This window comes from Senegalimassilia faecalis, assembly GCF_004135645.1.
In the GTDB taxonomy this organism is placed as follows: Bacteria; Actinomycetota; Coriobacteriia; order Coriobacteriales; family Eggerthellaceae; genus Senegalimassilia; species Senegalimassilia faecalis.
On the sequence record NZ_SDPW01000001.1, the window covers coordinates 576,716 to 632,758 of the forward strand.

Annotated in this window: 59 protein-coding genes and 1 riboswitch (2 of these 60 only partly in view); of the genes, 10 read left to right on the forward strand and 49 right to left on the reverse strand. The window is 62.7% G+C overall.

The features are described 5' to 3' along the window. The 31 genes from rpsE to ET524_RS02680 all read right to left on the reverse strand — a co-directional run. A protein-coding gene (rpsE, locus tag ET524_RS02530) for a 30S ribosomal protein S5 (protein ID WP_129423190.1) crosses the window boundary here: on the reverse strand, positions 1-84 show its 5' portion. The gene continues 438 nt to the left of window position 1, outside the view; 84 of the gene's 522 nt are visible here — the first part of the coding sequence; the start codon lies at positions 82-84; its stop codon lies beyond the left edge, outside the window. A gap of 14 nt (positions 85-98) precedes the next feature. Next, positions 99-467, reverse strand: coding sequence for a 50S ribosomal protein L18 (rplR, locus tag ET524_RS02535; protein ID WP_129423191.1), 369 nt, complete (start codon positions 465-467; stop codon positions 99-101). A 32-nt stretch (positions 468-499) separates the two neighbouring features. Continuing rightward, entirely contained in the window at positions 500-1,039 is a 540-nt protein-coding gene (rplF, locus tag ET524_RS02540) for a 50S ribosomal protein L6 (RefSeq protein WP_129423192.1), read from the reverse strand. Positions 1,040-1,058: 19 nt separating this feature from the next. Beyond that, positions 1,059-1,457: a 30S ribosomal protein S8 gene (gene rpsH / locus ET524_RS02545; protein ID WP_129423193.1), complete on the reverse strand. Its 399-nt coding sequence runs from the start codon at positions 1,455-1,457 to the stop codon at positions 1,059-1,061. Between the two features lie 108 nt (positions 1,458-1,565). Beyond that, complete coding sequence (locus ET524_RS02550) at positions 1,566-1,751, reverse strand: type Z 30S ribosomal protein S14 (RefSeq protein ID WP_022370037.1); 186 nt, start codon at positions 1,749-1,751, stop codon at positions 1,566-1,568. A gap of 99 nt (positions 1,752-1,850) precedes the next feature. After that, entirely contained in the window at positions 1,851-2,402 is a 552-nt protein-coding gene (rplE, locus tag ET524_RS02555; RefSeq protein ID WP_129423194.1) for a 50S ribosomal protein L5, read from the reverse strand. 118 nt (positions 2,403-2,520) lie between these two features. Next, positions 2,521-2,844, reverse strand: coding sequence for a 50S ribosomal protein L24 (rplX, locus tag ET524_RS02560; protein ID WP_129423195.1), 324 nt, complete (start codon positions 2,842-2,844; stop codon positions 2,521-2,523). 15 nt (positions 2,845-2,859) lie between these two features. Further along, on the reverse strand, positions 2,860-3,228 hold the full coding sequence (gene rplN, locus ET524_RS02565; RefSeq protein ID WP_042432884.1) for a 50S ribosomal protein L14: 369 nt from the start codon (positions 3,226-3,228) through the stop codon (positions 2,860-2,862). Between the two features lie 49 nt (positions 3,229-3,277). After that, positions 3,278-3,538 carry a 30S ribosomal protein S17 gene (gene rpsQ / locus ET524_RS02570; protein WP_129423196.1) on the reverse strand — a complete coding sequence of 87 codons (261 nt, stop codon included), beginning with the start codon at positions 3,536-3,538 and terminating at the stop codon, positions 3,278-3,280. Positions 3,539-3,554: 16 nt separating this feature from the next. Next, a complete protein-coding gene (gene rpmC / locus ET524_RS02575; protein ID WP_009306348.1) occupies positions 3,555-3,749 on the reverse strand; it encodes a 50S ribosomal protein L29 in 195 nt (64 codons plus the stop codon). Next, positions 3,750-4,172: a 50S ribosomal protein L16 gene (gene rplP / locus ET524_RS02580; RefSeq protein WP_129423197.1), complete on the reverse strand. Its 423-nt coding sequence runs from the start codon at positions 4,170-4,172 to the stop codon at positions 3,750-3,752. It abuts the gene before it with no gap. Next, the gene (gene rpsC, locus ET524_RS02585; protein ID WP_129423198.1) at positions 4,172-4,885 is read right to left on the reverse strand and encodes a 30S ribosomal protein S3; all 714 of its coding nucleotides are present in this window, start codon (positions 4,883-4,885) and stop codon (positions 4,172-4,174) included. Before rpsC ends, rplP begins: the two co-directional genes overlap by 1 nt. 5 nt (positions 4,886-4,890) lie before the next feature. Beyond that, entirely contained in the window at positions 4,891-5,232 is a 342-nt protein-coding gene (gene rplV / locus ET524_RS02590) for a 50S ribosomal protein L22 (RefSeq protein WP_129423199.1), read from the reverse strand. A gap of 13 nt (positions 5,233-5,245) precedes the next feature. Next, entirely contained in the window at positions 5,246-5,518 is a 273-nt protein-coding gene (gene rpsS, locus ET524_RS02595; RefSeq protein ID WP_129423200.1) for a 30S ribosomal protein S19, read from the reverse strand. A 22-nt stretch (positions 5,519-5,540) separates the two neighbouring features. After that, a complete protein-coding gene (gene rplB / locus ET524_RS02600) occupies positions 5,541-6,371 on the reverse strand; it encodes a 50S ribosomal protein L2 (RefSeq protein ID WP_129423201.1) in 831 nt (276 codons plus the stop codon). A gap of 283 nt (positions 6,372-6,654) precedes the next feature. Then, complete coding sequence (locus tag ET524_RS02605) at positions 6,655-7,479, reverse strand: phosphate ABC transporter ATP-binding protein (RefSeq protein ID WP_129423202.1); 825 nt, start codon at positions 7,477-7,479, stop codon at positions 6,655-6,657. Further along, positions 7,464-9,227, reverse strand: coding sequence for a phosphate ABC transporter permease subunit PstC (gene pstC, locus ET524_RS02610; protein WP_161566586.1), 1,764 nt, complete (start codon positions 9,225-9,227; stop codon positions 7,464-7,466). The genes ET524_RS02605 and pstC overlap by 16 nt, the downstream gene beginning before the upstream one ends. Positions 9,228-9,251: 24 nt before the next feature. Beyond that, positions 9,252-10,235, reverse strand: coding sequence for a phosphate ABC transporter substrate-binding protein (locus tag ET524_RS02615; protein WP_129423204.1), 984 nt, complete (start codon positions 10,233-10,235; stop codon positions 9,252-9,254). A 426-nt stretch (positions 10,236-10,661) separates the two neighbouring features. Further along, a complete protein-coding gene (locus tag ET524_RS02620; protein WP_129423205.1) occupies positions 10,662-11,564 on the reverse strand; it encodes a class II aldolase/adducin family protein in 903 nt (300 codons plus the stop codon). 64 nt (positions 11,565-11,628) lie between these two features. Continuing rightward, positions 11,629-13,098, reverse strand: a complete 1,470-nt coding sequence (pyk, locus tag ET524_RS02625) for a pyruvate kinase (protein ID WP_129423206.1) — start codon at positions 13,096-13,098, stop codon at positions 11,629-11,631. A 133-nt stretch (positions 13,099-13,231) separates the two neighbouring features. Next, positions 13,232-13,612, reverse strand: coding sequence for a desulfoferrodoxin family protein (locus tag ET524_RS02630; protein ID WP_129423207.1), 381 nt, complete (start codon positions 13,610-13,612; stop codon positions 13,232-13,234). Between the two features lie 148 nt (positions 13,613-13,760). Continuing rightward, positions 13,761-14,591, reverse strand: a complete 831-nt coding sequence (gene lgt / locus ET524_RS02635) for a prolipoprotein diacylglyceryl transferase (protein WP_129423208.1) — start codon at positions 14,589-14,591, stop codon at positions 13,761-13,763. Positions 14,592-14,640: 49 nt separating this feature from the next. Continuing rightward, entirely contained in the window at positions 14,641-14,856 is a 216-nt protein-coding gene (locus ET524_RS02640; RefSeq protein WP_129423209.1) for a CpXC domain-containing protein, read from the reverse strand. A gap of 30 nt (positions 14,857-14,886) precedes the next feature. Continuing rightward, entirely contained in the window at positions 14,887-15,183 is a 297-nt protein-coding gene (locus tag ET524_RS02645) for a hypothetical protein (RefSeq protein WP_201738620.1), read from the reverse strand. Between the two features lie 37 nt (positions 15,184-15,220). Further along, positions 15,221-15,454: a NifU family protein gene (locus tag ET524_RS02650; protein ID WP_129423211.1), complete on the reverse strand. Its 234-nt coding sequence runs from the start codon at positions 15,452-15,454 to the stop codon at positions 15,221-15,223. A 71-nt stretch (positions 15,455-15,525) separates the two neighbouring features. After that, positions 15,526-17,004, reverse strand: a complete 1,479-nt coding sequence (locus ET524_RS02655) for an LCP family protein (protein WP_129423212.1) — start codon at positions 17,002-17,004, stop codon at positions 15,526-15,528. 14 nt (positions 17,005-17,018) lie between these two features. Beyond that, positions 17,019-18,305, reverse strand: a complete 1,287-nt coding sequence (murA, locus tag ET524_RS02660; protein ID WP_129423213.1) for a UDP-N-acetylglucosamine 1-carboxyvinyltransferase — start codon at positions 18,303-18,305, stop codon at positions 17,019-17,021. Between the two features lie 117 nt (positions 18,306-18,422). Next, a complete protein-coding gene (gene tsf, locus ET524_RS02665) occupies positions 18,423-19,289 on the reverse strand; it encodes a translation elongation factor Ts (RefSeq protein WP_129423214.1) in 867 nt (288 codons plus the stop codon). A gap of 118 nt (positions 19,290-19,407) precedes the next feature. Next, the gene (gene rpsB, locus ET524_RS02670) at positions 19,408-20,169 is read right to left on the reverse strand and encodes a 30S ribosomal protein S2 (protein ID WP_129423215.1); all 762 of its coding nucleotides are present in this window, start codon (positions 20,167-20,169) and stop codon (positions 19,408-19,410) included. Between the two features lie 270 nt (positions 20,170-20,439). Continuing rightward, the gene (locus tag ET524_RS02675; RefSeq protein WP_129423216.1) at positions 20,440-22,521 is read right to left on the reverse strand and encodes a heavy metal translocating P-type ATPase; all 2,082 of its coding nucleotides are present in this window, start codon (positions 22,519-22,521) and stop codon (positions 20,440-20,442) included. Positions 22,522-22,539: 18 nt separating this feature from the next. Then, a complete protein-coding gene (locus ET524_RS02680) occupies positions 22,540-22,791 on the reverse strand; it encodes a DUF6110 family protein (RefSeq protein WP_129423217.1) in 252 nt (83 codons plus the stop codon). Positions 22,792-23,260: 469 nt separating this feature from the next. Here ET524_RS02680 and yihA point away from each other — a divergent pair, with 469 nt between their 5' ends. Beyond that, entirely contained in the window at positions 23,261-23,845 is a 585-nt protein-coding gene (gene yihA, locus ET524_RS02685) for a ribosome biogenesis GTP-binding protein YihA/YsxC (RefSeq protein WP_129423218.1), read from the forward strand. A gap of 148 nt (positions 23,846-23,993) precedes the next feature. Here yihA and ET524_RS02690 read toward each other — a convergent pair whose 3' ends face one another. The 13 genes from ET524_RS02690 to hisG form a co-directional block, all read right to left on the reverse strand. Next, on the reverse strand, positions 23,994-25,184 hold the full coding sequence (locus ET524_RS02690) for a coiled-coil domain-containing protein (protein ID WP_201738623.1): 1,191 nt from the start codon (positions 25,182-25,184) through the stop codon (positions 23,994-23,996). Between the two features lie 270 nt (positions 25,185-25,454). Continuing rightward, positions 25,455-25,934 (reverse strand): ribonuclease HI, encoded by a 480-nt coding sequence (gene rnhA / locus ET524_RS02695; protein WP_129423219.1) that lies wholly within the window; start codon positions 25,932-25,934, stop codon positions 25,455-25,457. A gap of 247 nt (positions 25,935-26,181) precedes the next feature. Further along, complete coding sequence (locus ET524_RS02700) at positions 26,182-28,209, reverse strand: methionine--tRNA ligase (protein WP_129423220.1); 2,028 nt, start codon at positions 28,207-28,209, stop codon at positions 26,182-26,184. Positions 28,210-28,225: 16 nt separating this feature from the next. Next, positions 28,226-30,364, reverse strand: coding sequence for a transcription termination factor Rho (gene rho, locus ET524_RS02705; RefSeq protein WP_201738624.1), 2,139 nt, complete (start codon positions 30,362-30,364; stop codon positions 28,226-28,228). Next, positions 30,361-31,047 carry a fructose-6-phosphate aldolase gene (gene fsa, locus ET524_RS02710; protein ID WP_129423221.1) on the reverse strand — a complete coding sequence of 229 codons (687 nt, stop codon included), beginning with the start codon at positions 31,045-31,047 and terminating at the stop codon, positions 30,361-30,363. The genes rho and fsa overlap by 4 nt, the downstream gene beginning before the upstream one ends. A gap of 249 nt (positions 31,048-31,296) precedes the next feature. Next, entirely contained in the window at positions 31,297-31,626 is a 330-nt protein-coding gene (gene hisI, locus ET524_RS02715) for a phosphoribosyl-AMP cyclohydrolase (protein WP_129423222.1), read from the reverse strand. Between the two features lie 109 nt (positions 31,627-31,735). Continuing rightward, a complete protein-coding gene (hisF, locus tag ET524_RS02720) occupies positions 31,736-32,500 on the reverse strand; it encodes an imidazole glycerol phosphate synthase subunit HisF (protein ID WP_129423223.1) in 765 nt (254 codons plus the stop codon). Then, positions 32,494-33,243 carry a 1-(5-phosphoribosyl)-5-[(5-phosphoribosylamino)methylideneamino]imidazole-4-carboxamide isomerase gene (hisA, locus tag ET524_RS02725; protein ID WP_129423224.1) on the reverse strand — a complete coding sequence of 250 codons (750 nt, stop codon included), beginning with the start codon at positions 33,241-33,243 and terminating at the stop codon, positions 32,494-32,496. Before hisA ends, hisF begins: the two co-directional genes overlap by 7 nt. 9 nt (positions 33,244-33,252) lie before the next feature. Further along, a complete protein-coding gene (gene hisH, locus ET524_RS02730; protein ID WP_129423225.1) occupies positions 33,253-33,915 on the reverse strand; it encodes an imidazole glycerol phosphate synthase subunit HisH in 663 nt (220 codons plus the stop codon). Positions 33,916-34,106: 191 nt separating this feature from the next. Next, on the reverse strand, positions 34,107-34,700 hold the full coding sequence (hisB, locus tag ET524_RS02735) for an imidazoleglycerol-phosphate dehydratase HisB (protein WP_129423226.1): 594 nt from the start codon (positions 34,698-34,700) through the stop codon (positions 34,107-34,109). A gap of 63 nt (positions 34,701-34,763) precedes the next feature. Beyond that, a complete protein-coding gene (hisC, locus tag ET524_RS02740) occupies positions 34,764-35,828 on the reverse strand; it encodes a histidinol-phosphate transaminase (protein ID WP_129423227.1) in 1,065 nt (354 codons plus the stop codon). Next, positions 35,821-37,143: a histidinol dehydrogenase gene (hisD, locus tag ET524_RS02745; protein WP_129423228.1), complete on the reverse strand. Its 1,323-nt coding sequence runs from the start codon at positions 37,141-37,143 to the stop codon at positions 35,821-35,823. The genes hisC and hisD overlap by 8 nt, the downstream gene beginning before the upstream one ends. Before the next feature lie 147 nt (positions 37,144-37,290). Further along, entirely contained in the window at positions 37,291-38,994 is a 1,704-nt protein-coding gene (hisG, locus tag ET524_RS02750; RefSeq protein WP_129423229.1) for an ATP phosphoribosyltransferase, read from the reverse strand. Positions 38,995-39,808: 814 nt separating this feature from the next. Between hisG and ET524_RS02755 the strand changes: the two genes are divergently transcribed. From ET524_RS02755 to ET524_RS02765, 3 genes are all read left to right on the forward strand, one after another. Continuing rightward, positions 39,809-40,510 carry an RNA polymerase sigma factor gene (locus tag ET524_RS02755; protein WP_129423230.1) on the forward strand — a complete coding sequence of 234 codons (702 nt, stop codon included), beginning with the start codon at positions 39,809-39,811 and terminating at the stop codon, positions 40,508-40,510. Beyond that, on the forward strand, positions 40,507-42,312 hold the full coding sequence (locus ET524_RS02760) for a hypothetical protein (RefSeq protein WP_129423231.1): 1,806 nt from the start codon (positions 40,507-40,509) through the stop codon (positions 42,310-42,312). Before ET524_RS02755 ends, ET524_RS02760 begins: the two co-directional genes overlap by 4 nt. Before the next feature lie 397 nt (positions 42,313-42,709). Further along, a complete protein-coding gene (locus ET524_RS02765) occupies positions 42,710-43,633 on the forward strand; it encodes a DUF2797 domain-containing protein (protein WP_129423232.1) in 924 nt (307 codons plus the stop codon). Between the two features lie 80 nt (positions 43,634-43,713). Here the strand turns inward: ET524_RS02765 and ET524_RS02770 are convergent, their stop codons facing one another. After that, complete coding sequence (locus tag ET524_RS02770; protein ID WP_129423233.1) at positions 43,714-45,225, reverse strand: alanine/glycine:cation symporter family protein; 1,512 nt, start codon at positions 45,223-45,225, stop codon at positions 43,714-43,716. Between the two features lie 415 nt (positions 45,226-45,640). Here ET524_RS02770 and ET524_RS02775 point away from each other — a divergent pair, with 415 nt between their 5' ends. From ET524_RS02775 to ET524_RS02800, 6 genes are all read left to right on the forward strand, one after another. Next, on the forward strand, positions 45,641-46,981 hold the full coding sequence (locus ET524_RS02775) for a coproporphyrinogen III oxidase family protein (RefSeq protein WP_129423234.1): 1,341 nt from the start codon (positions 45,641-45,643) through the stop codon (positions 46,979-46,981). Positions 46,982-47,186: 205 nt separating this feature from the next. Further along, positions 47,187-47,370: riboswitch (FMN riboswitch) on the forward strand. A 178-nt stretch (positions 47,371-47,548) separates the two neighbouring features. Further along, positions 47,549-49,045 carry a bifunctional diaminohydroxyphosphoribosylaminopyrimidine deaminase/5-amino-6-(5-phosphoribosylamino)uracil reductase RibD gene (gene ribD, locus ET524_RS02780; RefSeq protein ID WP_201738625.1) on the forward strand — a complete coding sequence of 499 codons (1,497 nt, stop codon included), beginning with the start codon at positions 47,549-47,551 and terminating at the stop codon, positions 49,043-49,045. Beyond that, positions 49,027-49,704, forward strand: a complete 678-nt coding sequence (locus ET524_RS02785) for a riboflavin synthase (RefSeq protein ID WP_129423235.1) — start codon at positions 49,027-49,029, stop codon at positions 49,702-49,704. The genes ribD and ET524_RS02785 overlap by 19 nt, the downstream gene beginning before the upstream one ends. Positions 49,705-49,730: 26 nt before the next feature. Beyond that, entirely contained in the window at positions 49,731-50,936 is a 1,206-nt protein-coding gene (locus ET524_RS02790) for a bifunctional 3,4-dihydroxy-2-butanone-4-phosphate synthase/GTP cyclohydrolase II (protein WP_129423236.1), read from the forward strand. Positions 50,937-51,023: 87 nt separating this feature from the next. Further along, a complete protein-coding gene (gene ribH, locus ET524_RS02795; RefSeq protein ID WP_330853304.1) occupies positions 51,024-51,491 on the forward strand; it encodes a 6,7-dimethyl-8-ribityllumazine synthase in 468 nt (155 codons plus the stop codon). Between the two features lie 225 nt (positions 51,492-51,716). Continuing rightward, positions 51,717-52,283, forward strand: a complete 567-nt coding sequence (locus ET524_RS02800; protein ID WP_201738626.1) for a VanZ family protein — start codon at positions 51,717-51,719, stop codon at positions 52,281-52,283. Positions 52,284-52,436: 153 nt separating this feature from the next. Here ET524_RS02800 and ET524_RS02805 read toward each other — a convergent pair whose 3' ends face one another. The 4 genes from ET524_RS02805 to ET524_RS02820 form a co-directional block, all read right to left on the reverse strand. Continuing rightward, positions 52,437-53,363: a diacylglycerol/lipid kinase family protein gene (locus ET524_RS02805; protein WP_236648240.1), complete on the reverse strand. Its 927-nt coding sequence runs from the start codon at positions 53,361-53,363 to the stop codon at positions 52,437-52,439. Beyond that, complete coding sequence (gene moaC / locus ET524_RS02810; protein WP_129423237.1) at positions 53,351-53,851, reverse strand: cyclic pyranopterin monophosphate synthase MoaC; 501 nt, start codon at positions 53,849-53,851, stop codon at positions 53,351-53,353. Before moaC ends, ET524_RS02805 begins: the two co-directional genes overlap by 13 nt. Before the next feature lie 270 nt (positions 53,852-54,121). After that, positions 54,122-55,138 carry a GTP 3',8-cyclase MoaA gene (moaA, locus tag ET524_RS02815; RefSeq protein WP_129423238.1) on the reverse strand — a complete coding sequence of 339 codons (1,017 nt, stop codon included), beginning with the start codon at positions 55,136-55,138 and terminating at the stop codon, positions 54,122-54,124. Positions 55,139-55,429: 291 nt separating this feature from the next. After that, positions 55,430-56,043: the 3' portion of a sulfate/molybdate ABC transporter ATP-binding protein gene (locus ET524_RS02820; protein WP_129423239.1), read on the reverse strand. 511 nt of this gene lie beyond the right edge of the window; 614 of the gene's 1,125 nt are visible here — the last part of the coding sequence; its start codon lies beyond the right edge, outside the window — the gene reads right to left on this strand; its stop codon occupies positions 55,430-55,432.

Here is a 56,043-nt window from a genome sequence, read left to right on the forward strand (position 1 = left end):
GACGACCTTGGACACGCGGTTGATGTAAACGACGCGCTCTTCGAGCTCGGGAGCTGCGGCGTTCTCTTGCTTGTTGCGAGCCATAGACTAAACCCCTTCTAGAATTTCAGACCGGCTTCACGAGCAGCATCGGCCAGAGCCTTGATGCGCCCGTGATACAGGTTGCCGCCACGATCGAACACAACTGCCGTGATGCCGCATTCCTGAGCCTTCTTGCCTGCGATTTCACCGAGAGCGGTAGCGCCCTCGACGTTTGCGCCGTTCTTGCCCGTGGCCTTGAACTCAGGGCCGAGGGTGGAAACGCCGCACAGGGTCTTGCCCGCAACGTCGTCAACGAACTGCACGTAAATGTTGTTGTTGCTGCGCGTCACGCAAAGACGGGGACGCTCCGGCGTGCCGGAGATCTTACCGCGCACGCGACGATGGCGACGGGCCAGCGCAGCTTGCTTTTTCTGAAGCTTATTCATGGTAATCCCTTCGTTCAGTTACGCTTGCGCGCTTAGTCCTTGCCAGCCTTGCCAACCTTGCGGCGCACATGCTCGCCCTCATAGCGGATGCCCTTGCCCTTGTAGGGTTCCGGCTTGCGCCATGCGCGGACGTTAGCGGCCACCTGGCCGACCTGCTCCTTGCTGATACCGCTCACAACGATCTCAGTCTGGCTGGGAACCTCGAACGTGATGTTCTCGGGGCACTCCATGATAACCGGGTGAGAATAACCCAGCTGCATCTCCAGGTCCTTGCCCTTGAGCGCAGCACGGTAACCAACGCCGACCAGCTGCAGCTTCTTCTGGTAGCCAGCGGACACGCCCTCGACCATGTTGTGGATGAGGGTGCGGGTCAGACCGTGCAGGCTCTTGGCCTCGCGAGAGTCGTCAGGGCGGGTAACGATGATTTCCTCGCCCTCGTGGGTGATGGTCAACATGGGGTTGAACTCGCGGGTGAGCTCGCCCTTGGGGCCCTTGACCGTTACGATATGGCCATCGATCTTCACGTCGACGCCGGCAGGAACGGTAACGGGCTGCTTGCCGATACGAGACATAAACGTATCCCTTCCTTTCCTACCAGATGTACGCGATAACCTCGCCGCCGATGCCCTTCTTGCGGGCGTCGCGGTCGGTCATCACGCCGTTAGACGTCGAGATGATAGCGGTGCCGAGGCCGCCGAGCACGCGAGGGAGCTCGTCCTTGCCGGCATAAATGCGCAGACCCGGCTTGGAGATGCGGCGGATACCGCGGATGGTCTTGGCCTTTTTCGCGCCGTACTTCAGCGTGATCTCCAGCGTGGCACGCGGGTCGCCTTCGACAACCTCGTAGCCTGCCACATAGCCCTCTTCTTGCATGATGCGGGCAATCTCAACCAGCTTCTTGCTGGAAGGCATGGAGACCGTAGCCTTGCCAGCAGAGTTAGCGTTACGCACACGCGTAAGCATATCTGCGATAGGGTCAGTCATGGTCATAGTGAATTTCTCCTTTGGTTCGTGATGAGCCGATCGGTTCGGTTCGGATAGGCGCCCTTAGCGCCCCCGCCTGAACCGTGGCACACCCGTGCGTACCTACTAGTCGGCTTACCAGGAAGCTTTGGTCACGCCGGGCAGCTCGCCTTTGTTGGCCAGCTCGCGCAGGCACACGCGGCACAGGCCGAACTTACGGTAGTAAGCGCGCGGACGTCCGCAACGCGTGCAGCGATTGTGCTGGCGCGTGGAGAACTTCGGCTCGCGCTTGCTCTTGGCGATCATCGATTTCTTTGCCATGCAAATCCTTCTTTCTTGTTTCCAAGCCCGCCTTTGCAGGCGGGCTTTAAACTGCCTGCAGGATGACCTGGCGGGACATCCTTACGGTCTACAAAAGGGTTAGTCGCGGTCCTTGAACGGGAAGCCAAGCGCGGAAAGCAGCGCGAAGGCGTTCTCGTTGTTACCGGCAGTGGTGACGAACGTGATGTCCATACCACGGGTGCGGTCGATCTTGTCGTACTCGATCTCGGGGAAGATCAGCTGCTCAGTGATGCCGAGCGTGTAGTTGCCACGACCGTCGAAGCTGGTCGGGGAAATGCCGCGGAAGTCGCGGACGCGCGGCAGAGCCGTGGCCAGCAGACGATCCAGGAACTCCCACATGCGGTCGCCGCGCAGGGTGACCTTGCAGCCGATGGCCTGACCCTCGCGCACATGGAAGCCAGCGATGGACTTCTTGGCGCGCGTGATGCAGGGCTGCTGACCGGTGATGATGCGCATGTCGTTCATGGCGGCATCAAGCAGCTTGTGGTCGGAGGCAGCAGCGCCAACACCCATGTTCACGACGATCTTCTCAAGACGCGGAACGTTGTTGATGTTGGTGATGCCCAGCTCGGACTCGAGTTTCGGAGCAACTTCGTTCTTGTACTTCTCTTTGAGACGAGGAGTAGTCATGCGATTTCCTTTCGATGAATTAAACGCAGGATTTCCGACCCTGCGTCCCAGGTCTTCTATGGCCTGGGTCATAGTATCAAAAGTGGCCCGCCCACAGACGGGCCACTTTCAACAAACACTATTTGTCGATGTCCTTGCCGCACTTCTTGCAGACGCGGACGTTCTTGCCGGCCTCGTTCTTGCGATGAGACACACGCGTGGGCTGCTTGCACTCGGGGCAAATGACCATGACGTTGGAGACATGGATGGGAGCCTCGATGGACATGATGCCGCCCTGGGGGTTCTGCTGAGTCGGGCGCATGGCCTTCTTGACCATGTTCACCTTCTCGACAACCACACGCTGCTTGCTGGGGACAGAGCGCACAACCTGGCCTTCCTTGCCCTTGTCCTTGCCGGACAGAACGCGGACGGTGTCGCCCTTCTTGATGTTCATGCTGTTCATTGCGAATAACCCCCTTTACAGCGTCTCAGGTGCCAAGGACACGATCTTCATGTACTTCTTCTCGCGCAGCTCGCGGGCGACAGGCCCGAAGATACGCGTGCCACGCGGCGCACCGTTGGCGTCGATCAGAACAGCGGCGTTCTGGTCGAACTTGATGTAGCTGCCGTCAGCGCGACGAACTTCCTTCTTGACGCGCACAACGACGCAGCGCACGACGTCACCCTTCTTCACAGCACCGTTCGGCATAGCCTCTTTGACGCTGCAGATGATTACGTCGCCCAGGCCCGCGTAACGGCGCTTCGAGCCGCCCAGGACCTTGATGCACTGCACCTTGCGAGCGCCGGAGTTGTCGGCGACCGCGAGCATGGTTTGCATCTGAATCATTGCTTCAACCTATCTTTCAATCGGTAACTGATGGGACAAGAGGAAAATGCTATTTAGCCTTTTCGTTGATCTCCACCAGACGCCAGCGCTTCATCTTCGACAGCGGACGGGTCTCCATGATGGTAACGGTGTCGCCGACGCCAGCCTCGTTGTTCTCGTCATGCGCGTGGAACTTCTTGGTGGTCGTCATCATCTTCTTGTACACCGGATGCGGCTTACGCTCGGCAACGGACACGACGATGGTCTTGTCGTTAGCGGCGCTCACCACGATGCCCTGGCGGACCTTACGCGTATTACGCTCTTCGCTCATGTTATCAAACCTTCCTTTATGCGCTCAGCTCACGGGCGCGCATCTCGGTCTGGATGCGAGCGATGTCCTTCTTGACCTGCTTCACGCGTGCGGTGTTGTCAAGCTGGCTCGTTGCCATCTGGAAACGCAGGTTGAACAGTTCAGCGCGCGCTTCCTTGAGTTTAGCCTGCAGATCGTCGGCAGACAGCTCACGAATCTCTGCTGCTTTCATTTACTCCTGCCCTTCCGTTTCCTTGTTCACAATCTTGCACTTGATGGGCAACTTGTTGATTGCAAGGCGGAGAGCCTCTTTAGCCGTGGCCTCGTCGACGCCGTCGATCTCGAACATGATGCGACCGGGCTTAACGACCGCGACCCAGGCCTCGGGGTTGCCCTTACCGGAACCCATGCGGGTCTCAGCCGGCTTCTTGGTGATCGGCTTGTCCGGGAAGATGGTGATCCAAACCTTACCGCCACGCTTCATGCAACGGGTCATGGCGATACGAGCGGCCTCAATCTGACGGTTGGTGATCCAGTGGGCCTCCAGCGCCTGGATGCCCCAGGAACCGTGGTTCAGACGGGTACCGCCCTTTGCACGGCCCTTCATGGAGCCGCGCTGCACCTTGCGGTGCTTAACACGCTTAGGTACGAGCATTACTTGCGCCCCCTCTCATTGCGGTCGTTGCGACGGGAACGGTTCGGACGGGAGTTGCCCTCGAGCGCCGGCTGCGGAGCCTTCTGGCCGGGCATGACCTCTCCGTGGTAGACCCACACCTGCACGCCGATGGAACCCATCTGCGTAGCGGCGGTGCAGAAACCGTAGTCCACCTTTGCGCGCAGCGTGTGCAGCGGCACGCGGCCTTCGCGGTACCACTCGCGGCGGCTCATCTCAGCGCCACCGAGACGACCGGCGCACTGGATGCGGATGCCCTTGGCACCGGACTTGCGGGCGGACTGAACGGCCTTGCGCATAGCGCGACGGAAAGCAACGCGGCCTTCCAGCTGCTCAGCAACGGACTGGGCGATGAGGTTGGCGTCCAGCTCGGGGCGCTTCACCTCGACGACCTCGATGTTCACGGGGCCGTTGGCGACCTTCTCAAGCTTCTTGCGCAGAGCGTCGATCTCGGCGCCCTTCTTGCCGATCACCACACCCGGGCGAGCGGTGGTCACGATGACCTTGATCTTGTCGCCAGCGCGCTCGATCTCGATCTTGGAGACGGCGGCACGGGACAGCTGCTTGTCCAGGAACTTCCTAATGGCCAAGTCGTTTGCCAGGTTCTGGGCGTAATCCTTGTCGGCGTACCAACGGCTGCGCCACTCTTCGGTGATACCGAGGCGGAACCCGGTAGGGCTTACCTTCTGACCCATAGACTTTAAGCCTCCTCTCGCGAAGCGACGATGATGGTGATGTGGCAGGTGCGCTTGCGAATCGGCGAAGCGGAACCCTTAGCGCGGGGACGGATGCGCTTGAGCGTGGGGCCTTCGTCAACGAAAGCGGTCTTCACGACGAGCGTCTCCGGGCGCACATGGTGCTGGTACTCGGCGTTGGCAACGGCAGAGTTCAGCGTCTTCTCGACGACCTCGGCAGCGGCGCGGTTGGTGAACGCCAGGATCTCACGGGCGGCCGGAACGGACTTGCCGCGGATCAGGTCGACGACGATGCGTGCCTTACGGGGCGACATGCGCACGGTGCGTGCGATTGCTTTAGCTTCCATGATTCACCCCTTCTTATTTCTTCTTCTTGTCGGCCGCGTGACCCTTGAAGGTACGCGTGGGGGCGAACTCGCCCAGCTTGTGACCGACCATGGACTCGGTAACGTACACCGGCACGTGCTTGCGACCGTCGTGCACCGCGATGGTGTGGCCCACCATTTCGGGGAAGATCGTGCTTGCACGGGACCAGGTCTTGATGACGTTCTTTTCGCCGGCCGCGTTCATCTTCTCGATGCGCTCAAGAAGGCGAGGCTCAACGAAAGGACCCTTCTTCAAACTTCTGCTCACTATTACTCCTTAACGCTTAGCGCTACTTCTTGCGACGGCGAATGATCAGGCGGCTAGAGGCCTTCTTCGGGTTGCGCGTACGATGACCCTTGGTCGGAACGCCCCACGGGCTGACAGGGTGACGGCCAGAAGTCTTGTTCTTGCCTTCGCCACCGCCATGGGGATGGTCGACCGGGTTCATGACCGTACCACGAACCGTCGGGCGGATGCCACGCCAACGATTACGGCCGGCCTTGCCGATCGTGATGTTGGAGTGCTCGGCATTGCCAACCTCGCCGATGGTTGCACGGCAGGTGAGCAGCACGCGACGCATTTCGGAGGACGGCATACGCAGGATTGCGTACTTGCCTTCCTTGCCCATCAGCTGGATGCTGGTGCCGGCGGAGCGGGCCAGAGCGGCGCCGCGGCCAGGCTGCAGTTCAACAGCATGGATGAGCGTACCGACGGGGATGCTTGCCAGCGGCATGGCGTTGCCGGGCTTGATGTCCACGTCGGAACCGCTGACGACCATGTCGCCGACCTTCAGGCCCTTCGGGTGAAGGATGTAGCGCTTCTCGCCGTCAACGTAGTGCAGCAGAGCGATACGAGCGGAGCGGTTCGGGTCGTACTCGACGGTAGCGACCTTTGCAGGCACGCCGTCCTTGTTGCGCTTGAAGTCGATGATGCGGTAACGACGCTTCACGCCGCCGCCCTGATGACGGACGGTGATGTGACCGTGGTTGTTGCGACCGGCCTTCTTGTTCAGCGGCGCAAGCAGGGACTTTTCCGGCTTGTCGCAGGTGATTTCGGCTTTGTCCGAAACCGTCTGGAAGCGACGACCGGGGCTAGTCGGCCTGTACTGTTTGACTCCCATTTCAAACCTTTCCATCTGGGTTCACGCTCGCATGCCTCACCATGCACCGCAAACCCTCCTACATGCTGTGGATCGGCGATTGCCTAAGGGCGCCCGTTTGAGGCCAGACGCACTGACTCCGTCAATCCACGCGCCCGGGTGTATCCATAAGTCACCAGACGCAACTGGATATTATACGTGCGTTTCGAGGGGCGTTCAAGGAAAACTTCGCGAAACGGAAAGCGCCCACAACCTGCACACAAGCCAGGTTGCGAGCGCTTTTCAACGGTGCGAACGCATGCTTCTAGAGCAAGTCGGAACCGTACAGCGGGCGCAGCACGGTGTTGTGCTGGCGCTCGAACAGCTCGTCGACCGTGCCTTCCCACGCCACTTCCCCGCCGCTCATGCATACGACGTCGTCGGCGAGGCGGCGCGCTTGGGCAAGGTTGTGGGTGACAATGACGATGGCACACGTTTTCGCTGCGCGGCGCAGCACGTCCTCAACCGCCGACGTGCTGGCGATGTCAAGCGCGCTGCACGGCTCGTCGAGCAGCAGCACGCCTGGTTCGACCGCCAGGGCGCGCGCGATGCACAGGCGCTGCTGCTGGCCGCCCGAAAGTTCAAGCGCGCTGCGGCGTGCATCGCCGCTCAGCTCGTCGTACAAGCCCACCGCGCGCAGCTGCTGCTCGACGGCAGCGGAAAGCTGTGCGCGCTTGCGCACGCCGCGGTTGCGCAGCGCGTACGTGATGTTGCGCTCGATCGAGAACGGAAACGGCGTGGGCTTCTGCATGACCAGCCCCACGCGTTCGCGCACCTTGTCGGCCGTCCAGCCCTGCGTAGGCACACCCGCAAGGCGCACTTGACCGGACCACCGGGCGCCTTCGGCCAGTTCGATGGAGCGATTCAGGCACGCTAGCAGCGTGGATTTTCCGCAGCCCGACGGTCCGATGATAGCCAGGATGCGCCCCGTGCGCGCGGTGAGCGACACGTCTTTGAGCACGTGACGGTCGCCGTACCATGCCTGCAGGCCGGCAACCTCAAGCGCCGGCGAACCTTGCGCGGGCGAGGCTTCGCCAGCCGTTTTCGCGCGTGCAACGCCGGTTTCGTTTTCGCTTACGATTTCATCCATCGCCTTCTCCTAATCTGCGCATACGCCGAAACGGCCAGGTTGCACGCCAGCACCAACGCCATGAGCACGAACGCCGTGGCGTACACCTGCGGGATGGTGGTGCCCTGCGCAAGCATGAGGTACAGGTGCAGCGGCAGCGACATGGCGGGCTGATCGATGCCGGTGGGAACCGGGGCGAACGCCACGCCGCCCGTGAAGATGAGCGGGGCCGCCGCGCCAAGGGCGTACAGGGCGCCCAGCACCACCGCGCCAAGCACCTCGCCGCGGCAATACGGCAGCACCAGCGTGCGCACCACGTACGAGCGCGTGCATCCCAGCGCATAGGCCGAGGCCACCAGCTCGGCAGGCACCTCGCGCAGCGCCTTTTCCACGCGCACCTCGATGAACGGGATGATCATGAGCGCCAGCGCCACGCCGCCGGCCAGCACGCAGCGGCCAAGGCCGGCGTCGCGCACGAGCACGGCGTAGGCGAACAGGCCCATGACGATGGACGGAGCGCCGGCCGCCACGGATATGACGCGCCCCACGGCGTGCCCCACGGCAGGCTTGCGGCACAAAAACACGCGGTAGACGGCAAGGGCCAGCGCCAACGGCACGGCAATGACCAGCGCCGTAGCCGTAAACCAGGCGCTTCCGGCAATGGCGGGGAATATGCCGCCCTCCGTGCCCAAGATAGCGCCCGACGGGCTTTGCGTGATGAACTCCCACGAAATGTAGCCAGCGCCTTGGCTGAACACATACGCGAACAAAAACACGATGCAGCCGGCAACTACGGCCATGCCCGCCCAGGCCCACACGCGCGCAAGGCACGCGCCGGCGCGCCCGAGCACCCAGCGGCCGCCGCGCACGCCGCGGGAAGCGCGGCGCGCAAGTCGATGTTGCGCCCAAGCCGTTAGCGCATCGACGGCAAGCACGATGACCAGCAGCACGAACCCGGCGGCGAACAGGGCATGCATATGCGTGCTGCCCGCTGCGGCCGTGCCCATTTCAAGCGCGATAAGCGACGCGATGGTTTCGCCCTTGCCCAACAGCTCGGGGAACAGATTCGCGTTGCCCACCACCATCATGACGGCCATGGTCTCGCCCATGGCACGCGCGAACGCCATCATGACCGACGGCCACAGCAGCCGCAGCGACACGGGCAGCACCACGGCATACGCGCCGTACCACTTCCCCACGCCCAGGTTCAGCGATGCGGCAAGGTAGCGCTGGCGCACGGCCAGCATGGACTCGGTCATGGACGACACCATGAACGGCAGCACCATGACGGCAAGCACGATGCCGGCGGCCAGCACGCAGTTGCCCGACGGATGGCCCGCTTCGATGAACGCCTTCGAAACCACTTCAAGGCCCACGAAGCCGTACACCACCGAGGGGATGCCCGCAAGCAGGTCGATGGCGCTGCACAGCGCCGCACGAAGCGCAGGCCCCGCCGCGCACGACAAGAACAGCGCGCACCCAATGGCCACCAGCAGCGCCAATGCCAGCGCCAGCACGGAAACGGCCACCGAGCCGGCAATGAAGTTCGCGATGCCGAAGCTAGCGCCCGTGCCGAAATCGACGGGCATCCAGCTGTTGCCGAGCAAAAACGCCGAAAGGCCCACCTCGGAGACGATGGGCCAACCTTGCACCGCCACGGTGACAAGCACCGCCGCAAGCGCGGCGACGCCCGCAAGCGCGAGCGTCGCAACCAAACTATTCTGCACAAGGTCCGCGCAGCGCCTGCGCGCGCGGACCGTTTTCGTCATAGGCATGGCTGTGCGCGCCAAAACCTATTTCGCGGTGAACGACGGGATGTAGCCGTTCGACTCGATGGCCTTGATGCCGGCATCGGAGTAGATGTAGTCGATGAAGGCCTGCTCGGAGTCGGTGGGCTCGCCAACGCCCACGAACATGACGGGACGCTGGATCTTGTAGTCGCCGGAAACGATGTTGGCCTCGGTGGCCTCCACGCCGTCGACCTTCATGGCCACAAGCTTCGTGCCGTTGGCGTTAGCTTTGTTGTAGGCGCCGAAGCCGGCATAGCCGATGGCCCACTTGTTGTTCGCGATGTTCGTGGCCAGCTCGGTCATGGAAGCGGACTGCGTGGCAGCGTCGGTGACCTTCGAATCGCCCATGACGGATTTCTGGAACACCTCGTAGGCGCCACCGGACAGGTCGCGGATGTACACCTGGATCTGCTCGGCGGGCAGGCTTGCGTCGACCTGGTCCCACGTGGTGATTTCGCCGGCGAAGATCTTGCGGATGGTGTCGGTGGACATATCGTCAACGGTGCCGACGATGGGGTTCTCGGCGTTGACGGAAACGGTCAGCGCGTCCTTGGCGATCTCGTATTCCTTGTAGTCGCCAAGCTTTTCCTTCTCGGAGTCCTTCAGCGTGCGGGCAACCATGCCGAAGTCGCACGTGCCTTCCTCAAGCGCGCTGACGCCAACGCCCGAGCCGCCCGGGGCAACGTAGATGGAGATGTTCTTCTCGGGGAAGCTGGCGTCAACCTTGTTCCACGTTTCGTACTGGTCGGTGAACGAAAAGGCCAGCGACGAGATGATCGGGTAGGCCGACGTGGAGCCGCAGAACATGATGTTGGACTGGAACTCGCCGGAGGCCTGCTCGGTGGATGCGGATTTGTTGCCGGCAGGCTGCGTGGAAGCGTTGTTCGACGAGCAGCCAGCCAGAAGGCCGCAGCCGAGCGCCGCCGCCATGACGGCGGCCAGGATGCCGCGGGCAAGCGGCTTTTCCTTCAGTGCTTGTTTTGCCATTGCTTTCCCTCCCTAGGAAGACGGGCACCAGGGCATACGAAAGCCAGCAGCCGTACGGCCGCCATCTCGCTATGCTGGGTGCAGAATGAATGCGCGATTGCGCGCTGATACGAAGGCCGCTGTCATCGCCGACAAAGCGGGTGCAGAATTCCCGCTTTACGCAGCCTTTACATGAGTGGCATGGTACGAAGGGCGCCCGACGTTGTCAACGGTCAGTTATCCTTGGAATGGAATACGACCCATTTTGGGTGGCCAGGGGCACAGAGAGAAAACGCCCGATGGCAAAGAGCAGCTGCATGCAAGCCCCGCAACACGAACGTAGTACGCATGGGACGATGCGCGGAGGGCAAAACGAAAAGCGCCTGCGCCCCGCGATAATGCAGGACGCAGGCGCTTGAGAATCGCAAGTATGCGGACAGGCCGCGCTTACGCAAGCAGGCTTTCGTCGACGTTGACGCCGTGCGCCTTCGCCCACGCGAGGAGCTGCTCGGCCGACGGGGCGCCGGCGAAGCGGTCGGAGCCCGCGTTCGCGGCGCGCGCCGCAACATAGACGCCCGCGGCCTTGTCGAGCGCCTGCGCAGTGGCGAACGCATCGTCGCACGTCAAGCCAGCAGCCACCACGCCGCCGTCCGACAGCACAGCGGCGCTGCGCACATCAAGTGCCGCCGCCACATCGCCGACCGCCAACGCAGGCGCGTCAAGCAGCGCAACGCCGTTAGGAACCACTGCCATGGCCTGCGGAAGCGCACTCCACAGCGCCTTCGTCACCGCGGCAGCGTCGCCCGGCAGCAGCAGGCGCGCGGCCGCCACGTTAGCGGGCACGCAGCTGTACACGACGCGGTGCTGCGCATGCGCAGCGAAATGCTGCGGGAACGCCGCCGTGGGCACGCCGCCATCTTTCAGGCCCCACACGATGCGCCAGGCGTCGCCCTGCTCGTTGATCTCGACGATGCCGATGTTGCGCGCCGGGTCAAGCGCCACGTTGCGCATGGATGTGCGCAAGCCCGTAGTGGCAATGAACGCGCCGGCCAGGCGAACGTCCTGTACGCCCATGCTGACCCAGCTTGAGGGGTTATCGTAGAAAAACGGGCGGCACGGAGCAACTTCGGCGTCGTCCATGCGCACGGTCACGGCGCCGTCGAAGCCCTGGTGCCAACCGGCGGCCCATCCATCGGCGCACAGGCGCACAAGGTTCTTCATGACAAGCTGCTGCTCGACGGCCACGCCCGAAACCGCGCCTTTCGCAGCGGAAACGCCCTTGTCAAGCACGCCCTGCGCAGCGCTGGCGCCACGGCCCAGCATATCTTGAGCGTTATCGAAAAATCCCATGTTCAAACCTTTCAACGTGTTGCGCCGGCCCGCAGGCAAAGCGCGCCGGCAAGCTAACGATACTCTAACGCGCCTCCGGGCGAATCTGCACCACGTACATCACGTTCGTTGCGGCAACGTCACCTTCGGCGCCTTCGCGCGCATGCGACACCATGGGACTGGTGGCCACATCACCCGCCGTGAACACCGCAACGTCTCCGGGATGCGCGTAACCGCTTTCCACGATAGCGCGGCGCGCGTTTTCCACAACGTGCGCCATGTCGCCCTGCACGTCGCCGAGCATGGGCGTGACGCCCCAGTGAATCTGCTGCTGGCGCATGACGCGCTCGGACGTGGTAACGGCATAGATAGGCGTGCGCGGACGCAGGTTCGACACCAAGCGCGACGTGTGGCCCGAAAGCGTAGGCGCCACGATGCACGACGCGTTGATGGTTTCGGCCGTTTGCACCGCGGCGATGCCAACGGCAAGCGCCACGCGCGCGCGGTCGCGCGAACGATCGGGCATACGCTCGTCGAACAGGTACGGTTCGCTGGCCTCGGCCACGCGCGTCATCATCTCCACCGCCTGCACGGGATATTTGCCTGCCGCCGTCTCGCCCGACAGCATGACCGCGTCCGTGCCGTCGTAGATGGCGTTGGCCACGTCGCCGACTTCGGCGCGGGTGGGTCGCGGGTTCACGATCATTGATTCCAGCATCTGCGTGGCGGTGATGACCGGCTTCGACTCGCGGTTGCACAGGCGGATGATTTCCTTCTGGATGTGCGGCACCTTGTACGGCGGCACCTCCACGCCCAGGTCGCCGCGGGCGATCATGATGCCGTCCGAAGCGTTTATGATTTCCGCGATGTGCTCGACGGCCTCGGAGCATTCGATTTTCGATAGCAGCATGATGCCGGCGCCGCCGTTGTCGTCCAGAAACGCGCGCAGCTCCCGCACGCCCGCCGCGTCGCGGATAAACGACGCCGCCACGAAATCGACCTGTTGCTGTATACCGAACAGCAGGTCCTGCTTATCCTGCTCGGTCATGGCAGGCAGCGGCACGGACGCGCCCGGAATGTTGATGGACTTGCGCTCGCCAAGCGTGCCGGCGTTGCGCACGGTGCAGTGGATGTCGGCGCCTTCGATGACGTCGACCGAAAATTCGATCATGCCGTCGTCCACAAGGATGGAAGCACCGGGCTCAAGCGCGCTGGCAAGCCCCGGGCAATTCTGCGACACGATGCTGCTTGAGCCCTCCACGTCGGCTTCCGTGAACGTGAAGCGCTGCCCCGCCGCAAGCTGCACGGGTTGGTGCCCGGCAAGCAGGCCCGTGCGGATCTCGGGGCCCTTCGTGTCAAGCAAGATGGCGCACGGGCTGACCATCTCGGCGCGCACGCGGCGCAAACGGTCCATACGGCGCGCGTGCTCCTCGTACGTTCCGTGGCTGAAGTTGAAGCGGGCGATGTCCATGCCCGCCGCTATCATTGCGCGCAGCTTCGACTCGTCGTCGACGGCCGGTCCCAGCGTGCAGACGATCTTCGTTCGTTTTGCCATGGTTCCCTCCCCTGGCGCTTTCGCGGCATTTCGTTTCTGCGCATCGACTATACCGCAAAACGAGCCTGCCGCCGATGTGGCGACAGGCTCGTTTTCGATTGCTTTGCATGCAAGGGCAGCACCCGCGCAGCTGCTAGATTTCAGCGACCCACAGGCCGTGCAGGTTGCAGTACTCGTAGGCGCGCACCGGCTTGTCGCCTTCGGCAACGGCGAACGTGGCCTCGGGAGCGTCGGAGGGCGTAAGCGGCGCAATCTGGTAGCCCTTTTCCGTGACCAGCACGATCATGGTGATGAAGTGCGGCTCGGTCATGGGATGGGCAACTTCGCCAACCTTCACGGTGACGGTGGCGCCGTCGACGGTGACCTGCGGCACATGCTTCTCGCGCGCGCCATCCGTGTCGTTGGCGTGCAACTCGACCATGTTCTCGCCACAGCACACAACCGGCACGCCCTGGTCGAACACCTTCACGACAACGTTGCCGCAATGCATGCACTTGAAGAATTTGACGTCCATGGAAAACCCCTCTCGGTCTGCGAAGGCGCCCCGACGGCGTCCTCGCCAACTAGTATAGAAACGCTGCGAACCGCCCGAGCCGCACGTGCGGCAACCTTTGCGAATTCGTTACATCTTCGCCATCGGCTCGTTGCATATCTATATGATACTAATTTTGTACCATTTCGGGAAGACCCTGTTGCGGCTTTTTTGCGCGAACGGCATATATGAGCACGCAAACGCCCACGATGGCCAGCGGAGCGCTGAGCACCTGGCCCATGGTCAGCCATCCGCCCCACAAATAGCCGATTTGCGCATCGGGCTGGCGCACGAATTCAACAAGGAAGCGGCAGATGCCGTAACCGATCAAAAACACGCCCAGAAACGTACCCTGTGGGCGCGGCGGGCATTTGCGAGACAGCGCGTACAGCACGATGAACAGCAGCACGCCTTCAAGCAGCGCTTCGTACAGCTGCGAAGGATGACGCGGCATCATGCCCGCAGAGCCGCCGAACACCACGCCCCACGCCGCATCGGTGGGCGCGCCCCACAGCTCGCCGTTCACGAAGTTCGCGCAACGGCCGAAGAACAGCCCGATAGGCGCGGCGATGCAGCCCATGTCGGCAAGGGTGAGGTACGGGATTTTCGTGACGTGCGCCGCCACGATGCCTGACAGCAACGCGCCGATAAGCCCGCCGTGGAAGCTCATGCCGCCGCGGTTGAACGCCAAGACCTCGGCGGGATGCACGAAATAGTAGCCGTCGCCGTATACCAGCACGTAGCCAAGTCGGCCGCCGATGATGACGCCGATGATGACGCACAGCATGATAGTGAGCAGGCTGTCGGTGTCCACGCGCACGCGCCAACGCTTCGCCACGCGCCACAGCACCAGCGCCGCGCAGACGAAGCCCATGACATACGCCAAGCCGTACCAGCGCACACTGAAGGGCCCGAGCGAAAACGCCACCGGGTCGAGCATCTGATATATGTTGTTGAGCATGAGGGGTTCTCCGTTTCATCAGATTGGATGCACGGAGATAAAGCATACCTTAGTTCAGACCGCCTGCCCCCACCTCGATGGCAGCAAACCGCACCTCTTCACGAAGCGCCGGCGGAATAGGATGCAGCAAAGACACCTTCGAGCCGCATTGCGGGCACGTTACGGTGAACAACGCCAAGTCGGGCCGAAGCACCATCACGGCTTCATAGGACGTCAGGTCAAGATCGTGGCCCTTGCAACGCGGGCAAGAAGCATGTGATTTCATGAAAGCCACCTCTTCCTGACGTAGCTTGCGCTAGAGCAAAAACCGGTTCGGGTTGCCCTGGCGCGCAGCCTCTCCTGCGGTGCGCTGCGATGTGGCAGGGCCCCGCTCAAGGAAAAACTCGCAGAAGCGGCAAATCTCTTTTGCCGCCGCGTCGAAATCGCGCTCGGGATTCAGCAGCTTGGCGAAATCCGAGCAGACAACGTGCGTAGGACGGAAGCAGGCGGCGAAGTGGCAGTCGGCAGGACAAGGCTCGCCGGGGATATTGTGCGGGCAACGCGAGTTCATTTCCTCGTCATCATAGCAGCCACGCAGCTCCCAACATTTCATGATTGCACTACCTCTTCCCCGCCTGCTAATCCCGTGATTACATCATTGCAGGCACAACGCGCGTAACGCCCGGCACGCGCTCCTTCAGGATGCGCTCCACGCCGTTGGCCAGCGTCATCTGGGACATGGGGCAGCCCTTGCAAGCGCCCTGCAGCTCGACGGTCACAACGCCTTCGGCGTCAACGTCGACGAGCTTCACGTCGCCGCCGTCGGCCTGCAGGCTGGGGCGGATGAGCTCGAGCACTGCTGCAACGTCGTTCTTCTCAACCATGGGAATCTCCTTCATCGTATGGTTAGCGTTCTTCTTCGCGATTCTACCACAGCGCGGCGCCCGCTTGGGGCCTACGCTGCCGGCTTCCAATCCTTACCGAGAATAACCAGCACATCGGTGTTGAACGTGTACGACCCGCTGTTTTGCACCAAGCGGCCAACGCCCATGGCGTTAAGCACCGTCTGCGCGGCGGGCTCAGTGTCGCTGGCGTTGTAGATGACCAGCGTCTCGTTGTACACGGACGTGTCGGTGTTGCCCGTTTCCGCCACGTTGAAGCCCTTCGACATGAGCGTTTGCTGCATGGACGCCGCCGCCCCCGTGATGCCTCCACCGTTGCGCACGGTGATGGAGAAGCTGCCGGGATCGGTGGTGGCAGCCTGCTGCGCTTCAGCGGGCGCCTGACCTGCATCGACGCGGTCCATCATGGTAGACCACGATGAATTCGACACAGCGTAGACGTCCTGCCCGTCGCTTTGCGTGACGTAGCCGGGCACCAGCCCGCATTGCACGGCATCGGGCGTGAGGCCTTTCAGGCTTTCGGCAAGCGACAGAGCGTCGTTCGAGCTCATATCCGTTTGGAACGCGCCGTTGAGCTGGTCAAGCAGACCGACCAAGCCCGACTTGCCGCTGGCCACCAAACGCTGCGCCACCGCGGTGAGCAAAAGCTGCTGGTTTTCCGCCTGCGTTTGACGCGGCTGCTGGAAGTTCGTGGCGCGCGCCAGCGTGACAGCGCCTTCGCCCGTAAGCGTTTGCTGCCCGGCGGGCAGGTACACGCTACCGGCGGCCGGGTCGTCCACTTCTTCGGGAAGCGTCACGTCAACGCCGCCAAGCACATCGACCAACTGCGTCAAGCCTGCGGCGTCGATCTTGACAACGTGCGCGATGCTGACATCGGCGAAGTTCGCCACGGCACTGACCAGCGATGCGTCACTTTCGCGCACGGACGCTTCGCGCAACGGGTAGTACTTGCCGTCTTTCAGCGACACCTGCACGTCGCAGGGAATGGACACGATGGTGGCGTTTTTGCCGGACGCGTCGGTGCGTACAAGCGCAAGCGCATCGGGGCCGTCGGCGGAATTGGGCATGCCGGGCGTGTCGAGCTCGGCCACCACAAGCGTATAGAACGGATCGCCCGACTTCGCCGCAACAAGCGCGCTGGCCGCGTCGGAGTTTTTCAACGCCAGCTTGTCGTTGAGGTTGCCCGTAAGCGTGAACGACCACACGCCGTAAGCCACGGCCGCAAGCAGCGCCACCACCGCTACGGCAACGCCTACCCTGCGCCCCCACGTGCGGCGCTTCTGGCCGGGGGAAAACTCCAGGCGTCCCGCGTACCCGCCGCCGCTGCGCGGACCCGTGGCGCCCGGCATGACGTTGGACACATAGCCGCGCTGCGCGCGCTTTTGGCGCCGCGGGCTGGAAAACCCCACCTGGTCGGCGTTCATGTGCGCCGGGCGCGCCTTGGGCACATGCGTGCCAAGCGTAGCGCTGCGCATGCGCCGTGACGTGAGCTTCGAATTGATCTGCGTGATGTCCTTGCGTTTCCTAACCATGGCACCACCTGGGATTATTCGCGCGAGGCGCCCAAACGACGACGCGTGACGTTCGCGCCAAGCTGCTCAAGCTTGCCGCAGTAGTCCTCGTAGCCGCGGTCGATGTGCTTGATGTTGTGCACGCGCGTTTCGCCTTCGGCAACAATGCCGGCAAGCACCAGCGCTGCGCCGGCGCGCAGGTCGGTGGACGACACGTCGGTGCCCTGCAAGCCGCTGACGCCGCGCACGAGCGCATGATGGTCCTCAATGGTGATGTCGGCACCCATGCGCGCAAGCTCGCTTGCGAACATGAAGCGGTTCTCGAACACGTTTTCCGTAACCATGGACGTGCCGTGGGCAAGCGCGCACAGCAGCATGAACTGCGCCTGCAAGTCGGTGGGGAAACCCGGGTGCGGAAGCGTTTGGATATCGGTAGGCTGCAGCGGCTGCGTGCGGCTGCAACGCACCCAATTATCGCCCGTCTCCACCGTGCACCCCATGGTGCGCAGCTTCATGATGGCCATGTGCAGATACGACGGGTCGATGCCGCGCACCGTGACGGGTCCGCCCGTCAGCGCGCCGCCGGCCAGAAACGTTCCGGCCTCGATGCGGTCGCCCACCGTGGTGTGCTCGCAGGGATGCAGGCTTTCAAGCGGCACGCCTTCCACTTCGATGATCGATGAGCCGGCACCGGTAACCTTGCCGCCCATAGCGTTGAGCATGTTCGCCAAATCGACGATTTCCGGTTCGCGCGCCGCATTCTCGATGAGCGTGTGGCCCTGCGCGGTGATGGCAGCCATCAGGCAGTTTTCCGTGGCGCCAACGCTGGGGAACTCCAGCGACACCTCGGCCCCGTGCAGGCCGTTGGGCGTATGGGCGTTCAGGTAGCCGTGGTCGATGTTGAATTCCACGCCAAGCGCTTCCAGGCCCACCAGGTGCATGTCGATTTTGCGGGCACCGATTTGGCAGCCGCCCGGCATGGCAACGCACGCCTGCCCGAAGCGCGCGATAAGCGGCCCGAGCACGCTGATGCTGGCGCGCATCTTCGACACCAGCTCGTAAGGCGTTTCGCGCGACTCCACCGCCGTGGTGTCGATGGTCATGGTGTGGTCGGTGCGCTCAACGGTTGCGCCAAGGCACTCGAGCACTTCGGACATGACGACGATGTCGCTGATATACGGCACGTTGTGCAGCGTGGATTTCCCCTGGCCCAAAATGGCCGCGGCAATAAGCTTCAGCGCCGAGTTTTTCGCGCCGGAAACCCGAACTTCTCCAGCAAGGGCGTTGTTGCCTTCGACAACGATGATTTCTTTCTCAGCCATGGAACGTCCCCCTTGTGCGTAAATGATTGCGAAAGCCCATTATAAAGCGAAGGCCCGCACGCGGCGGGCCTTCACGATGAAAGCAAACGGTATTTGCGTTCCGAAAAGCTTGCAGCTTTACGCGGTCTCGCCGAGAGCCCAGCGCACGAAGCCGGTCACCTTGATGGAGCCGCCGAGGTTCTTGGCAGCTTCCTCGGTGTACTGGTTCACGGTCTGGTCGGGGTTCTTGACGAAGGCCTGCTCGGTCAGGCAGTTCTCCTTGTAGAACTTCTCCAGGCGGCCGGTGGCCATCTTTTCCTGGATGTTCTCGGGCTTGCCGGACTCAGCAGCCTGGGCCTTGTAGATGGCCTTCTCGTGCTCGACAACCTCGGCCGGCACGGACTCGCGCGTAGCGGCAACCGGGGAGGCAGCGGCAACCTGCATGGCAACGTCGCGGCCATAGGTCTGGAAGCCCTCGGAGGCGGGGTCGATGCCCTCGACGTCGAACGTCACGACAACGCCGATCTTGCCGCCACCGTGGATGTAGGTGGCAACGCCGCCGGCGGCCACGGTGGTGGCGCGGGGCAGCTGGATGTTCTCGCCGAGCACGTGGATGGCATCGGTGAGGATGTCCTCGACGGACTCGCCCTCGTAGGAAGCGGCCTTCAGAGCCTCGACGTCGGCAGCGTTAGCGGCCAGAGCAGCGCGGCCAAGCTTCTCGGCGTAAGCCTTGAACTTCTCGTTCATGCCCACGAAGTCGGTCTCGCAGTTCAGCTCGACGACGGCAGCGGACTTGGCGTCCTCGGCCACGACGGTCATGACGGTGCCCTCGTTGGTGGCACGGCCGGCCTTCTTGGCGGCAGCGGCCAGGCCACGGGTGCGCAGCACGTCGACGGCCTTGTCCATGTCGCCGTCAGCCTCGACGAGAGCCTTCTTGCACTCCATCATGCCAGCGTCGGTCATCTCGCGCAGTTCCTTGACCATGGAAGCGGTAATAGCAGCCACGTTGATCCTTTCTATCGTTGTTTCGGCGCAGCGGCCTGCCACGCCGTAATAACCTCAAAACGCCGTCGGCCGCCAAAGCAGGGACCGACGGCGCGTTTCACCTAGAAAAGCCTGATGCTTATTCGGCAGCCGGAGCAGCAGCCTCAGCCTGAGCAGCCTCGGCCTCGGCCGGAGCAGCCATTTCCTCGGCGGACACCGGAGCACCGGTACCGGCGATGACGGCGTCAGCGATGAACTCGGCCAGCAGCTTGACGGAGCGGATGGCGTCGTCGTTGGCCGGGATGCCGTACTCGACGTCGTCCGGATCGCAATTCGTGTCGAGCGTGCCCACCACGGGGATGTTCAGGCGATGAGCCTCGTGCAGCGCGATCTCCTCGCGGTTGGTGTCGATCACGAAGATGGCGTCGGGGACGCGCTTCATGTTGCGGATGCCGTTGAGGTTGGTCTGCAGCTTGGACAGCTCCTTGCGCAGCAGGATCTGCTCCTTTTTCGGCAGCAGAGCCATGCGGCCGTCGGCCTCCATGGCCTCGAGCTCTTCCATGCGGGTGACGCGGGAGCGGATGGTCACGAAGTTCGTCATCATGCCGCCGAGCCAACGAGCGTTGACGTAGGGCATGCCGCAGCGGTTAGCGGCGTCGGCGACGGCTTCCTGAGCCTGCTTCTTCGTGCCGACGAACAGGACGGAACCGCCGTTCTTGGCGATGTTGGAAACAAAGGTGTAAGCCTGGTCCATGCCGATGAGGGTCTGCTTCAGGTCCAGGATGTAGATGTCGCCGCGAGCGCCGAAGATGTACTGCTTCATCTTGGGGTTCCAGCGACGCTTCTGATGACCGAAGTGCGCACCTGCATCGAGCAGGGTCTGAATGCTGATCTTAGCCATGACACTCTCCATTCGTTAGTCCTCTGCATGCGGTCATCCCCGGCACCCGCAACCAGTACTGGCCACTAGCGGGTTGGGTCGCACATGCATGTGTGATAAAAAACAGCCCTCGAAGTATAGCAACGCCCCCGGGCGTTTGCAACGGGGGCGCCGATAATATGTGCGCTTCTTCACGAAATGCCTGCGCGAAGGCGGGCGTGCCGCCATCTGCGCGCATGCACGCACGCAAACGCGGCCCGCCAAGGGTTACCTGACGGGCCGCGCAAGGTGTTACACGTCGTAGCGCTTGGAATTGCGCATGGACAGCGTCACCGTTGAGGCGTTGTGCAGAAGCGAGGACATCTGGGGCGTGATGACGCCGGCGATGCCCGCCGCAAGCAGCCCCGAGTTGATGAGCATGACGGCCTTGAAGCTGCCGCCGAGGCGCTCCATCAGCCCCTCGCTCATGCGGCGCAGCGACACGATGGCGCCAAGGTTGCCGCCAGTCAGCGTGATGTCGGCTACTTCCTTGGCCACCGCGGTGCCCTGCCCCATGGCAATGCCCACGTCGGCAAGTGCCAGCGCCGGGGCGTCGTTGACGCCGTCGCCCACCATGACCACGTTCGCGCCCTGGGCCTTCAGGTTCTCGATAAACGCGTACTTGTCTTCAGGCAGCAGGTTAGCGCGGAATTCCGTCACGCCCGCCTGCTCGGCGATGCGCGCCGCCGTGCGCTCGTTGTCGCCCGTCAGCATGACCACGCGGGTAAAGCCCAGGCGGCGCAGCTCGGCCACGGCCTCGGGCACGCCGGCCTTCAGCGGGTCCTGCACGCCGATGACGCCCATAAGCTTGCCATCGACGGCCAGGTACAAAGGCGACAGCCCCTCGGTCTGCTCGGCGATAAGCGCCTTATGGGCCTCGGAGATTTCCACCTGCTCGTCTTCGACCACGAAATGCTCCGAGCCGATGACGACGCGCTTGCCGTCAAGCGAGCTGGCAATGCCGTGCGCCACGATGTACTCCACCTCGGCATGGCGTTCGCGGTGCTCGAGGTTCTTCTCGGCCGCGGCGCGCACGACGGCGCGAGCCACCGGGTGCGGGAAGTGCTCTTCCAGGCAGGCGGCGAAGCGCAGCACCTCGTCGGCATCCCAGCCGTCGAGCGTGAGCACGCGCGCCACCTCAGGCGTTGCCTCGGTGAGCGTGCCCGTTTTGTCGAACACGATGGTGTCGGCCTGGGCCATGCGCTCAAGATGCTGCGAGCCCTTCACGGTGAAGCCGGACTGCGCCGACTGGCTCATGGCGGACAACACGGCGATGGAACCGGTAAGCTTCAGCGCGCACGAGTAGTCAACCATGAGCGCCGCCGACGTTTTCACCAGGCTGCGCGTGGTCAGCGCCACGATGCCGGCAAGCAGGAAGTTCCACGGCACGATGCGGTCGGCCAGATGCTCCATGCGCGACTGCGTTTCAGACTTGTACGTTTCGGTCTGCTCCACCAGGTTGACGATGGAGCGCAGCTTCGTGTCGCCCTCGTTGGCCTTCACTTCGACGATGATCTCGCCATCTTCCACCGCGGTGCCGGCGAACACGTCGTCGCCGACCGTGCGTTCCACGGCCAAAGGCTCGCCGGTAAGCGCCGCCTGGTTGACCATGGCGCAACCGCGCACCACCACGCCGTCGACGCACACGGGCATGCCGGTGCGCACGGCAATAAGCTGACCGGGCTTCAGCGTGTTCGCGGGCACCTGCACCTCGGTGTCGCCTTCGACAAGCTGAGCGGATTCGGGCAGGTCCAATAGCGCGTTGATAAGCGCACCTTCCGAACGGCTGCGCGTGTATTCCTCAAGCGTTTCGCCCACATTTAGCAGCAACATGGTGGTGCCGGCCGTGCGCGGATCGCGCTTCAAGAACGAGATGCCGATGGCCGCCGCGTCAAGCACCGGCACGTCCAGGCGCCCGTTGGCCAGCGACTTTAGACCCTCGAACAGGAATTTGCGGTAGCTCCATACGGCCCAAGCGGTGGCAAGGGGCTTCGGAAGGAACCAGCGGCGCAGCAGGAACGACCCCACCAGCTCGGCCAAGTCCATAAGCAGCGAATGGGTGCGCGGGGCAAGCTCCAGCCCGCAACCCTGCTTGGCCTTCGCGATAGCCGCCGCGTCGATGCCGGATAAGTGCGAAAGCACGCGAGAGCGAGCCCCGGGCGTGGCGCGATACGTCAGCGCCACCGAGCCGATGCGCGGATACACCGTTGATTTCACGACGTCCGGGCACTGGCCGATCACGCGATACAGCGCGTCAAGGTCCGCTGGCGGGACATGGCCCGCCAGCGTCACGCGCAAACGGCCCGGAAGCTCGTTTGCAATTTGATATTTCATAACGAATCGCTTCTTGCGCTATTCCGCAGCAGCCTCGGGCTGGTCGGCCTTAGCGGACTCGTTGATGTAGTTGGCCTCGGCAACGATGTCGTCGACCTGGGCCTTGGCCTGCTCAACGACGTCCTGGTAGGCAGCCTTGGCCTGCAGGCTCTTCGCAACGCCCTGCACGTAGCACTTCTTGGCCGTGTTGCTGGTGAGCGCCTTCACGCCCAGCGTGCCCAGCACGAAACCGCCAGCGACCATCCAACCATCACGCTTACCGAACTTCATGAGTTCCATCCTTTCTTGCGGCGTCCCGCCGCCATCTCGAGCATCGAATTCTCGCGCCCGCAATTACCTTACCGAGATAGAATAGTGCCACGCAAAATGCGCGTCAAATGGTTAAAAAGTGGTTAACTATCTGCGTTGATTTTAGTTAACTCGATGTTCGCCGAAAGGAGGCCGGCATGAAGTGGCACCGTTTCTTCGCCATGGCCGCATGCGTGTGCATGGGCCTGTGCGTTTACACTGGTAAGAAGCACAAGTAGCACGTCTCGCGCCCGGCAGGCGGCGCGAAGGTTACCGAAAGATAACGGTAAACCGCAGCATACGGGATTTGTGCGAATCGTGAACCCGCCGCACCCGAAGGCGGCGTCAAGCCGTTACCATGAAAGGCACGCGACACGATTGCAGCGGGCTCCAAGTCCCGATGCGCCGCACAACCCGTCGCGTTTCTACCATCGAACCTGTGGGAGCACCTATGAATTTCAACAAAGTAGCGTTCGAGCGCTCGTTCGGTATCTCTTCGCAGCTGCCGCCCTCGACGCTTCCGGAAGTGGCGTTCGCCGGGCGCTCGAACGTGGGCAAGTCTTCTATGCTCAACGCCCTGTTCGGACGCAAAAGCCTGGCGAAAGTGTCGCAGAAGCCCGGCAAAACGTCCACCATCAACTTCTTCGCCACCGACACGGCGCGTTTCGTGGACCTGCCCGGCTACGGCTACGCGCGCGTGGCGAAGTCGGAAAAGGGCCGCTGGGCCGAGCTGATCGAGGGCTACTTCAACCAGGACCGCAACTTCGCGCTGGTGGTAAGCCTGGTGGACATCCGCCACGAGGCACAGCAGCTTGACCTGAACATGATCGGGTTTTTGCAGGAAGCGGGGCTGCCGTTCGCCGTGGTTCTGACGAAGGCCGACAAGCTGTCGAAAAACCAGCAGAACAAGCAGGCCGCCCTGCTGCGCCGCCAGCTTGCGCTGCCCGACGACGTGCCCATGCTGGTAACGTCAAGCGAGAAGAAAATCGGCTTCGACAACCTTCGCAAGCTGATCGAGCAGGCCTGCGAAGGATAAACCTCCGCGTATCAAGACAACAAGCACTTATTGCACAAGAGGCGCCCTATGCAATTCGGGCGCCTCTTGTGCATTGCAACGCTATTTGAGCATGAAAAAGGCGCCCGAACTTTCATTCGAACGCCTTTTCACGAATGTTATTGGAGGGCTACCAGGGGCAGCGAACGATAATCATGTCGCTTTGGACGGGCCCGACCTTAACTTGCTCACCTTGCTGCGGAGCATGAATCATTTGGCCACCGCCAATATAGATACCGCAGTGGTACGAGCTGGTGCAAATGTCACCCGGCTGCGGATCGGAAACCTGCGGCCACGCCATGAACGTATACGTGGTGCCCAAGCGCGAATAACTGCCCGTCAGCGCATAGCTGACCAGACCGGAGCAGTCAAACGTATCCGGGCCAACAGCGCCCCACGAGTACCAGCAGCCAATCTTGCTGTAAGCGCGATCGACGACAGCATTGCCAGTTGACGGGTTGTAGCTGGGCTGGCTGGAAGAGCTGCCGCCGTTAGAGCTGCCGCCGTTACCGATGTAGCCGTCGTTGCTACCGCCGCCATTGTTGCTGCCGCCGTCGGAACTGCCGCCGTTATCGATGTAGCCGCCGTTGCTGCCGCCATCGTTGCTTCCGCCGTTGCCGTTGCTAGCAGCCTGGTTTGCAGACTGTTCAACGGTCTGTTGCGCCTGGGCGGCAGCTGCCGCCTCCTGCGCCGCCTTCTCCTGGGCAACAAGCTCGGCAACCTCGGCAGACAAGCTGTCGTAGGTAGCCTGCATGGAGTTCACCGTGGACTGAGCTTCATCCTGAAGTTGCTTGGCTTCATCGGCCTTCTGGGCCGCGATGCGCGTTTGCTCGTCGAACGTGTCCTTCTGCTGCTGAGCCTCATCGCGCAGATCCTTGTTCTTCTGCACCAGCTCGGCATCGTTGTTGTTGACCTTGTTCAGCAGGTCCCAGTTCGTGGCGAACTCGGAAAATGACGTGGAACCAAGCAACAGGTCCAAAAACGATGCGGCGCCGGAGCGATACATGCTGTGAGCGCGATCGCCCAAACGGGACTGCACGTCGGCGATTTCAACGTTGATTTCATCGATGCGAGTTTGAGCCTCGTCGGCAGACTGCTGAGCAGCTTCCTGTTCGGCCAGAGCCTCGCCGTAGTTTGCAGACGCTTGGTCAAGCTCCATCTGCATGGAGTTCAAAGAAGCCAGCACGGCCTGAGCCTCGGCCTGCTTCGAAGCGGAATCGGGCTCGGCAAAGGCGGCCTGCGGAATCATGAGGCCACACGTCAAAACAGCCGCAACCGCCCCTCCGGCGATGCGCCTGCTCAATTTCATTTCTTGCTGCATGCAAAAACCTCCTTTATGGATTGCAGCGCAAACTGTGCTCAGTCTACCATCGGCACAACAAGAAACTCCTCATGTTCACCGAACGGGCACACGCAGCAGCAACGCGTTCGCTACCGAAAATGCGGCGTTCGTGCGGCTATCGGGCCGCTCACCTGCCATTTTCTGGCCGCTTATCCCCCTTCGCTGCTGTCAACAGTTTTTTGCACATTTGCATGAAAACGGCCGCCCTCCTTCCGAAAGACAGCCATAGAAAGCCCCGCGGGAACCTTATTACCCGCGAAAACCCGCGTCCTCCTTGTGGCGTGTCGGGTCGTCGGCGGCCGTTGTTGCCAGCTGGTCGCAGCGCTCGTTTTCCGGGTGCCCGGCATGGCCTTTCACCCACACGAACTCAACGTCGTGCGGTTGCTTGGCCTCAAGCATGCGCTTCCACAAATCGACGTTTTTCACAGGCTGCTTTTGCGAATTCTTCCACCCGCGCTTAAGCCACCCGTCAACCCAGTGCTGGTTGAACGCGTTCACCAGGTACTGCGAGTCGGAGTACAGCGTTACGTGGCAAGGCCGCTTGAGCGCCTCAAGCGCAACGATGGCGCCAAGCAGCTCCATGCGGTTGTTCGTAGTGCAGCGGTACCCCTGCGAGAATTCGCGCTCGTGCACGCCGCCCTTGCTGTCCACGAACCGCAAGATGCTGCCGTACCCCCCAGGACCAGGGTTGCCCCGAGAAGCCCCATCGGAATACAAATCAACATGCATAGAAAAATCTCCTCGAATAGAAATGGGACAAAGGGATAGGCCCTCTACCCCAACAAAAAGCCCGCATTACGCTTGCTACAACGCCACAGGTCCACCAAAGTCAGCGAGGGCCGCTGTGGTGCCCCAGGTTGCCCTGAAATGAGCGGGCATTGGCCTTTCGGCCACGCCCGTGAAATTGAAGGGCAAGATGGGGTGCCACAGCGGCCCACGGCGTCGAGTCAGTCCGGCTGCCGTCAGGCAGACGGAACTACTTAAATTGCGACGGGTGTTTGCTGAAGAAGTCAAAGCGCGGGGGCAGCTCGCGGATGCGATGGCGGCCGTCTTCAAGCTCCAGACCGTGGCACAGCTCGTTCATGTCCTCGAAGTCGAAATTCCAGCTGAAGAAGTCCTCGAACTCGAAGCTTAAGTAGTCGGCGATCTTCTCGCAGCCCTTCGGCACCACCGGATGCATAAGCAGCGTAGCCACGCGCAGCAGGTAGAAGCAATCCACCAGCACCTGGCGGCGCAGCACCTCGTCGCCTTCCTTCTCAGCCGTGCGGATGTTGTCCGTCCAGTACTTGTTCGCCCAACGGATGAACGTGTCCATGATGGACATGATGGTGTGCAGCTCCACCTTGTGCATAGTGGCGTCGTACTCCGACATAACCGCGTGAGCGCGCTCGCGCACCTCGTCGGAAACGCGGCCGAGCGGCATCCAGCCCTCGAAGTTCTTCTGCGCCTCGTAGAAGCAGCTGCGGGCCAGACGGTTGAACACGTTCGTGAGCAGCGCGCCCTCTTTGAGCACCGGGTCGGCAACGCGCGGGTCTTCGCGCTTGGACTCGTCGGGGTCGAACGGCTTGGGCTTGAATCCCACGGACTTCTGGTCAAGGCCAAGCGCCAGAAAGTGCGCGCGCAGCTGCTCGACCGTGTAGTACTCAAGCAGCTCATCGGCCGTAGGCGGCTTCACCGCGCCCGATGACGAGGCCTTCTTGTTCCCCAGCAGAATATGGTGGTTCGCCACCAGCTTCGTTTGGCGAATGGGATGGTCCGTCTCGCCCGGCGTCAGGATGTCGCCGGGGCGCAGCGCCTCGATGAGCGCCGGCTGGGCCACGCCGTAGAAGTACAGGTTGTCCTGGCCGATGAACTGGTACACCTCGGAGTCCTCAGAGCACCAGAAATCGCGCCAACTGCCGCGCGGCAGGCCCATCTTGTCGTTCACGGCCATGGTGAAGCTCATGGGGGCCCACAGGCTTTCAGGCCAGCACCACACCGTCAGGCCCTCAAGGCCGTCGATGACCGGGGCCTTCACGCCCCATTCGATGTTGCCGGTGATGCGGAACGGCACCAGCGCCTTGCCCGTGCGAAAACGGATTTGCGCGCCGGTAAGCACGTCGCGCGCCGCGTCGCGGTCGTCGATGTTGTCGAATTCGATCTCGAAGGACTGCTTGCCCTTCTCGGCCTCGTGGAACACGTGGTGCGGCAGCTTGTCGGCAATGGCCAGGTACTGGTCGTGCAGCTCGTTTTTGATGTACACAACCGGCGGGGCCAGAAACTCCTTGATAGTTTGCGGCACGATGGGGCGCACCTCGGGGTCGGCCTCAAGCGCTTCGACATGCTTCTTCAGAAACTCCGTGAACGCCGGCAGATCGAAGTACCAGTTCTCCACCGGGCGCATCTCGGGCGTGACGCCCGTCAGCGACGACTTCGGCGCGATAAGGTCTTCAGGCGCGAAGCTGTGGCCAAGGTCGCACTCGTCGGCGTAGGCGTGCTCGGACTTGCAGCCCTGCACGGGACAGTGGCCCTGCACCTGGCGACCGTTGAGGAACGTGCCCGCCTGCGGGTCGTAGAACTGCAGCGTGGAGCGCTTGTGCAGCCAGCCGTTTTCGTGCAGCTTCTTAATGAACGCCTCGCTGATGCCCTGATGCACCTCGCCGGAATGCCCGATGTTGGAACCTTCGTAGATGTTCAGGCTGATGTCGTAGGAGTCAAGTGTGGCCTTCTGCTTGCTGTGGTTGCGCTCGACGTATTCCTCGATGGTGCCGGTGAACTCGCCGGCTTCCACCAACTTGCGGTAGCCCTCGTTGATGGGAGAGCCGAAGCAGTCGGTTCCGCTGATGAAGCGAACGTTTTCGGCGCCGATGCGGTCGCGCAAAAAGCGCGCGAAGCAGTCGGCCGGCACGAACACGCCGGCAACGTGCCCGAAATGCAGCGGCTTGTTGCCGTACGGCATGCCCGCGGTAACCACCGCGCGCTTCGGCCACGTCACCGGCGAGACGTTGTTTTGCGTTGTTGCCATCAGATTGATATCTCCCTTAGAAATCTAAGTTTGCGACACCGTTAGAATGCTGCGCCTTCTTCGCGGCGCGCATCAAAAACTCGGTGTTGTCGTTCGTGCGCTTCAAGGACTTGATGAGCATGTCCATGGCGCGCTCGGTGTTGTTCGTGTTCGCCAGGATGCGGCGCACCGCCCAGATAAGCGGGGCCTCCTGCGGATTGAGCAGCAGATCCTCCTTGCGCGTGCCCGAAGCCACCGGGTCGATTGCCGGGAAAATGCGGCGGTCGGCCAGGTTGCGGTCGAGCTTGAGCTCCATGTTGCCCGTGCCCTTGAACTCCTCGAAGATGACCTCGTCCATCTTCGAACCCGTTTCCACCAGGGCAGACGCCAGGATGGTCAGGCTGCCGCCGCCTTCGATGTTGCGGGCTGCGCCCAAGAACTTCTTCGGCGGGTACAGGGCCGTGGAATCGACGCCACCCGACAGGATGCGGCCAGACGCCGGCTGCGCCAGGTTGTAGGCACGCGCCAGGCGCGTGAGGCTGTCAAGCAGCACCACCACGTCTTTGCCGTCTTCCACCAGACGCTTCGCACGCTCGATGACCAGCTCTGACACCTGGATGTGGTTTTCCGTGGGCATGTCGAACGTGGAAGAGATGACCTCGCCCTTGATGGAGCGCTGCATGTCCGTGACTTCCTCGGGGCGCTCGTCAACCAGCAGGCACATAAGGTGCACTTCCGGATTGTTTGCGCTGATGGCAGCCGCAATGTCCTTCAAGATAGTGGTCTTGCCGGCCTTCGGAGGGCTGACGATGAGGCCGCGCTGGCCCTTGCCGATGGGGCTGACCAGGTCGATGACGCGCGCCGTGATGGTGGACTTGCCGTGCTCCATGGTCAGGCACTCGTCGGGGTACACCGGCGTCAGGTCGCCGAAGCGCACGCGCTTGCCCACTTCCTCGGCGGCAACGCCGTTGATGGTGAGCACCTTCTGCACGGCGGCGTACTTCTCGTTCGGGCGCGCCGGGCGCGTGGTGCCCGTGATCTTGTCGCCTTTGCGCAGACCGTTGCGGCGGATGGTGGACAGGCCCACGTAGCAGTCCTGCTCGCTGGGCAGATAGCCGTTCGTGCGCAAGAAACCGTAGCCATCCTGCAGGATGTCCAAAATGCCCTCGACCTCGATGAAGCCTTCGGCCTTCATGGTGGCGTCGAATACGGCGTCGACAAGCTCGGCCTTCTTCAGGCCCGCAACGTCGACGTCAAGCTCGGCGGCCTTCGCGCGCAGCTCGGCAACCTTGAGCTTGGCCAGGTCCTCCTTCGTGACGCTGGGCACAACCTCGCGGTTGTTGTTGCGCTGATGGCGGTCGTGGCGGTTGTTCTTGTCGTTGCGGTTCTTGCGATCGTTGTTGTTGCGATCGTTGCGCTGGTCACGCTGGTCGCGGTCGTTGCGATCGTTGTTGTGGCGGTTGTTCTTGTCGTTGCGGCCTTCGGCACGCTCGCCGCCGTCGCGCTGTTTGCGACCGTCGCGATCGGCATGCGCGGAACCGGAAGCGCGCACCGACTTGCGCGGCGTGCGCGCAGCACGCGCGGCACGACCGGGCGCCATGTCCTGAGCGTCCTTGGCGTCGGCAGCTTCGCCGGCCGCTTCGCCTTGCGGCGCGTCCTGGGCCTTTGCGGGCGCCTCGTCGGTTGCCGGGGCATCGGAAGCCTTGTGCTCCGCCTTGGCCTGCAGCGCCTCGTCGGCAGTCTCTGCCGCGACAGCGGGCTCGGCAGCCGTTGCGACCTCGGCACTCTCCTCGGCAGCATCTCGCTTCACGCGCGTGCGGCGCGTGCGCGTTTTGCGGGCAGGTTTCTCAACTTCGGATTTTTCGACAGGCTGCGTAGGTTTTTCCTGGTCAGCAGCCGCGGCTTCTGCCTTTTCGGCAGCATGTTCGCCAACGGGGGCCGTCTCGATCTTCTTGCGCGGACGACCCGGGCGGCGCTTCGCCGGCGTTTTGGGAGCCTCTTCGGCGTTTGCCGGCGCTTCCTGCTTGCCGGCAGCTTCGGCCCCGGCGGCGTCTTCGGCAGCGGGACGCTTGCGCGGACGTCCCGGGCGGCGCTTCACGGGCGCCGCGGCAGCAGAGGCCTCGGCGACGGAGGCCTCGACGGCCGGGGCCTCCGTCACATTCTGGTCTTCGCTCATGCGTTAGCTACCTTCTCCCAGTCCTTCATGAAGGTGTCCAGGCCGCGGTCGGTCAGCGGGTGCTGCACCATCTTCTTCAGCACGTTGAACGGCACGGTGGCGATGTCGGCGCCCATGAGCGCGGCCTGCGTCACATGGTTGGCACTGCGCACGGATGCGGCGATGATCTCGACCTGCTCGCCGTTGACGGTGTTGGCCGTGAAGTCGTAGTTGTTGATGGCCGTGACGATGTTTTCCACCTGCGCCAGACCGTCTTCGGAGATGTCGTCGAAGCGGCCGATGAACGGGCTGATGTAGCGGGCGCCGGCGCGGGCAGCCAGAAGCGCCTGCGGCACGCTGAAGCACAGCGTCATGTTCACCGGGATGCCCTCGGCGGCCAGCGTGTGCGTGGCTGCCAGGCCCTCAACCATGGTGGGGACCTTCACGACGATGTTCGGCGCGATCTCGGCCAGCTTGCGGCCGTCGGCCACGATCTCGTCGCGCGTCATGGCCACGGATTCGGCGGACACCGGGCAGTCAGGGCCGACGATGTCGCAGATGCGCTTCATGTGGTTGTGGAAGTCGTCGAGCTTGCCGCCGATTTTCGCGTACAGCGAGGGGTTGGTGGTGACGCCGGCCAGGGCGCCCCAGCTTGCGGCCTCTTCGATTTCGGCTAGATCAGCCGTGTCCAGAAAGAACTTCACCCTTATTCCTCCTTGTAGATTCGGGTCGTTACCCACTAAGCGCATAGAGATAGCGCGAGGGATTCATGGGAACGGATGATGTGAAGGGTTTTCTTCCGAGGAAAAGAACTACGGGCAGAATAACGCAGCCGGCAAGCAGGTGCAAGCGCATAACACCAGATAACTACGCGATGCGCACGAGTTGCGGCAAAACGAGAAACGGCGGGCACGCAAACGCGCGCCCGCCGCGAAAAGCAAAGGCTGAAGCTGTTAGAACGCCTTCAGCGTGCGGAAGAAGCAGCTGGTGGCGCCGGTATGGCAGGCGGGGCCGGCCGGGTGCACAAGCGCAAGCAGCGTATCGGCGTCGCAATCGTAGCGCAGCTCGGTGATCTTCTGCGTGTTTCCGCTGGTGACGCCTTTGTGCCACAGTTCTTGGCGGCTGCGGCTCCAAAACACCGTCTCGCCGCGCTCAAGCGTAAGCTGCAAGCTTTCGGCGTTCATCCACGCCATCATCAGCACCTCGCGCGTTTCGACATCCTGCACGATGCACGGGATAAGCCCATCGGCGTTGTATTTCAACTCGGGAAGCTGTGCTTGCATAGTCGGTCCTTTCGTTGGGAAGGTCAAACGGCGGCAGTCAATGACAAGCCGACAGAAAAACGGCACGCCTGAGCAGACGCGCCGCAAAAGTTGCGAAGCAGGCGACCTTCTACAGGCGCACCGGAATGCCTTGGGAGCGCATGTATTCCTTAACCTGGCGGACGGTGAATTCGCCGAAGTGGAAGACGCTGGCGGCAAGCACGGCGTCGGCTTCGCCGTCGATGATGCCCTCGGCGAAGTGCTCGAGCTTGCCCACGCCGCCGCTGGCGATGACGGGAATGTCGACCGCGCGTGCAACGGCCCTGGTCAGCGCGCAGTCGAAGCCGTCTTTGCTGCCGTCGCGGTCCATGCTGGTAAGCAGGATCTCACCCGCGCCCCGGCGGGCTGCCTCGGCGGCCCACTCCACCGCGTCGATGCCCGTGGCCGTGCGCCCGCCGTGCACGTAGACTTCCCACTTGTTCGGGTTGTCGGCACGACGCTTCGCGTCGATGGCGCACAGAATGGCCTGGCCGCCGAACGCCGCAGCCGCATCCGTGATGAGCTGGGGATTCGCCACCGCCGCGCTGTTGACCGACACCTTGTCGGCGCCGGCGGCTATCATGCGGCGGATGTCGGCCACGCTGCGGAAGCCGCCGCCAACGCAATACGGCAGATGCAGCTGCGCACTGGCGCGGCTGGCCAGGTCAACAGTGGTTTCGCGCTTGTCGGACGTGGCGGTGATGTCAAGGAAGATGACCTCGTCGGCGCGCTGCTCGTCGTAGCGCTGTGCCAGCTCGATGGGGTCGCCCGCATCGCGCAGGTTCACGAAGTTCACGCCCTTGACCACGCGGCCGTCCTTCACGTCCATGCACGGGATAACGCGTTTCGCTAGCATGCGGTGCCTCCTTCCGCGGCCGCTTTGCAGGCTGCAACGCCTTCGGCTACGTCGAGCGTGCCTTCGTAGACTGCGCGGCCCGTGATGACGCCTTCGATGGACGCCGCAACTGGCGCGAGGCGCTGAATGTCGGCCACGCTGGCAACGCCGCCGCTGGCGATGACGGGATGCCCGAACGCCGCGGCCATGTCCACGTACGCCTGCACGTCGATGCCGGTTTGCATGCCATCGCGCGCGATGTCGGTATACACGATGTGGCGAAAACCCGCTTCGCTCATAGCGCGCGCCAGGTCGGTGGCGGCCACGCCCGAGCCTTCGATCCAGCCGGAAACGGCCACTTCCCCACCCTTCGCGTCGATGCCGGCCGTCAGGCGGTCACCGCCCACGGCGTCAACGGCAGCGCGCGCAAGCTCGGGGTCGTTCACCAGCGCCGTGCCCAGCACCATGCGCGCCGCGCCCGCGTCGGCCAAGCGCTTGAGCGTCTCCAGGCTGCGGATGCCGCCGCCGATTTCCACGTTCAGCGACGTTTCGCGCACGATGCGCTCCACGATGGCGATGTTTTCCGGCACGCCCGAACGCGCGCCGTCAAGGTCCACAACGTGCACCCATGCGGCGCCGGCCTCTTCGAAGGCGCGAGCCTGGGCCACGGGGTCGTCGTTGTAGACGGTCACCTGGTTGTAATCGCCTTTCGCCAGGCGAACGGCCTTGCCGCCCAAAATGTCGATTGCGGGAAGCAGGTACATGGCGTCCTCCTAGCCTTGCGCGGCGGCCGCCGCCGCGTTCACGATGTTCACGAAGTTGCGCAGCACCGCCGCGCCCGCATCCGAGCTTTTCTCGGGATGGAATTGCACGCCGAACACGTTCCCGCGCGCCACCGCGCATGGGAACGTCACGCTGTGCGTGGTGCGCGCGATGGTGTGCGGCCCCTCGGGCGCGATGTAGCTGTGCGTGAAGTAGAAGTACGTGCCCGACTCGATACCGGCGAACAGCGGATTTTCCGCCTGGCCTTCCGCGAACTCCACGGTGTTCCAGCCCACGTGCGGCACCTTGTAGGCGCGCCCCTCGGCATCCGTTTTCGGCATGCGGTCGACGCAGCCGGGAAGGATTCCCAAGCCGTGCGGGTTGCCGGCGTCGCCCGCGCCTTCCGTGCCTTCTTCGAACAGCAGGTGCTCGCCCAGGCAGATGCCCAGAAACGGTACGCCTGCCGCCACGCGTTCGCGGATGGCCTGCATCTGGCCAAGCTCCTCCATGGTGGCGGCCGCATCGGCGAACGCGCCAACGCCCGGCAGCACGATGGCGTCGGCAGCGGCTATCTCGCCCGCATCCGACGTGATGCGAGCATCGCCGCCCGCCGCGCGCAACCCGCGCTCAACAGACAGCAAATTGCCCTTCTTGTAGTCAACAACAGCGATCATAAGCGCCTTTCAACTCACAAAATCGCAAGTCAGATAAAGTCAGCGAGGGCGCTTGTGGTGCGTCGTATTGTGCCGAAGCAAGCGAGCATTGGCCTTCGGGCCATGCTCGCGCAGCTGAGGTGCAAGACGGCGTGCCACAAGCGGCCACAGCGTCGAGCAGGTCCGCCGGCCGGCAGGCCGGCGGAACCCCTCTAGAGCATCCCTTTGGTGGAGGGCAGAGCGTCGCCCATGCGCGGGTCGGGCTCGCAGGCCTGGCGCATGGCGCGCGCAACGGCCTTGAACATGCCTTCGATAACGTGGTGGGTGTTCTCGCCCGCAAGCTGACGCACGTGCAGCGTGACGCCAGCGTTGGCCGCAAACGCGATGAAGAACTCCTTCGCCAGCGTGGCATCGAAGGAGCCCACCATCACCGGCGGCACCTGCGCATCCCAAAACAGCTGGCCACGGCCGGAAATGTCCACGGCCGCCAAGATGAGCGCCTCGTCCATAGGCAGCGCGATGTCGCCGAAGCGGCGGATGCCGCGCTTGTCGCCAAGCGCCTGGGCGAACGCCTGGCCCATGACGATTCCAACGTCCTCGACCGAATGGTGCCCGTCAACTTCCAAGTCGCCCGCGCAGCGCACCGACAGGTCGAACAGGCCGTGGCGGCCGAACGCCGTGAGCATGTGGTCGAAAAACCCGATGCCCGTTTCCACATCCGTGGTGCCGGTGCCGTCGAGGTCGACCGACAGCTCGATGTCGGTCTCTTTCGTGGTGCGCGAGATGCGCGCAACGCGTTCGCTCATAGCGTCCGCCTTTCCCTCGTGAAATAATGGGACAAAGGGACTGTCCCCTTGTCCCATTTTCCGCTACTTGGACAAAATCTCTTGCAGCGCCGCCAGCAGCTCGTCGTTTTCCTGGAGGCTGCCGATGGACACGCGCAGGCAGTCCTCAAGCATGTTCGCGCGGCTGAAATCGCGCACCAGGATGCCGCGATCGTACAGCTGCTGCCACACCTGACCTGCGCCTTCAACGTGGAACAGAATGTAGTTGGCGTTGGACGGATACGCCGTCACGCCCGGCAGCTGCCCCAGCGCCTTGAACACGCGCCCGCGTTCGGAGATGATCTGCATGATGCCGCGCTCGAACTTCGCGCGGTTGCGGAACACCACGCGCGCGATGGCCTGCGACACCGCGTCGACCGAATACGGTTGACGTACCTTTATGAACTCGCGGATGACCTCGGCGTTTCCCAGCAGGTATCCCACGCGCACGCCCGCAAGCGAGAACGCCTTGGAAAACGTGCGCAGGATGACCAGGTTCTTGTGGTTTGCCAGGTACGGGCGCACCGTGCCGCGCGAAAACTCGAAGTACGCCTCGTCCACCATCACCAGCGCATCGGTGGCGTCAAGCAGACGCAGGATGAAGCGCTCGTCGGCCAAATCGCCCGTGGGGTTGTTCGGGCTGGTGACGATGACGTAGTCGATGTCGCCTTGCGCCACGCGCGCAAGCACCGCTTCCTCGTCGATGGAGTAGTCGGCGCGGCGCGGCATGTTCACCACCTCAGTGTTCGTGAGCTCGGCATTGTTCTGATACACGGAAAACGTCGGCGGCATGTTCAGGAACTTGCGCCCCGGCCCGCCCCAGGCAAGCGCGATGTTGAACAGCAGCTCGTCGCCGCCGTTGCCCACAAGCACCTGGTCGCGGTCAAGGCCGTTTGCCTCGGCGATCATGTCGCGCAGCTCGTTGGCAAGCGGATCGGGGTAGCGGTTGAACGCCACCTTGTTGATCTCGCGCTTTATCTCGTTGCGCACCTCGGTTTCCACGTCCGAGGGGTTCTCGTTGGCCGACAGGTACGCGCGCGCCGGAAGGTACTTCGGGTCGTAGGGCGTGATGTCGGCCAGCTGCGGGGCTGACGCACGAACGCTATTCATTCGCGCCGTCCAAGCCGTAGATGTCGCCGGTTTCCACCAGCGCTTTGCGCAGCTCAACGCTGCGGGCATGCGCCCACAGGCCCTCGTGACGCGCGATGGCGATGACGGCATCGGCGTCGTTGGCCAGCGACTTCGCGGAATACTGGATGACGCTGGAGTGCTTGATGAACTCGTCGGTGGAAAGAGGCGAAGCATAGCGGGCCGTACCGCCGGTGGGCAGCGTGTGGTTCGGGCCGGCCACGTAGTCGCCAACGGCCTCGGGCGTCCACTCTCCCACGAAGATGGCGCCGGCGTTGCGGATGGCGCCAAGCTGCTCGAACGCGCCGTCGAAGTGCAGCTCCAGGTGCTCGGGCGCAATAACGTTGACGGACTGGATAGCCTGCTCCATGGAGTCGCAGATGACGATAAGGCCCTGGTCAGCCAGCGATGCCGTGGTGATCTCGGCGCGCGTGGAGGACTTCATGTGCTGCTCGACGGCCGCTTCCACCTTGTCCGCGTATTCCTCGTCGAACGTGACCAGGTAGCAGCTTGCCAGCGGGTCGTGCTCGGCCTGAGCCATCAGGTCGATGGCAACCATGGCCGGATTGGCCGTTTCATCGGCCACGACGCACACCTCGGACGGGCCGGCGATCATGTCGATTCCCACATCGCCGGAAACGATCTTCTTCGCCGCAGCCACGAACGCGTTGCCCGGGCCCGTGATTTTGCATACCGGCTCGATGGACTCGGTGCCGTAAGCCAGCGCGGCCACAGCCTGTGCGCCGCCGACCGTGTAGATTTCCGTAACGCCTGCCAGGCGGCATGCCTCAAGCACCACCGGGTCGATGGAACCGTCCTTCGTGGGCGGCGTGACGCACACGATGCGCTCGACGCCGGCAACGGCGGCGGGCAGGGCGTTCATAAGCACGGTGGACGGATAGAGCGCGCGGCCGCCGGGCACGTAGATGCCCACGCTTTCAAGCGGCGTGACCTTCGCGCCTACCAGCGCGCCGTCCTCGCGCACGGAAAACCAGCTCTGCTTGACCTGGCGCTCGTGAAATTCGCGGATCTGCTTCGCAGCCTTCTGCAGCGCGGCCTCGGTTTTGGGATCAACCTGCGCCGCCGCAGCCTCGATGGCCTCGGCCGGCACGCGGAAGTTGTCGATTTTCACGCCGTCGAACTTCTCGGTGAGCTCGCGCAGAGCCGCGTCGCCCTGCTCGCGCACCTGCTCGATGATGTTGGTGGCCGCAGCCATGGCCTGGGCGTTGAACGCGCCCGTGCGCTTGAGGTGCTTGTTGGAGAATTGCTCGCCGGTTTTCAGGATGACGCGACGCATGGTTTCCTTCTTTCTATGTCCTGCCGGGCTTTTCCGGCTGTTTACCTTGTTCGGTGCGCAAAAGCGCGCGTTGCTATGGTAGCGCCAAGCGCGGCTGCGGCCCACCGTTTCCTTTTCGGCGGTCCCGCGGCGCGGCGGCGGGGCTTGCTAGCTTTGCGGCTCGGCCGGCGATTGCACGCCGCCAGCGATGACCGTGGCCTCCCACTTGCCCTCGGCGGCGCCGGCGCGCATGGCATCGGCCAGCTCGACGATGCGCGGGTCGGTGCGCATGGACGTGCCGTTCGCGAAGAAGCGGGCCGTGGATGCCAGCACGTCTTCCACAATGACGAGGTTGTTCTCGCGCAGCGTGGTGCCGGTGGCCGTGATGTCGACGATGCGCTCGGCCAGCCCCGTCAATGGTGCCAGCTCGATGTTTCCGTGCAGTTTCACGATCTCCACCTGCGTGCCCGTTTTCGCGTAGTGGGCGCGCGTGATGTTGGGGTATTTCGTGGCAATGCGGATGGAGCCCAGGCGGCGATAGTGCTCGGCGGTTTTCTCCGCGGCGCCAGCCGGCTCGGCCACGATGAAGCGGCAGGCGCCGAACTTCAGGTCGGCAAGCTCCACCACATCGGGCTGCGCTTCCACCAGGGAATCTTCGCCGCAGATACCGCAGTCGGCCGCGCCAAGCTCCACGAACGCCGGTGCGTCGGAAGGGCGCACGATGATGTACTCCACGCCGGGATTGCGAATGATGAGCTGGCGGCCGGGGTTGTCAAGGCCGGTGACGTCAAGGCCGCACGCTGCCAAACACGCGATGGAGTCGGCGTTGAGCGACCCCTTCGGCACGGCGATGCGCAGCGGGCGGGTGGCGCTGCCGGCGGCGGCGCGCTCGTCGGCCTGCGCCGCAGCGGCCATGGCGCGTTCCAGGAAGAACGCGAAGCCGGCGGCGGGGCGACCTTCGCCGTATGCGCCGATGGTGTTGTCGTAGCGCCCGCCGCTTCCCAGCGGCACGCCCAAGCCCGGTGCATAGGCTTCGAACACGATGCCCGTGTAGTAGTCGAAGCTGCTCATGACGGAGAAATCCACCTGGATGCTGTCGGCCAGGCCCGCCTGCTCCATCAGGTCGTAGGCGCGCTCCAGGCTGTCCAACCCGCTTTCGCACCCAAGCGGCGCCACAAGCGAGCGCACCTCGGCGATGGCCTCGCGCCCGCCGCGAATGCGCGCAAGCTTGTCGATGACCTGGGCAAACACCGGCGGCACGCCCTGCGCGCCAGCGCCTATGGTCAGCTCGTCGAGCGTGACGAAGTTGGAAGTGTGGTACGCATCGAGCACGGCAGCGCGCCAACTTTCGGGCGCGCCGCAGGTTGCCAGCAGCGCGCGCAAGACGCTTACCGAAGCAAGCGCGATCTTGAAATCGCGCACACCGGCCAGCTCAAGCGACTCGGCCAGCAGCCCCACGACCTCGGCGTCGGCCGCCGCGCCCGCTTCGCCGATAAGCTCGACGCCCATCTGCGTGGTCTCGCGCGGCTCGGCCTGCGTTTGACCTTCCGCCTCGCGAAACACGCGCTGCATGTAGCGGAAGCGGAACGGTCCGGGCTGGCCGGCCAGGCGCGTGGCGCACATGCGCGCGATCTGCAACGTGACGTCGGGGCGCATGGCCAGAAGATCGCCGCGCGCGTCGAACAGCTTGAACGGCGTGCCGGGAATGCGACCGCCGGCCTGCAGCACGTTCATCACCTCGAGCGTGGGCGTTTCCACGGGCAGATAGCCCTTCGCCGCCATGTTCGCCTGCACCGCCTGGGCAGCCTGCTCGCGCAGCACCGCCTCGTCGGTCAGCACGTCGCGAAAGCCCGAAGGCGTCACGTAGTTCATGCGAATGTCCCTACCTTTCGTTACCCACGCTTGCAGGCAGCGGCCCGCAAGCAAAACCGCGCAAGTCCGAAAACTCGTACGCTTCGGCCTGCGCAAGATTAATCGCTCCTAATCGCGCGCCTTCTCTTTGTGCCAAAGACGCGCGTCCTTCCACCCTAGCGCATGATGCCACCCGCCGGCGATTCGTTCAGCAACCGTTCGTTTATCGGTCGGTCGTTCGTCCACGAGCGACCAGGAACGACCCGCCTGGTGCGTTCGTTGTTCGATACTTTAGCACAGTAGAGTGATAAAGCAACACGTTTGACGATTAATTTACGATTCCCGGGACGCGGCACCCAGTGCGCAACAGCAAGGCGGTAAAACCTGAGGGCTTCCGGGCTTCCTGCTGCCAAAAAGTTCGTTTTTGCGAGCAGCAAATCTTAGGCGCGCTTCTGTCGATGTCCCCAACGCAAGCTTTGGCGTAACGACCGCACCTTCCACGAGCAAGCGAATGCCCCGCACTCCGAAAACGAGGGGGATTAACTCGCAAAAACGCACTTTTTGTCACCGACACAGGCTTGTCGAGCAGTCTATGCAAGTCATCTCAGGATGGGCCCATCCTGGCCCTGATAGACTCGCCGCGCAGCAGCTGGTCGCGCGTCTTCGCCCACCCGACCCGGTAGCGCTTTTGCCATCGATATAGCCATACTGCCCCGCTATCGATAACTTTTGCCACTTTTGCTCACTTTTTCGACATGCGCAACAAGAATGTGGTTCGAATCGTGTATCAGGTGTCGACTTAAACAGCGCGATCGCACCAACAGCAAGGAATGGTATGCAACAGAATCAAGACGCACAAAAACAAAAATGTGCCCAGGCAATGAGGGCGCACGGCAATGCGGTGTATCGCTTGGCTTTCGCTCGCATGCGCAACAAGGCCGATGCGGAAGACGTGTTTCAGACGACCTTTCTACGATATTTCGTATCTGGGAAAACGTTTTCCGACGAGTCTCACGAAAAGGCGTGGCTTTTGCGCGTGTGCATCAACGCGTGCATCGACCTGCAAAGAAGCGCGTGGAAAACGAAGGTCGGCTCTATTCCGAAGGACTACGACGTGGCTGACAAGAGCGCCGCGCCCCTCGAGCGAAACGCACAGGAAAGCGCGATAGACGAAGCGATGTCTGCGCTTTCTCCAGAGCAGCGAACGGCAGTACACCTGCACTATTTCGAAGGCTATGCAACGGGCGAGATTGCTCAAATGTTGGGTCTGCGTCCCGCCACGGTACGGAGCCATTTGCGCAGGGCCCGCATAGCGATGAAAGGGCAACTTCGTCAGGCCGATACAAAAGTTCGGAAAAAAGGCCAAGCAACCGTTCCATCTGAAAACGAAAGCGGCAATAAGGGCACGGCAGAGCGGCCCGAGGAGGCGCGTCTCTCGCCTTGCGGTGGACCACAGCCCACAGCGACGCCAAGCGAAAAGCCTTGCACGACATTCCCAGACTTAAAGGCATCCCCCAACAATGGAGGCGCACGATGAACGAAAACGAGCATTTGAAAAACCTCTACCGCGCCACGCAGCTCAAGGTAGAGGCGCCTGAAGCGATTCTGGAAAGAACGCTTCGCGCTTTCGACGACGAAGCTTCCGTCGCCAATGCACGAAAATCCCTTGACGAGCGCACTTGTCAATCACGCCCCCTGCGTGCTGTTTCGCGTAAGCGCGTCCCGTTCTATGCAGCAGCTGCATGCCTTGCCGTTGCCGCATTGGGCTTCGGAGCAGCGCATGTCGCCAACAGCAACGCCGATAACGCGAACGCGTCGGCGCCAAACGGCATCGTGGCTGCGACGAACTTGGATTTCACGGTCAAGGCATACGCATCGGGCACGCAAACGCCGCTTGCCATAGGCGACAACGGCATGATCGTATTCTCGCGAGCAAGCGATACCGCACTTGCAACGGCGGAATACGACACGAACGGCAGCTACACCGGATGCCTATTCCGAGTAGAGGCCGAAGGCGTGAAAACCGTGCAGGCGCACATCTCGAAGGGCATGCTGTACCGTTACGACGTGCAAAACGCCACCTACGCCACCGACGCAGAGCTTTTGGCGGAGGCAGCAAGCTGGAAGCCAATGAAGCGCGGAATTGGCGATGCGCTGGGAATGTACGACATGGTATCGACGGGCATCATGGATGACGGCCTGGCCAAAGACGACCCAAACAAAACCTATCAAGTTCAAACATCGAAGCGACTGGGGCAAACCGCCGAGCTCGACTACAGCGAAGGAGACTCGCAGGCATATTTCGGGCTGTGGACTAATGACCCGCTCGACCTTGACGACAAGAGCGAAAAGGATGACTCCAGCGACCCAGAGCTTGATGCCATCGCTAACGCGTTCGAAGGGGCGGAACTCACCATAACGGTAACGTTCGATGACGGCCGCACGTCAACCCAGGTCATTGAGCTGCATGCGGGCGACTTCGCCGCGAAGTGGAACGCTGAAGACCCCGATGGGTTGGCCACGCTCGAAATCGAACCGACCCTGCTCGATAACGCTAGCAAGGTGCCCGATGACGAGTTTGTCGTGCGCACGGTGTATGGCGAAGTAGTGTCGTCGAGTGACGAGGCCTTTCCCTTTGCAGACGAACCCGTAAACGAATACGAAAACGTAATAGACGACCCCACGCTGTTTTCGCAAGACTACGGCGAAGACTTCTGGAGTGAAGGATACGGCGTTGAGATCGTAGAAAACGGCCGGTCGTTCATGACTTACGCGAACGTCAACACGGGCAAGCCAGACGAAGATCCGTTCACCGCCCGAGAAGACAGCCCCTCGCTTGCGATTACCGACGTCGGTATAGAAACGGTCAAAGGCCTTCCCGAGGGAACCCAAATTGCCCACACCGAAATTGCACGCATGGCCCCGCTTGCCTATTGGAATCGAATCGTGTTGCAGCTCTGCGGATTCAGCTTGAACGATGACCTTACGCCGAGCGACGGCGCGAGCGTCGTGAAAGCCAGTTTCCTGGTATCGAATACGTCCAGCGAGACCAAGGTTTTACGAATTTCCAGTGCGTTCGGTATTGGCAAAATTGAGGGCAACTCACTGTTTTATGAGGCATTTGACGCGGCGCACCCGCTTATGTACGAGGTGACAAAGGAAGACGGCACGGTGCTCGGGTGGCTTGGCAATGACATGCTGACGCTTGCCCCGGGCGAATCGGCGCAGATGAACGCCTATTGGGAAATAAGCGATGCCGCCTTCACCGGTAAAAATCCAGCCATCGGCTTCGGCGCGAACGGCGAGCGCAACGTCGCAGTACCTTTCACTTTGAACTAAACGACCGCCAAGAACGAAAAGGCGCCTTTGCTGAGATCTCGCAAAGGCGCCGCAGGGGGCGTGTAGCCCGTTGCGCCTGTTGGTACCTTCCTTGAGGCTTACACAGAGAGCATTACAAGCCCACTTCCGGGCTTCCTGCTGTCAAAAAGTTTGTTTTTGCGAGTAGTAAACCTTGGGCGCGCTTCTGCCGATGTCTCCAACGCAAGCTATGGCGTAACGACCGCACCTTCCACGGGCAAGCGAATGCCCCGCACCCCGAAAACGAGGGGGATTAACTCGCAAAAACGCATTTTTTGTCACTGGCACCGCGCTATGATACACGCGAAACCCGTTACGCAGGCGACCACGCGGCATACGCCCGCGAAAGGCCTTGCCCGCGCGCGCCGAAAGGAAGCCCATGTCGAACCTGTTCGCAAATCATAGCGTCATCCTGGCCGGATACGGCTTCAGCGCCGACGGCCCTTACCTTACCGTCAACGACCTGACCGAAGGCACCGTGAACTACGTGCCCATACTCGGGCGGACGTTCTCGCTGCGCAAGCTCCCGCGTCGGCATTGCATTGGCCGCTTTGACCTGGAAACGTACGAGAAAAGCGTCTGCCCGCTTGACGTGGAGCTATTGCCCGACAGCAAAGAGGACATGTGCCCGGCGTGCATCGAGGCCACCGGCTTCAACCCATCGTTCTACTTCAGCAGCTACGTCTCGCCGCAACAACGCGCCTACAACCAGACGCCGCACTACGTGTACCTGGCGTATTTCGCGCCCGGTTACGTGAAAGCGGGCATTTCCAGCGAAATGCGCGGCATCGAGCGGCTGCTTGAGCAGGGCGCACGCGCTGCCCGCGTGGCGGGGTGCTTCACCTGCGCCGACGACGCCCGCGCGCTTGAGGCGGCGCTGTGCGCCTGCGACGGCGTGGCCGAGACCATGCGCGCGTCGTTGAAGGCCAAGCTGCTTGCCGATACGCCGTATTCGTTCGACGCCGCCTGCCGCGAGCTTGCGGATGCGGTTGCGCGCGTGGAAGACGTCGACGCCGTGGCGCAAGCAGGCTTTTGCCCCGAGGACCCGCTTGACCTGTCGCCGTACTATTTCGGCGGCCCCTCGCCCGACGCGTACGCCATGCAGCTGCCCGACGATTGGAACACCACCGACGTGTGCGCCGGCGTTTGCGCGGGCATGGTGGGCGCCAACCTGGTGTTTTGGCAGGACGGCACGAATTTCGTGGCGCCCATCAAACAATGGGAGTCGCACGAGATCGAATTCCTCGATGACGAAGTTGCCTGCGAATACGCCACCGAACCCCAGCAAATCTCGCTGTTCTAGAAACCAAAGCGCACCATACGCAAAAGCGCCGCCGGGCTGCATTGCCCGGCGGCGCTTCGTTGTTGCAACGTTGTTACGGTTTACGCCTTGTCAACCTCGACGTCGACGGCTTCCTCAAAGTATTCCTTCACCGGAGCCTCACCGAAGTCCTTCACTTCCTCAAGATGCCAGCACTCGGTTTTCGGCAGGCCCGGGATGCTATCGGCCAAAAACACCGGGTCTTTGCCGGCCGCGCGCTGCTCGGAGTAATCCTTCAGCGCAGCCAGCGCCCACTTGCCCAGAAGCAGGATGGCAATCAGGTTCATGATGGCCATGAGGCCCATGAAGATGTCGGCCAGGTTCCAAGCCAGATCGAAGCTGTTCACCGCACCGTAGAAGATGACGGCCAAGCACGCCAGGCGGAAGATGACCAGCGCGGTTTTGCTGTCGTTCTTGATGAAGCGGAAGTTCGACTCGGCGTAGAAGTAATTGCCGATAAGGCTGGAGTACGCGAACATGAAGATGGCGAACGTGATGAAGTGGATGCCGATGGGGCCCACGGCGTTGTTCACGGCCATCTGCACCAGCGGCATGCCATTCAGACCAGCGGCCGCGGCGGGATCTTGCACGTAGAACACCAGCACCATCATGGCCGAGCACGTGCAGATAAGCAGCGTGTCAATGTACACGGACAGGCTTTGCACCAGGCCCTGCTTCACCGGGTGTGACACGCTGGCCGTTGCGGCGGCGTTCGGGGCAGAACCCATGCCGGCCTCGTTCGAGTACAGGCCGCGCTTGATGCCCAGCATAACCACCGAGCCGGCGAAACCGCCGAAGATGGACTGGAAGTCGAACGCGCTTTCGAACATCAGGCCGAACACGGCGGGCAGCCACGTGATGTTGGAGATGGTGGTCCACAGCGCAATGGCAATGTAGGCAATGGCCATGACGGGCACGATGATGGATGTGATAACGCTGATGCGCTTCGAGCCGCCGAAGATGACGCCGGCCGTGAACACCACCAACGCCAGGCCCGCCGCCGCCGCAACGCCGTTCGTGGCGTAATCGGGGATGTAGTATTCAAGCGCGCTGCACGCGTTGAACGCCTGCAGGCCGTTGAAGCCGAACGCGAAGCACAAGATCAGCAACACGCTGAACAGCACGCCAAGCTTGTGGCTGCCAAGCGCCTGATGAATATAGTAAGCCGGGCCGCCGCGGAACTCGCCGTCGATGCCGCGCACCTTCCAGATCTGCGCCAGCGTGGACTCCACGAACGCCGAAGCCGCGCCCACCAGCGCCATGAGCCACATCCAGAACACGGCGCCCGGACCGCCCGTGGCAATGGCCGTGGCCACGCCGGCGATGTTGCCCGTGCCCACGCGGCTGGCGGTGGACACCATCAGCGCCTGGAACGATGAAATGGAGCGCTCGCCCTCCACGTGCTTCTTCTCGGTCAGCTGCTTGAACATGTCCTTGATGAAGCGAATCTGCACGCCTTTCGTGCGGATGGTGAAGTACACGCCCACTGCTACCAGCAGGATAAGCAGGATATACGTGTACATGAAGCCGTCGATTTCGCCGGTGACGTCGACAAGCCATGCGTTGAAGTCCATGTGGCTTTCCCCTTCTCGAACCGAATTTCATCCCGGGAATTTGTGCGCCCGCACAAAAGTTCACGGAAAGACCACTATACCGCATTTTGGCCTGGAAGAGAAAGGGTAGGCTTTCGCGAAACCCCGCCTCGCCGGCATGCAAAACCGCCGCAAGAACGCCGAAAGCAACGCGAATAACCTCGCCTGATTGGGCAAAACCGCGCCGCACATGACTAGCTGCAGCCGAAGCCCATCAAGCTTTCGTCAGCTTGACATCGGCGAACGGTTTAGACGTCACCCGCAGACGGCGCGTAAGCATCGGCGAGCGCAATTGTGTTCGTCGTTTTCGTTTACTTTACCGTAACCTTGCTTTTCCGCTCGAATGGCTAGAATGGTCTTTCACCGAATACAAAGCGACGACGCGTAAGGGGCGCTCATGCTTTCCGAACGATTTTTGACGAACCTGGTCAAGGAGATGACCAAGCGTCATCTCGACCTTCAGCCGACTGACGAGAGATTCTTCCCCAACCCGAAACCGGGCATGAAGTACATGCTGTACCTGCACGTGCCGTTTTGCCAGGTCCTGTGCCCGTACTGCAGCTTCAACCGCTACGTGTTCCACGAGGACATCGCCCGCACGTACTTCAAGAACTTGCGCCGCGAGATGATGATGCTCAAAGAACGCGGCTGGGATTTCGAAACGCTGTACTTCGGCGGCGGCACCCCCACCATCCTGCTTGACGAGCTGTGCGAGACCATCGACTTGGCCCGCGACAACTTCCACATCAAGGAAGTGGGCGTGGAAACGAACCCGAACCACCTGACCGACCCGTGGCTTTCTGAGCTGAAAGGCCGCGTGCAACGCCTGTCCGTGGGCGTGCAAAGCTTCAATAACGACCTGCTCAAGCAGATGGATCGTTACAAGAAGTACGGCAGCGGCGAAGAGATTTTCGAGCGCATTGGGCTTGCGGCGCCATATTTCGACTCCATCAACGTCGACATGATCTTCAACTTCCCGAATCAAACTGAAGACATCCTGTTTGACGACCTGGAGAAGATCGTGGCGTGCGGTGCGCGACAGACCACGTTCAGCCCACTGTACGTTTCCAGCGCCACCACGCGCAAGATGGAGAAGTCGCTTGGCAACATGGATTACAACCGCGAGTACCGCTACTACCAGATTCTTGACGGCGTGCTTACCGGCGGTGACCAGCCGTTTTTCAGCCGCGACACCATCTGGACGTTCAACCGCCTAAACCACGACGGCGGTCACGACACGAACCTGTACGCCGAAGAGCTGCAGGTGGCCTACAACGAATACCCCGGCATCGGCAGCGGCTCGATCACGCACCTCAACGGCGCGCTGTACGTGAACACGTTCAGCCTGCAGGAGTACAACGAGGCCATCGAAGCCGGGCACATGTCCATCATGGGTAAATGCATCATGTCGAAGCGCGATCTGGCGCGCTACTACTTCCTGCTGCACCTGTATCAGCTGCGCCTGGACAAGCAGGACTTCAAGCAGCAGTTCGGCCAGAGCATCGAAACGCTTTTGCCTGCGGAAATGGCGTTTTTCCGCGCGCACCGCGCATTTGAGACCGACAACGCGCAGGAGCTGACGCTCACGTGCATGGGCCGCTACCTGACGCTCATTTTGTATCGCCAGTTCCTGTCGGGCATGAACAACTTGCGCGACCAGGCCCGCGACGCGCTTTCCGGCCCCGAGCACGACCTGCTGTTCGGCGACGAAACGAACTGCAGCGCTTGCTTAGACTAGCGTTCGCAGCAACCGCTTACTGCGAAACGGCACCCGTTTGGGTGCCGTTTTTGTTGCTACCGCATGATGATTGGCAGCAGCGTTTGCGCTGGCGAAACGGTCGATGGTTTCGTTTGCGACGTGTGCGCGCAGCGGGCGATTTGCAAACGCGGGCAAACTTTCTGCTTGCGCAGCCGCGCAGGCAGGCCTATACTGCCTAACCAAGATATCTGTTCAGGGCGAGGTGCAATTCCTCACTGGCGGTAACGCGAAGCGCTCAGGCGCCACCGCGAAGTCCGCAACCCGAGCAGGTTGCGCAAACGCCGTTTCGGCGGCGGGTTGCAACTTGCTTGGCTGATCTGGTGAAAGTCCAGGACCAACGGTTACAGTCCGGATGGAAGAACAGGAGCACGAACGCATGCGGCCGGCAAGCCGCGTGCGCGCCGCGGTTTTCCGCGACTAAACGATGCCCACGGCGCTCACTTCGCCGGCCGGGCACCTCATCGTTGCTTGTTTACGCCCGCAGATTCCCTGCGGGCGTTTTTCATGCCTGGACCTCGCAGGGTGGCTACGAGAGAAAGGGCACGCATGGCAGGCATAACGAAACCTCAACCCCAGAAAGGAAACGAAAGCGCAGCTGGCGAAGCCGTGGCAGCATCCGCTTGCGATGGGCTGACGCAGCAGCCGGGCAACGCATGTGCGCCCGGCAGTGGGCAGAACGCGCACGCGAACGCTGCGGATGCCGACGATGCGCGCGGCAAGCCATCGACGTTCGCGAATAGCGCAGGCGCCGGCTGCGAGCACGACGCCGATGACGTGCGCTTCATGCGCCGCGCTATCGAGCTGGCGTGGCGCGGCGCTGGTTGGACGAGCCCGAACCCGCTGGTAGGCTGCGTCATCGTGCGCGAAGGGCGCGTTATCGGCGAAGGCTGGCACGAGCGCTACGGGCAGGCGCATGCCGAGCGCAACGCGCTGGCCGACTGCCCGCTGCGCAGCGGGCAAGGCGCAAGCGGCCAACCGGCCAACCCCGACGACCCGGCGCACGGATGCGCGCAAGGCGCCACGGCGTATGTGACGCTGGAACCCTGCTGCCATACCGGCAAGCAGCCGCCGTGCACCGAAGCGCTTATCGCAGCGGGCATCGCGCGCGTGGTGGTGGGCAGCCGCGACCCAAACCCGCTCGTAGCCGGCAAAGGCTGCGAAGCGCTGCGCGCCGCCGGCATCCGCGTGGACGCAGACGTGCTGCGCGCTGCGTGCGACGAACTCAACTCCGTGTTCTTCCACTTCATCACGCACAAAACGCCGTACGTGGTGGCAAAATGGGCCATGAGCGCCGACGGTAAAATCGCTTGCGCGTCAGGCGATGCGCGCTGGATCACTGGCCCCGAAGCGCGCGTTGACGTTCACGAACTGCGCCATAGGCTTGCCGCCATCTGCGTAGGCATCGGCACCGTGCTTGCCGACGACCCGCTGCTGACCTGCCGCCGCGACACACCTGGCAGCCAACCCGTGCGCGTGGTGCTTGACTCGCGCCTGCGCATTCCCGAAGACTGCGCGCTGGTTCGCTCGTGCAGCGAGGGCGCCGCTCCGCTTATCGTTGCAACGTGCGCACCCGTAGCCGATGAGGCATCGCCCGAGGCTGCGAAGGCAAAGCGCCTGGCCAGCAGAGGGGTCGAGGTTTTTTCCGTTGCCCCCGACGCTGCCGGACGCGTTTCCGTTTCCCATCTGCTTGCCATGCTGGGAAGCTGCGGCATCGACTCGCTGCTGGTGGAAGGCGGCGCCGGCGTGTTGGCGGCGTTCTTCGAAGCCGGCGCCGTCAACGAGGCCGTGGTGTACGTGGCGCCGAAAGTCATCGGCGGCGCCGGGGCGCCCAGCCCCGTGGCCGGGAAAGGCGCCCCGCGCATGGCCGATGCCGTAGCGCTTGGCCGCGCAACCAGCGACGTGCTCGGCGACGACGTGAAGCTCATGTTCGCACCTGCGGGCGCCGCGCGCGTGGCAAGCCAAACGCGCATCGCGCGCAAAGCCGCCGACGATTGGCACGCGTCTGCCGCGGAAGGAGGCGCACCATGTTCACCGGCATCGTAGAGGAGCTCGGGCGCATCGTGCGCGTGCCCTCGCCCGGCCGCGCGGGCCAGCTGGAAATCGCCGCCACCCGCGTGCTTGCCGGCACGAACGTCGGCGACAGCATCGCCGTGAACGGCGTGTGTCTTACCGCCACCACCGTTTCCGCCGCCGGATTCACCGCCGACGTCATGCCGCAAACGCTTGCGCACTCCAACCTTGGCGCGCTGCGCGCCGGCAGCCCCGTGAACCTTGAGCGCGCCATGGCGGCCGATGGACGCTTCGGCGGGCACATCGTGTCGGGGCACATCGACGGCACGGGTACCATCCGGCGCATCCGCCGCGACCAAAACGCCGTGCGATTCGCCATCGAGGCGCCGGCGAGCATCATGGCGCTGATCGTGCAGCGCGGCTCGGTGGCCATCGACGGCATCAGCCTGACGGTGGCCGAGCTTGCCGCCGACGCGTTCGAGGTGTCCATCATCCCCCACACCATCGAGCAGACAACGCTTTCGCACCGCAAACCGGGCGATGCGGTGAACCTGGAAAACGACGTGGTCGGCAAATACGTTCAACGGTTGTTGCATGGAGTTTGTACAACGCCAGCAGAACGCGAAGCAGCGAATGCGTCCGCTTCCCCTTCGCCGCTTTCCCTCTCCTATCTTTCCGCACACGGCTTCTAGCCTTCCCCACCTGAAAGGACTCACTCATGAGCATGAATACCATTCCCGAAGCGCTTGACGAGCTGCGCGCCGGCCACGTCATCATCGTGGTGGACGACCCCGACCGCGAGAACGAGGGCGACCTCATCTGCGCTGCCGAATTCGCCACCCAGGCAAACGTCAATCTGATGGCCAGCGTGGCGAAGGGCCTTATCTGCATGCCGATGAGCAGCGAGATTGCACACAAGCTCAACCTGGAGCAGATGGTTTCCGAGAACACCGACAACCACGAAACGGCGTTCACCGTCAGTATCGACCACGTGTCCACCACCACGGGCATTTCGGCCGCCGAGCGTTCCATCACGGCCATGAAGTGCGTTGACCCCGACGCCAAGCCCAGCGATTTCCGTCGCCCCGGGCACATGTTTCCCCTGGTGGCGAAAGCAGGCGGCGTGCTTGAGCGCAACGGGCACACCGAGGCCACCGTCGATCTGATGCGCCACGCGGGCATGAAGCAGTGCGGGCTGTGCTGCGAGATCATGCGCGAAGATGGCACCATGATGCGCACGACCGAGCTGATGGAGCTGGCACGGCAGCGCAACCTGGTTATCGTGTCCATCAAGCAACTGCAAGACTGGTGCCGCACGCACGACAACCACATGCACGAGCAGGCGTGCGTGCAGCTGCCCACGGCGTTCGGCACGTTCACCGCGCACGGGTTCGTAAACGACATCACCGGCGAAGAGCACGTGGCGCTGGTGAAGGGCGACTTAGGCGACGGGCGCGACGTGCTGTGCCGCGTGCATTCCGAGTGCCTGACCGGCGACGTGTTCGGCTCGATGCGCTGCGACTGCGGCGAGCAACTGCATGCGGCGCTGGCGGCCATCGAGGCCGAAGGGCGCGGCGTGCTTCTGTACATGCGCCAGGAAGGGCGCGGCATCGGGCTGATGAACAAGCTGCGCGCCTATGAGCTGCAGGAGCAGGGGCTTGACACCGTCGAGGCGAACGAGGCGCTGGGGTTCGCTCCTGACCTGCGCGAATACTGGAGCGGCGCGCAGATTCTGCGCAATTTGGGCTGCAAGTCGCTACGCCTGCTTACGAACAACCCCGACAAGGTGTACGGGCTTTCGGGCTTCAACCTGGAAATTTCCGAGCGCGTGCCCATCGAGATTGCCCCGCAGGAGCACGACCGCCGCTATCTGCAGACGAAGGCGCACCGCATGGGGCACCTGCTGGAGCATCTGGAAGACTAGCTTACACACCGATGTTGTACGTGTTTCGTGCAACATCATGTCAACTTCGCATAAGCATCGCCTATACCGAAACGAAAGGATTTCATCATGGCCATCAACATCATCGAAGGAAACGTTGTCAACGAGGGCATGAAGGTGGGCGTCGTGTGCGCCCGCTTCAACGAGTTCATCACGGCCAAGCTGCTTGGCGGCGCGGTGGATGCGCTGCGTCGTCACAACGTGCCCGAGGAAGACGTCACGGCGGCGTGGGTTCCTGGCGCATTCGAGATTCCCGTCACGGCCAAGCGCATGGCTGCAAGCGGCAAGTACGACGCGGTCATCTGCCTGGGCGCGGTCATCCGCGGCGCAACGTCGCACTACGACGTGGTGTGCAACGAAGTGTCGAAAGGCATCGCGCAGGTGCAGCTGGAAACGGGCGTGCCCGTGATGATGGGCGTGCTGACCGTCGACACCATCGAGCAGGCTATCGAACGCGCGGGCACGAAAGCCGGCAACAAGGGCTTCGAATGCGGCGTGGGCGCCATCGAGATGGTCAACGTGCTGCGCCAGCTGTAACCCGGCGTGCGGCTCAAGCGGCGCGCCGGGTTGTGGGCGGCGCAGCTTACGATTCGGCGGCTCGCCAATCACGTCGCAGTCTAGCGGCCACTGATCGTCCGGCAAGCAGCAGCCGTCCGCACCACCCGGCCTCGTTGTGGGCAAGGGGACTTCGCAATTCGCGCCTTTCGTGAAGCGCTTCGGTTAGCGCCGCTGCAACCGAAGCGCTTTGCTAGACTCATCGGCATGATGAAAGACGAAACCAAACCCCAAAACCCCGAAGGCGCATCACCCGCCTCCTCGGTCCAGCAGCCCCAAACCGGGCACCTCTCCCGCAAAACCGCCGCGATCATCTCCTGGATTGTCGTGGCCTTCATGCTAGCGTTCATCTTCTACATGTCCAGCCGCAGCGGCAACGACATCGATCACAACACGGGCATTTTCTCGGCAATCAAGGAATGGCTGTCCGTCCAAGCGCTTGCGCTTTTCGGCCGCGAAGTTGACGTGAGCCCCGTCGGGCACTTCTGCGAATACCTGGCCCTAGGCGCTGCGCTTGCCAACGCGCTGCGATTCCATCTGAAACCCGAAGGTGCGGCCGGCGCGCTGCTGGTGGCCCGGCCCATCGATGCGCTGTCGAAATGGGCGCCCGCCATTGCCGCAGCGCTTTCAAGCGTGTACGGCGTCACCGACGAGTTCCATCAGATATTCACCCCCGGACGCAGCTGCGACCCCATGGACTGGCTTGTCGACACCATAGCCGCTACTATCGGTGCCCTCATCTGCTACTTCGTGCTGAAAAAGCTCCGCAAATAAACGAAGGACCCCACGGGGTCCTTCTCTTTTTCTCTCAGAAGCGAGAGCAGAGCAACGAAGCGAAAGCAACCAAAATGGAACGCTGGCGATTCGTTAGCTCCATCGTTGATGGTGCTTGCCCCGCCCCCGCCATCGGCCCTAGTGAACCGCAGGTTATTGCAGCACGCGCAGCGCGGCGGGCATCACTTCGGCCTCGAACACGCTTGCCTCGATGCGTTCGCCGTCCACCTGCGCGGGCGGCATTTCGTCGAACTCGACGCGCATCTTGCGCGCCTGGTGAAACTCCATGCGCGGCGACGAAACGTGGTTGCCGTTTTTCGCGCGAAGGAAAATAGCCGCAGCACCCACCGGCCCGATGGGCGGATTGCTGATGCACAAGTCGAACAGCCCGTCGTCCAAGCTTGCATCGGGGCAAATGCGAAATCCGCCACCGTAGTACGGCCCCATTTGCACGGCGAACGTGATGGACGCGCCCTGCATAACCGGGCCATCGTCAAGCTGCAAGCGGTAAACGCGCTCATCAAGGTGATGGAACAGCTGGTCAAACCCGCTTGCCATGTACAGCACCGTGCCGCTTTTGCCCGTGCGCTTGCGACGCTCCATGGTGTCAAGCGCAATAGCGGCGTCAAGTCCAAACGACAGCGTTTCGGCGAAGAACTCGCCGTTGACGCAGCCGATATCAACAGGGCGCACCTTCGCGTGCAGCAGACGCGCGCAAGCTTTGTCAACCTGCGCCGGAATGCCCAGAGCACGCGCATAGTCGTTGCCGGAGCCCACGGGAATCACGCCAAGCTGCGGACGCGCAACAACAGGCAGCGCCATCAGGCCGTTCACCACCTCGTGGATAACGCCATCGCCGCCCAGCGCCACCACGGTGTCGGCCCCGTCAGCCGCCTTCGCAAGCGCGCACGCATGACGCGGCCCCGCCGTGCGCGCAACCGTTACCGCATCGGCGCCCAGCGCAGCGCGCAGCAACTCGGCCGCCCGATCAGCCGCTGCATCCCCCGCCCCGCTTTGCGCAGCCGGATTCGCAATCAACAACACCCGCCCCAGCAAAGACAAGGCTCCTACCTCTTCCACAAGCCCGTCTTGCCGCCGTCTTTCAGCAGCAGGCGCACGTCCATGATCTCCATGCCGCGGTCAACCGCTTTGCACATATCGTAAATGGTCAGGCACGCCACGCTTGCCGCGGTCAGCGCCTCCATCTCGATGCCCGTTTTGCCCGTGACGCCCGTGGTGGTGGTCACGTGGATGCCCACGCGGCCGTCCTCGCGCTGGCCTTCGTGCACCGGCTCGCACTCCACCTTCGCCTTCGTGATGTTCAGCGGATGGCACATGGGAATCAGCGTGCTCGTTTGCTTTGCGGCCATCACGCCCGCCACGCGCGCGCACGCCAGCACGTCGCCCTTCGCCGCTTTGCCCTCGACGATCAGCGCCAACGTGTCGGGATGCATGCTGATGAAGCCCTCGGCCACGGCCACGCGCTTCGTGATGTCCTTATCGGACACGTCCACCATGCGCACGTCGCCCTTCTCGTCGATATGCGTCAAATGCTGCTGCTCAGTCATAGCTGTTCTCCTAAAAACGAAAACCGATCGAAGTCTTATCGCTTCGCAGCTTACTCCTACTAGTGGGACAAAGGGACTGTTCCCTTTGTCCCAAAGAACATCAGGGACGCCACCAAAGTCAGCGAGGGCGCCTGTGGTGCGTCGTATTCGTGGGAACGTGAAGGCGAAGCGTACTTTGGTACGCGAGTTTTCAGGTTCGCGCAAAGACGGCGTGCCACGGGCGGCTGCAGCGTCGAGTAAATCCGTTTGCCGACAGGCAAACGGAACCGCTTAGCCGCCGATTTGGCTCATGCGGCGTTCCGTGCCGGTGATGTCGTCGTGGTCGTCGGGCTTTGCGCCTAGCGCCAGGCGGAACACGGCGGCCAGGTCCTGCTCGATTTCCGCTTCGGACTTTCCGCTGCGCAGCACGCTGCGCACGTCGTATTCGCGGTCGCTGAACAAACACGGACGCAGCTTGCCGTCGGCCGTTAGGCGCATACGGTTGCATTCCCCGCAGAAATGCCTGCTCATGGGGCTGATGAACCCAACCGTGCCCTTTGCACCGGGGAACTCGAAATAGCGCGCCGGGCCCCAACCCAGCGGCTGATGCTGCCCGGCCGGCACCAGCTCGGGCAGTCCTTCGGCACGGGCGGCCTTGTTGATGCGCTCGTACAGCTCTTCGCACGAGATAACGTCGTCGGGGCCCCAACCGCAACCGTCCGAACCCGAGCTTTCGCCCACGGGCATATACTCGATGAAGCGCACATGCAGCGGGCGATCGATGGACAGCTTTGCGAATGCCAAATAGTCCTGATTCAGCTGGCGCACGGCCACGGCGTTGATTTTCACGGGGTTGAAGCCCGCCGCAAGCGCCGCGTCGATGCCGTCAAGCGCCTCTTGCAGCTGCCCGCGCCGCGTGATGAAGTGGAACTGCTCGGCGTCAAGCGTGTCCAGCGAGATGTTCACGCGCGAAAGCCCCGCCTCGCGCAGCTGGTCGGCCATGCGCGGCAGCAGCACGCCGTTCGTGGTCAGCGAGATATTCTTGATGCCCGGCGTTTCGTTGATGTCGCGCACCAGGTCAACCACGCCTTTGCGCACCAGCGGCTCGCCGCCGGTCAGGCGCACGCTGCGGATGCCCAGCTTCGCGAACGCGCGCACCACCTGCGCAATCTCCTCGATGCGCAAGATGTCGGTATGGCACATGGATTCCACGCCCTGCTCGGGCATGCAGTAGATGCAGCGGTAATTGCAGCGGTCCGTCAGCGATATGCGCAGATAATCGATGGTGCGACCGTGTCCGTCCTTCATGAAATCCCCTCTCATTTCGAGCCCTCAGTGTACCACGAGCGCGCCGAATGCGCCCTTGAGGGTAACAGTTGCCACACGCTGCTCGCCGAATCAACGCAACCGCCCACCGAAGCGAACGGCGAAGCGCACGAATCGCCTCGCAAACAGGCCCTCAGCCGCCAACCACCGCCCAGACAACGCCAGCCGCATCCACGCCCACAGCCCACGAAAAGCGAAAGCCTCCCGCCTCGTGCCACCGCAATCGTGTCCAAGAAATGGGAGGCCGTCGCTTACACGCAAAGCCTTCGCTGCCTATTTCTCAACCAGGTACAGCTTGTCGTCGGGAATACGAATCCACACTTCCTCGCCCTCGTGCGGCAAGTGCGCGGCATTCACCTTCAGCTTGTCCACGCGCCAAAACAGATGCTGGTGCAGGTACTTCATCTCGTCTTCCGTGCGCTCGACGGCAGGCGCCGCCTTCTCGCTGCGGTCGCAGAAGCCCAAAAGCACCGTGCGCTCGAAACGCGAGTCGCTCACACGGTCGACGCGCATACGGAAGCAGTTACGGCCCGGGCCATCGGCGCGCTCCAGGTAAAACGCGCGCACGCCCAGGCACTTGACCCCTTCGGGCACCTCGGCGGCCGTCTCCACCTCAACGCCCCACTTTGGCAGCCATACGCGGCGCGCGTCCACGCGCTCGGCCGGCGTGGCGTTCTTGCAGCCCGACAGCTTGATGCCGGCCTGGCTTTGCGGGCGGTTCACCAAATCGTCGCCCGTGCCCATCTCCATGATGTGCCCCGATTCCACCACGGCGATGCGGTCGCAGAAGCGCAGCGCTTCGTCGATGTCGTGCGACACGTACAGGATGGTGCCGCGGAACGCGTCGAACAGGCTGACCAGGTTCTGCTCGAGCACGCTTTCCAGGT

Excerpts from the sequence above, each read along its gene's own strand:
- ET524_RS02655 (WP_129423212.1), bottom strand. The coding sequence starts at position 17,004 with ATGGTTAGGAAACGCAAGGACATCACGCAGATCAATTCGAAGCTCACG.
- ribD (WP_201738625.1), top strand. The coding sequence starts at position 47,549 with ATGGCAGGCATAACGAAACCTCAACCCCAGAAAGGAAACGAAAGCGCA.
- moaC (WP_129423237.1), bottom strand. The coding sequence starts at position 53,851 with ATGACTGAGCAGCAGCATTTGACGCATATCGACGAGAAGGGCGACGTG.
- rplN (WP_042432884.1), bottom strand. The coding sequence starts at position 3,228 with ATGATTCAGATGCAAACCATGCTCGCGGTCGCCGACAACTCCGGCGCT.
- hisC (WP_129423227.1), bottom strand. The coding sequence starts at position 35,828 with ATGAATAGCGTTCGTGCGTCAGCCCCGCAGCTGGCCGACATCACGCCC.
- hisB (WP_129423226.1), bottom strand. The coding sequence starts at position 34,700 with ATGAGCGAACGCGTTGCGCGCATCTCGCGCACCACGAAAGAGACCGAC.
- ET524_RS02785 (WP_129423235.1), top strand. The coding sequence starts at position 49,027 with ATGTTCACCGGCATCGTAGAGGAGCTCGGGCGCATCGTGCGCGTGCCC.
- rplX (WP_129423195.1), bottom strand. The coding sequence starts at position 2,844 with ATGAACAGCATGAACATCAAGAAGGGCGACACCGTCCGCGTTCTGTCC.
- ET524_RS02690 (WP_201738623.1), bottom strand. The coding sequence starts at position 25,184 with ATGCAGCAAGAAATGAAATTGAGCAGGCGCATCGCCGGAGGGGCGGTT.
- ET524_RS02775 (WP_129423234.1), top strand. The coding sequence starts at position 45,641 with ATGCTTTCCGAACGATTTTTGACGAACCTGGTCAAGGAGATGACCAAG.
- ET524_RS02550 (WP_022370037.1), bottom strand. The coding sequence starts at position 1,751 with ATGGCAAAGAAATCGATGATCGCCAAGAGCAAGCGCGAGCCGAAGTTC.
- hisH (WP_129423225.1), bottom strand. The coding sequence starts at position 33,915 with ATGATCGCTGTTGTTGACTACAAGAAGGGCAATTTGCTGTCTGTTGAG.
- ET524_RS02760 (WP_129423231.1), top strand. The coding sequence starts at position 40,507 with ATGAACGAAAACGAGCATTTGAAAAACCTCTACCGCGCCACGCAGCTC.
- ET524_RS02765 (WP_129423232.1), top strand. The coding sequence starts at position 42,710 with ATGTCGAACCTGTTCGCAAATCATAGCGTCATCCTGGCCGGATACGGC.
- hisI (WP_129423222.1), bottom strand. The coding sequence starts at position 31,626 with ATGCAAGCACAGCTTCCCGAGTTGAAATACAACGCCGATGGGCTTATC.
- rplB (WP_129423201.1), bottom strand. The coding sequence starts at position 6,371 with ATGGGAGTCAAACAGTACAGGCCGACTAGCCCCGGTCGTCGCTTCCAG.
- rplF (WP_129423192.1), bottom strand. The coding sequence starts at position 1,039 with ATGTCTCGTATCGGCAAGCAGCCCGTTACCGTTCCTGCCGGCGTCGAC.
- pyk (WP_129423206.1), bottom strand. The coding sequence starts at position 13,098 with ATGGCAAAACGAACGAAGATCGTCTGCACGCTGGGACCGGCCGTCGAC.
- ribH (WP_330853304.1), top strand. The coding sequence starts at position 51,024 with ATGGCCATCAACATCATCGAAGGAAACGTTGTCAACGAGGGCATGAAG.
- rpsC (WP_129423198.1), bottom strand. The coding sequence starts at position 4,885 with ATGGGTCAGAAGGTAAGCCCTACCGGGTTCCGCCTCGGTATCACCGAA.
- rplV (WP_129423199.1), bottom strand. The coding sequence starts at position 5,232 with ATGGAAGCTAAAGCAATCGCACGCACCGTGCGCATGTCGCCCCGTAAG.
- rnhA (WP_129423219.1), bottom strand. The coding sequence starts at position 25,934 with ATGCATGTTGATTTGTATTCCGATGGGGCTTCTCGGGGCAACCCTGGT.
- ET524_RS02630 (WP_129423207.1), bottom strand. The coding sequence starts at position 13,612 with ATGGACGTCAAATTCTTCAAGTGCATGCATTGCGGCAACGTTGTCGTG.
- ET524_RS02605 (WP_129423202.1), bottom strand. The coding sequence starts at position 7,479 with ATGGATGAAATCGTAAGCGAAAACGAAACCGGCGTTGCACGCGCGAAA.
- rplE (WP_129423194.1), bottom strand. The coding sequence starts at position 2,402 with ATGACTACTCCTCGTCTCAAAGAGAAGTACAAGAACGAAGTTGCTCCG.
- pstC (WP_161566586.1), bottom strand. The coding sequence starts at position 9,227 with ATGACGAAAACGGTCCGCGCGCGCAGGCGCTGCGCGGACCTTGTGCAG.
- rpsQ (WP_129423196.1), bottom strand. The coding sequence starts at position 3,538 with ATGAGCGAAGAGCGTAATACGCGTAAGGTCCGCCAGGGCATCGTGGTG.
- hisG (WP_129423229.1), bottom strand. The coding sequence starts at position 38,994 with ATGAACTACGTGACGCCTTCGGGCTTTCGCGACGTGCTGACCGACGAG.
- ET524_RS02680 (WP_129423217.1), bottom strand. The coding sequence starts at position 22,791 with ATGAAGTTCGGTAAGCGTGATGGTTGGATGGTCGCTGGCGGTTTCGTG.
- rpmC (WP_009306348.1), bottom strand. The coding sequence starts at position 3,749 with ATGAAAGCAGCAGAGATTCGTGAGCTGTCTGCCGACGATCTGCAGGCT.
- rpsH (WP_129423193.1), bottom strand. The coding sequence starts at position 1,457 with ATGACCATGACTGACCCTATCGCAGATATGCTTACGCGTGTGCGTAAC.
- yihA (WP_129423218.1), top strand. The coding sequence starts at position 23,261 with ATGAATTTCAACAAAGTAGCGTTCGAGCGCTCGTTCGGTATCTCTTCG.
- rpsB (WP_129423215.1), bottom strand. The coding sequence starts at position 20,169 with ATGGCTAAGATCAGCATTCAGACCCTGCTCGATGCAGGTGCGCACTTC.
- ET524_RS02700 (WP_129423220.1), bottom strand. The coding sequence starts at position 28,209 with ATGGCAACAACGCAAAACAACGTCTCGCCGGTGACGTGGCCGAAGCGC.
- rplR (WP_129423191.1), bottom strand. The coding sequence starts at position 467 with ATGAATAAGCTTCAGAAAAAGCAAGCTGCGCTGGCCCGTCGCCATCGT.
- ET524_RS02675 (WP_129423216.1), bottom strand. The coding sequence starts at position 22,521 with ATGAAATATCAAATTGCAAACGAGCTTCCGGGCCGTTTGCGCGTGACG.
- hisA (WP_129423224.1), bottom strand. The coding sequence starts at position 33,243 with ATGTACCTGCTTCCCGCAATCGACATTTTGGGCGGCAAGGCCGTTCGC.
- moaA (WP_129423238.1), bottom strand. The coding sequence starts at position 55,138 with ATGAAGGACGGACACGGTCGCACCATCGATTATCTGCGCATATCGCTG.
- lgt (WP_129423208.1), bottom strand. The coding sequence starts at position 14,591 with ATGCTCAACAACATATATCAGATGCTCGACCCGGTGGCGTTTTCGCTC.
- ET524_RS02755 (WP_129423230.1), top strand. The coding sequence starts at position 39,809 with ATGCAACAGAATCAAGACGCACAAAAACAAAAATGTGCCCAGGCAATG.
- hisF (WP_129423223.1), bottom strand. The coding sequence starts at position 32,500 with ATGCTAGCGAAACGCGTTATCCCGTGCATGGACGTGAAGGACGGCCGC.
- murA (WP_129423213.1), bottom strand. The coding sequence starts at position 18,305 with ATGGCTGAGAAAGAAATCATCGTTGTCGAAGGCAACAACGCCCTTGCT.
- hisD (WP_129423228.1), bottom strand. The coding sequence starts at position 37,143 with ATGCGTCGCGTCATCCTGAAAACCGGCGAGCAATTCTCCAACAAGCAC.
- ET524_RS02620 (WP_129423205.1), bottom strand. The coding sequence starts at position 11,564 with ATGGGATTTTTCGATAACGCTCAAGATATGCTGGGCCGTGGCGCCAGC.
- ET524_RS02645 (WP_201738620.1), bottom strand. The coding sequence starts at position 15,183 with ATGAAATGTTGGGAGCTGCGTGGCTGCTATGATGACGAGGAAATGAAC.
- rho (WP_201738624.1), bottom strand. The coding sequence starts at position 30,364 with ATGAGCGAAGACCAGAATGTGACGGAGGCCCCGGCCGTCGAGGCCTCC.
- ET524_RS02615 (WP_129423204.1), bottom strand. The coding sequence starts at position 10,235 with ATGGCAAAACAAGCACTGAAGGAAAAGCCGCTTGCCCGCGGCATCCTG.
- ET524_RS02790 (WP_129423236.1), top strand. The coding sequence starts at position 49,731 with ATGAGCATGAATACCATTCCCGAAGCGCTTGACGAGCTGCGCGCCGGC.
- ET524_RS02800 (WP_201738626.1), top strand. The coding sequence starts at position 51,717 with ATGATGAAAGACGAAACCAAACCCCAAAACCCCGAAGGCGCATCACCC.
- ET524_RS02640 (WP_129423209.1), bottom strand. The coding sequence starts at position 14,856 with ATGAAATCACATGCTTCTTGCCCGCGTTGCAAGGGCCACGATCTTGAC.
- rplP (WP_129423197.1), bottom strand. The coding sequence starts at position 4,172 with ATGCTCGTACCTAAGCGTGTTAAGCACCGCAAGGTGCAGCGCGGCTCC.
- ET524_RS02650 (WP_129423211.1), bottom strand. The coding sequence starts at position 15,454 with ATGGTTGAGAAGAACGACGTTGCAGCAGTGCTCGAGCTCATCCGCCCC.
- ET524_RS02770 (WP_129423233.1), bottom strand. The coding sequence starts at position 45,225 with ATGGACTTCAACGCATGGCTTGTCGACGTCACCGGCGAAATCGACGGC.